The following is a 56211-nucleotide window of genomic DNA, read 5'->3' on the forward strand; positions in this document are numbered from 1 at the left end:
GAAGAGCGGGTGGACGTGGCCGAGCAGATGGACGGCGACGATCCAGGCCAGCGCGGCGCCCACGGCGCACTGCGCGATGGAGGGCATCAGCAGGCCCAACGTGCCCAGCCGTTCCCTAACTTGATCGCTGAGCCACGTTCGCACCCCTCTACGATGGCGGATCTTTATGACGCTGAGGTCACATTTGCCCTGAATTCGGGCGATCCGGAACCTTCAGTGAAGGCAGGGGAGCCGCCGCTCGCACCCCCGGGTCGGCCGGATTCGTTGGCGTCAGTTCCACGAGAAGCCGCAGGTAGCCTTGCGGGCGTGGCTTGTCTGTTGAGCCGGCGGGGGCTTCTGACCAGCCTTGCAACACCCTCCCATCGGCGGGTGGGGGCGGGCCGGCGCGCCGCCGTCGGGTCGGGCTCGCCGCCGAGGAAGCGCAATCGAAGGTGTCTCCGCAGCCGCACCTCCTGAACCGATGGAAGTAATGTGTTCAAGGCATTTGGCAGACGATCAGCGGTGCTCGCCGCCCTCCTGGCCACCGGGCTGGCACTGACCGCCACATCGGCCACGGCGGCCACCGCCCGCGATGCGGCCCCGGCGAGCGCGGGCCACCCGGCCGTCATCGGCGGGAGCGTGGCCACCGAGCCCTACCCGTTCATGGCGTCCTTCCGGCTTCGCGAAGAGCCCGACCACCACTGCGGAGGCGCCCTCATCGCCTCGGACTGGGTCGTCACCGCCGCCCACTGCAAGGGCCTCATGAAGCCCGGCAAGACCCAGGTACGGATCGGTTCTCCCGACCGTGACAAGGGTGGAGTTCTCACCAGCATCAAGCGCGTCATCACTCATCCCACCTGGGACAGGCAAGGCTGGGGCGACTTCGAGGGCGACCTCGCGCTGGTCGAACTGGACCGGCAGGTAGACCTGGAGCCCATCCGCATCGCCGAAGGGCCCGGCCGGGTGGGCGAGCCGAGCCGCATCATCGGCTGGGGCATGGAGTGCGAGGACCGGGAGAATCCGACCTGCGCGAACGGTTCCGAGCAGCTGCAGGAACTCGACACCGTCCGCGTACCCGACCGCCGCTGTCTCTCCCTCGACCGAGGCGCCGAACTGTGCGCCGGCGACCGCGACGGCCGGGCGGCCAGCGCCTGCAACGGTGACTCCGGAGGACCGCAGATCCGCAAGGTGAACGGCCGGTGGGAGCTGATCGGAGCCACCTCGCGCGACGGTGACGACATGGGGGAGCGCATGGACGGCAGCGCGGGCTGCTCCACCAACCCCGAAGGCGGGCCAGGAGTCGGCATCTGGACCGACGTGACCCACCACCGCTCCTGGATCGCCGCCACCACCGGAGAGGACCTTTCCGCGAAGCTGCCGTAACGGATGGTGCGAGGCTCGTTCTGTGGGTAGTTCGCAGGTATGTCGGTAACACTCGCGCTGGCGGGTGACACGATGCTCGGGCGCGGCGTCGCCGCCCTGCTGGAGTTCACGAACGAGCCCGCCGCCTATCTCACCGACGGCGTCCGCGAACACCTCGCCGAGGCCGATCTGGTCGTGCTCAACCTCGAATGCTGCGTCTCCGCGCGGGGGAGCAAGTGGGCGTCACCCGGCAAGCCCTTCCATTTCCGTGCACCGCCACAGGCGGCCGAGATGCTCGCCGGTCTCGGCGTCGGCTGCGTCACGCTGGCCAACAACCACGCCCTGGACTACGGCTACGACGCGTTGCTCGACACCCGCGACCACCTGGAGCGGGTCGGCATCCAGGTGGTGGGCGCAGGCCCGGACGAAGCCCAGGCGCGGCGACCGGTCATCCTGTCCGCGGGCGGCGTGCGCGTCGGGGTGATCGGCGTGACCGACCATCCGCCCGAGTACGCGGCGAGTCCCGACCAGCCCGGCGTGGCCTACGCCGACCTGCCGTACCAGGTGCCGGCCTGGCTGACCGAGGCCGTGGCCGGCATGCGGGCCGACATCGTGCTGGTCACCCCGCACTGGGGGCCCAACATGACGGCTCGGCCGCTGCCCTACGTCCGTTCCGCGGCCGCGGCGCTGGTGAAGTCCGGGGCGACGCTCGTGGCGGGGCATTCCGCCCATGTCGCGCACGGGGTGGCGCTGCCCGTGCTGTTCGACCTGGGGGACTTCCTCGACGACTACGCGGTGGACCCGGTGCTGCGCAACGATCTGTCGCTGCTGTTCCTGGTCACCTTCGAGGGGGCCCGGGTGGTGCGGCTGCGGGCCGTACCGATCAAGCTGGAGTACGGCAGGACCGAGCTCGCGCAGGGGAGGGAACACGCGTGGATCAGCGAGCGGTTCATCGGCGCCTGCGCGGAGATGGGCACCGAGGCCGACCTCGACCAGGGCGTTCTGACCATTCGCGGGCAGGGGATTTCTTGACCACGCCGTGAGTCTCCCCGGCCCCGGTCAGGACCTAGCCTTGAACTGGAAGGGACAGGCCCATGATCATCAACATCGTGCTCGGGCTGATCGCCCTCCTCGTGATCTGGGTGGCGCTCAGCGGCATCAGAATCGTCAACCAGACCGAGCGCGGCGTGATCTTCCGCTTCGGCCAGGCTCAGCGGAAGATTCGCCAGCCAGGGCTCAACTTCATCATTCCGGGCGTGGACCGGATGAAGAAAATGAACGTGCAGATTGTCACGATGCCGGTGCCGACCCAGGAGGGCATCACCCGTGACAACGTCTCCGTCCAGGTCGACGCCGTCGCCTACTTCCGGGTGCAGGACCCGCTGCGGGCGGCCATCGAGGTGCAGAACTACCTGTTCGCCGTGGAGCAGGTGGCGCAGACGTCGCTCCGCTCGATCATCGGCAAAAGCGAGCTGGACGACCTGCTGTCCAATCGCGAGGAGCTGAACAAGGGCCTGGCGCTGATGATCGACAGTCCGGCGCTCGGCTGGGGCATCCACATCGACCGCGTGGAGATCAAGGACGTCCAGCTACCCGATTCCATGAAGCGTTCGGTGGCCAGGCAGGCCGAGGCGGAACGGGAACGGCGGGCTCGCGTGATCACTGCGGAAGGCGAGTTCCAGGCCGCGCAGAAGCTCGCCGACGCCTCGGCCATCATGTCCGAGACCCCGGGCGCGCTCCAACTGCGGCTCCTGCAGACCGTGGTGGAGGTCGCGGCGGAGAAGTCCTCCACGCTGGTCATGCCGCTGCCGGTGGAACTGCTGCGCTTCTTCGACCGCGCCGCGCACACCGCGGAACACGGCGCCGAGCGGCCACAGGAGAAGTCCGGGGAACGGCAGGAACTGGCGGGCTCGGCCACGCCCGAGCTGGCACCGGCCGACGAGGTCGTCCCCGAGCCCTTCGCCCGTCGCGCGGACGAGGAGGCCGAGCGGCGGTAGCCCGTCGCGGCGGCTGGGTGGACGGCCAAGGAGTGCCGCCGTGCCGGGGAGTGGTCGGCCCGTGAAAAGGCTCAGCTCGCGGTCTTCTTGATGAGCGCGCCGATCCGTGCCTCGTCGGCGGCGGTCAACTCCGTCAGGGCGAAGGAGGTCGGCCACATGGTGCCTTCATCGAGGCTCGCCTGGTCGCTGAAGCCGAGCGTGGCGTACCTCGTCTTGAACTTCTGCGCGCTCTGGAAGAAGCAGACGATCTTGCCGTTCTTGGCATACGCCGGCATCCCGTACCAGAGCTTCGGTGAGAGGGCCGGCGCGTTGGCTTTGACGATGTCATGGAGCCGCTCGGCGAGGACGCGGTCCGCCTCCTCCATCTCGGCGATCTTCGCGAGCACTTCGCTCTCGGGGTCCGCCTTGGTCGCGCGCGGGCCGCGCCGCTTGGACGCCTTCAGCTCCTGGGCGCGCTCCTTCATCGCGCCCCGTTCCTCCTCCGTGAATCCGCCGAACTTCTCGTCGACCGCGCCGGTGTTCTCGGCGGACGTCTGCGTGCCCTTCATGGCAGGTTTCCTCTCGTACAAGGCTTGATCTGGACAATCTCAATGCTAGGGATCCGCCGCGGTGGCGGCTTCTCCGAAACTGATCGGTTGTTACCCGCACTGCTCGCTGGATGGGGCAGGTGTGTTTCCGGGCGACGGTCAGCCGAGCCAGCGGCCGTCGCGCATGAGGTCGCGGCCCGGCAACTCGTTCGCCTCCCGCCAGGCCTGGATGCGTCGTGGCCGGATCAGGAAGTACTGGTAGGGCTCGTCGAGTTCGCGCGGGTCGAAACCGGTCTTGGCCGCGAACGCGTCGCCCGTCTCCGGGGCGAGGTCGGCGAGGTCCACCGGCTCGGCGGTGGCGTCGACGACGACGACGTCGCGCGTCGGCCCGAGAGCGAGTCGCACCCGGCCGTCCGCCAGCAGGTTGCGGCCGGTGACCGAGGCGCGCGGCGTCGAGATGAGGAACGCGGTCCCGTCCCAGAGGTACGAGAGCGGGATGAGGTGGACGCCCGGGGAGCCCGGCGTCGCGACCCAGAGATCGACGTCGCTCTCCAGCTTCGCGCGAGTGTCCCGCAGCCTCTCCTCGAGCTCACGCGGCGGCATGCTTCCTCCAGTCACATCGTGGAAAGCCCTTCATCTTGGGAAGGGCTCCGTAGGTCATCGGTCGGTTCACCAAAGCCGCGGGCCGGCCTCCCACGCGACCTTCCAGATCGTCCCGTCCGGGGCCTGTACGGCGCCGCCGTAGCCCCAGAACGACTTCGCGGCAGGCTTCAGCGGCGTGGCGCCGGCGTCGAGGGCGGCACCGATGAAGGCGTTGACGTTGGCCGGCTGGGACACCGTGAGCGACAGCGCGAAGCCACGGAAGCCGGTCGTCGGCGCCTCCGAGGCCCGCAGGCGCACCAGTGTGCCCAGACCGAAGGCGGTGTAGAAACGGTCGGCGGCCGTGGTGTCGGCCACCTCGAGGGTGAGGGATTCAATGGAAGTCATAGCCGTCAAGCTAGTTGCGGCTCGGTGACCTGCGCTTCTCGATTCCTGACCGGTCTCGTCACCTGTTTCGCCACGCAGGACGGCATCCCCGCCGCACCGCCCGCCGCGCGGCGCTGGTAGGTGCTGGGCGGCATGCCGACCAGCTCGGTGAAGCGGGTGCTGAAGGTGCCCAGCGACGAGCAGCCGACCGCGAAGCAGACCTCGGTGACGCTGAGGTCGCCACGGCGCAGCAGCGCCATCGCGCGCTCGATGCGACGTGTCATCAGATAGGCGTACGGCGACTCGCCGTAGGCGAGCCGGAACTGCCGGCTGAGGTGCCCGGCCGACATGTGCGCGCTGTGGGCGAGCGCCTCGACGTTCAGCGGCTGCGCGTACTCCCGGTCGATCCGGTCGCGGACGCGGCGCAGTCGCGCGAGGTCGTTCAGGCGCTGTGCCGCGGTAAGTGCGCGCCCCCATGCGGGATGACACATGAGAGAACTCCTTTCATCGATGTCCGCGAGCACCTGGCCTACATGGCGAGGTGCCCGCCGGCCGCCGCATTCTCTGTGGCGGCCGTCATGGCCGAATCGACTGCCGAACGGCTCAGCGAAGCTCCTGGATGCGGACCAGGTTGCCCGCGGGGTCGCGGAAGGCGCAGTCGCGGACGCCGTACGGCTGCTCCGTCGGCTCCTGGACGACCTCGGCGTCGCCGGCCTGCAGCTGCTCGAAGGTGCCGTCGAGGTCCCGGGTGGCCAGCAGGATCCAGCCGTAGGTGCCCTTGGCCATCATCTCGATGATGGTGCGGCGCTCGTCCTCGGTGATGCCGGGGTCGGCGGCCGGCGGCGCCAGGAGGATGGACGTGCCGGGCTGGCCGACAGGGCCGACCGTGATCCAGCGCATCTTGCCGTGTCCGACGTCGCTGCGTACCTCGAAGCCGAGGGTGTCGCGGTAGAAGGTCAGAGCGGCGTCCGGGTCGTCATGCGGGAGGAAGCTCGTGTGAATGGTGATGTCCATGGCTGTCACGTTATCTGCGGCTCGGTGACCGATGCTTCTCGGATCCTGATCGGTCCGGCCACCTGTTCACCCAGCACCGCCTCCCAGGTGATCGCAGCCCGGGACAGCGCCTCCTCCTCAGCCAACGGTCGCGTCTGTCGCCGGCCGCCCGGCGGAAAGTATTAGGGGTGATTCCATAATCCCTTTTCCGCCGTCGATCATATGCCATATGTGAAAAACACATATGGCAAAGAGTGGTCACGGACCTTGTTAGGGCTGGTGTATAGGAAGAGAGTCGAGGGCGTCAGGCGCAATCGACGACCCGTGGAGGAGCAAATGCACGAATCGGTAACTGGGGATGGCCGGCGCGCCGGCGTGGTCCGGCGGTTTTTAATCGCCGCCCTCGGGGTGTTCACCGTGGCATTCCTCGTAGTGCCACCCGCCACTGCCGCGGCACCGCCGACTCCGAACGCGTTCGTGTCGAACCTCGACCTGGAATGCTTCAAGACCAACCCGTACCAGCCGCCGACCACCACCCTCACCCTGCGGCACCTCAACCCGGTGCTCAACGGCCTGCCGATCGAACAGGTCACCCTCGGTCAGCGCACACAGCTGTGCGTCCCCGTCAGCAAGAACAACGTGATCCCGCCGAGCGGCGTGCTCGACTTCGTCAGGTTCGTCGACCTGTCCTGCTACCAGGTCACCGGGTCCGTGATGAACAAGACCCTCGTGCTCAGCCAGCTCAACCCGGTCCTCAAGGATGTGCCGCGAGCACAGGTCCTCGTGGACAAGCTGCAGCAACTGTGCGTCCCGGTCGCCAAGAACGGCGTCGTCCCCTCCGCTGAGGTGCTCCGGGTCATCTCGCACATCGACCTGGCGTGCTACGGCCTCACCCCGACCACGCCGATGAACCGGCAGCTGACTCTCGGGCAGCTCAACCCGGTCCTGGTCAACCAGATCCCGCCCGCGTCCGTACGGGTCACCTACGCTCGTCAGCTCTGCGTTCCCGTGCAGAAGTCCGGCGACGTCATCCCCGATGACGTGCTGAACATCGTGCGATGGATCGACCTGGAGAAGTACGACATCATCGCCCCGACCAGCCAGACCGTGTCGCTGACCCTGAAGCACCTCAACCCGGTGCTCGGCCAGCTTCCGGCCGAGCAGGTGACGCTCACCGGCGCCCACCAGCTCGCCGTCCCGGTCGCGAAGAACGGCGCGAACCCGCCGGGCTGAGCCGATCGCCGCATCCGGAGCCTGCCCGGTGACGTGAGCAGAACAGGATGCGCTCCGACAGCCTGGCGGCCAGGCACACTTCAACGGACGGCCTGCGCCGAAGGGGGCCCAGGCCGTCAAAACCCCGGCACCGGCGTTTTCGCGCATTACCGAATGGCCGGAATTCAGCACGAGGATGCCGCGCTATTCGCGTCGACCATTCTTTTGCCCGCCTTCTTTGTCTGGCGAAACCGGCTTCGCGCGATGGCGTCACCCAACGATCCACCGGGTTCGCGCCCGCTGAAGCACGCCTCGTATCATGGGCGCGTGACGATCTCGTGATCGTCCCGGACTGAGAGGCGCGCGTGCACCCACCGATCGACGACTCGATGGTTCACATCCCCGGTGGCGCGGTGGATCTTCGAGACGACCGGCGCGGCACTCGCTGGCGGGCTGAGATCGCTCCCTTCCTGCTCGGCCGGTATCCCGTCACGGCGCGCCTGCACCGTGAGGTCACGGGGGCGGATCCCGATCCCTCCGCGAGCGGCACCTCGCCCGTGACGAACGTGAGCTGGCTCGACGCGATCGACGCGTGCAACCGCATCTCGGCCCGGTCCGGGCTGAACCCCGCCTACTCCCGCGACCCGCGGAGCGGGGAGGTGACCTGCGACTGGACGGCCAACGGCTACCGCCTGCCGACCGAGGCGGAGTGGCAGTACGCCTGCAAGGCCGGCACCAGCGGCTACCGGTACGGGGAGATCGACGACATCGCCTGGTACGCGGACAACTCCGGAGGCCGGGCCCACGACGTCGGCGGCAAGTCGCCCAACCCGTGGGGGCTGCACGACATGCTGGGCAACGTCTGGGAGTGGTGCTGGGATCTCTACGACGAGGAGGTCTACGGCTCCTATCGCCTCTTCCGCGGCGGGAGCTGGGCCGAGCCGACCCGGGGTTGCGGAGCCTCGGTGCGCCGCCGCAGCCACCCCACGTTCGCGATCGACGACCTCGGCTTTCGGCTCGCTCGAACCGTGTCATAAGGCCCGTTGAATGCGCACCGTGAACGTATGAATCCCGCCCACTGGGGCGATGTCAGGCCAGAGCGGGCAGATACGGCAAAACGAGTAGATTCTCGTCCTTTTTGGGGAGTTGCTGCGCTGCCGCCTCATGGAGAATCCGGCTGAATTGCAAACCGACCTGCCTGCGCGCGGGGATCAGCAGGTCTGTCAGCTAAGGAGGGCCATGGCCCCGAGCAGGTGGGCAACAGCACTGTTAGCCGCACTGGTCACACTGTCTGTTGTCGCGTATCCCGTTCAGGCACTGGGCACCACACGCTACGTCGACAAGAACGACCCCATGTGTTCCGACACGGGGCCCGGCACCGCCGTCCTGCCGTACTGCACGATCGTCAAGGGCGGTACGGCCGCGATCGCGGGGGACACCGTGCGAGTCGAGGCGGGCTCGTACACGGGGATGGTGACCGTCTCCAACTCCGGGACGTCCACCAATCCGATCACCTTCACCGCCGCCCCCGGGGCGACCGTGACCGTCACCGGCGGAGCCAACGGGTTCAAGCTCACCAACAAGAGCTACGTGACCATCGCCGGGTTCACCGTGACGGCCACCTCCGGCCACGGCTTCAACGTCTCGGGCGGCAGCTACGTCACGATCGACGGCAACACCGTCACCTACGCGGGGCAGCCGGTCAGCGGGCAGATCGCCAACGGCATCAAGCTGACGGGCACCGCCGATTCGACGGTCTCCGACAACATCGTCGAGCACAACAGCGACCACGGCATCTACCTGGCCGCGAGCACGGCCCGGGTGGTAGTGGAGCGTAACAAAACCAACTTCAACGCCCGGCAGTACGAGCGCAGCGCCGGCGGCATCCGCTCCATCGGCCCGGACAACTCCATCGTCGACAACGTCGTCCACGACAACGAGGACACGGGCATCCAGTTCGCCACCGGCAGCGACAACGGGCTGGCGGCCGGGAACGTCGTCTACAACAACGGCGACCACGGCATCGACAACCTGAACGTGACCGGCGGGCGGATGATCGGCAACACGGTCTACCGCAACTGCACCTCGGGGATCAACGTCGAGGGCACCTCCGGCAACTTCATCGTGGCCAACAACGTCGCCTTCGACAACGCCGTCTACCCCGCGTACAACGGCATCTCCTGTGCCCGGCGGGCGGGCAACATCGGTATCTGGGACTCCGCGCCGGCGACCACCACCGCCAACCACAACCTGGTCTGGCTGACCACGACCGGCACGCAGTACTCCTGGGCGGGCAGCGCCTACAACACGCTGGCCGGCCTGCAGACCGCGAGCGGCCAGGAGGCCAACGGCATCTACGGGGACCCGCAGGTCGCCTCGCCCGCCACCTGGGACCTCCGGCTCACCTCCTCCTCACCGGCCATCGACTCGGCCAACTCCAGCGCCACCGGCGCGCGTTCCACCGACATCCTGGGCAAGCCGCGCTCCGACGTCTCGACCGTCACCAACACCGGCGCGGGCACGCGACTGTACGACGATCGCGGCGCCTACGAGTACCAGGAAGGCCCGCCGCCGCCCGCTCCGCCGAACGCGGCGCTGAGCCTCTCACCCACCGCGGGAACCGTACCCGTGGCCGTGACCGCGAACGCGTCGGCCTCGACCGCGGGTGACAGCCCGATCGCGACCTACACCTTCGACTTCGGCGACGGCACGGTGGTCGGCCCGCAGGCCGGCTCCTCCGCCACGCACACCTACACCACCGCCAATATCTACACGGTCACCGTGACGGTCACCGACACCAACGGCCTGACCAGCCTGATCTCCAAGTCGGTCTCCGCCCGGGCCCCCATCGTCCCGCCGACCGCGGCGGTGTCCCTGAACCAGTCCACGGGTACGGCGCCGCTCGCGGTGACCGCCAACGCGTCGGCCACGACGGCCGGCAGCAGCCCGATCGCCACCTACACCTTCGATTTCGGTGACGGCACGGTCGTGGGCCCGCAGGCCGGTTCCTCGGCTTCGCACACCTACACCACCCCCGGTTCGTACACGATCACCGTGACCGTGGCCGACACCGGCATCAGCAGCGACGACGTCACCGCGGGCGTCACCGTCAACTCCGGCAGCGGCACCGAACTGGTCGGCAACACCGGCTTCGAGACCAACAGCACCGGCTGGAACTCGACGCCGGCCGGTACCACGCTGACCCGGGTGGCCGGTGGGCACAGCGGCAGCTTCGCCGCCGAGCTCGCCAACACCCTGGGGAGCTCGGTGAGCTGCACGCTCAACGACTCGCCGAACTGGGAGACCAGCACCGCGTCCGGCACGGTGACGGGCAGCGCCTGGGTACGCGCCACCACGCCGCGGACGATCAGGCTGAAGCTGACCGAGTACTCGGGCGGGTCCAACGTCGGCTCGACCAGCACCACCCTGACCCTGGGCACCGACTGGCAGCGGATCTCCGTCTCCTACGCGGTGTCCACGCCGGGGTCGTCGATCGACTTCAACCTCTACACCACCGGCAACCCGACCGGGCAGTGCTTCCAGGCCGATGACGTGTCCCTGCTGCACACGGCGGGCTCGCTGATGAAGGCCGTGAACGAGCAGCCCGGCAACTTGGAGGGCGGCGTCAGCTAGTCGGATCTCGCGGGCCGGCCCTCCGAGGTGACGGAGGGCCGGCCCTGCCGGGGAGGACCCCGTCCTCCCCGGCGATCTGCTGCTCTGGACGCACTGGCCCCGGTGCTCGGGCAGGGGAGAATTCCGGCACGTCAGCGAGGAAGCAGCCCGCTAAGATCATCCGTCTTTCCACCACGGAGATGGGTTTCGCGTGCGCCGCTACCGTTTCGGCCCTTTGGCCGCCCTCTTAGCCGGGCTTCACCTGCTCTTCATGGTCATCGCCGCGGTGTGCTCTCTCCTCGACGACGCCCCCAGCTTGATCTGGTGGGGACTGCTCGGGCTGCCCACGTGGGGCTCGACGCTGGTGCCGGTCAGTCAAGCGTGGCTGGTCTTCCTGGGGCTGGCGCTGGCCGCCGGGCTGCGAACCTGGATGCTGTGGGAGGTCCTCCGCGGTCCTGCGCTGCCCGCGACCCGGCCGTCCGAACGGCGGATCGTGTGGCTGCGGCGGTACCTCTATCTGAACGTCGCCTTCGACCTGATCCTGTGGTCGCTGATCTCCAACGTTCCCGACGCCGTGTACGCGGTCACGCTCCTGGTGATCTGGGCGCCGCTGATCGTCCTGTTCGTCCTGGTGCCGGTGGGCGTTTCGGCCCGGTTCCGTGCGGTCGCGATCGCGTTCGGCCTGATCAACCTGGTCGTCTCCGCCGCCTCCTTCTTCGGGAGTACCTGGCTGAGCGACGAGGGGGCTTTCGCGGCCGGTTTGGCGGCCTTGGTGTGGCAGGCGATGGTGCTCGTCGCTCAGCGGCGCGACGGCCGGTGGAGCCGTGCCACCGTGCGGATCGGGTGGTGGGCGTTCGGGCTCACGCTGGTGATCGAGGTCGTCGACCTGATCCCCGGCACCCACATGGCGCTGTCGCTGCTCGGGTCGCTGCACGTCTTCGGGGTGTGGTGGTACGCGCGGTCCGCGCACGAACTGGCCGAGCCGGGCGCCGCCGCCGTACCCGCCGGCGAGTGGCCCCGCCTGCTGCGTCCGGCCGGGGCTGCGGTGACCGTCGGGCTGCTGCTCGCGCTGGTCCACTCGGAGGACATGCCGAGCCTGTCCTTCAGCGGCGAGGACATGGGCTGCTACGACTGGACGATCGAGTACCGGCGCTTCGGGGACACCCGGCCGCAGGACCGCGAGCGAGCGTTCCTGTGCTGGGCCCGGAGCGTCGAGGACGGATCGCCGATGTTCGACGACGACGTGGCCGACCAGCGGATACTCGCCTGGGGCCGGGCCGTGTGCGCGGCCTCGGACGATCCACAGCGGAAGCGGGCCCTGGTCGAGGGCGTCGACACGAGCCGCCTGTCGGAGGCGTTGGTGTTCCTCTGCCCGGAGGTCGTCGGCCGTCAGGAGCCCGAACGGTTGCGTTCCCAGGCGCAAGTCCGCCAGGACTTCGTCGACTACCACTCCAAGATGACCTCGTACTGCTCCGACCCCTGGGCCAGGCTGCGGGCCAGACGGCAGGGCACGGTGGCCCGCTTCCTCTCGGAAAGTGGCGGCTACTACGTCTACGACGACAAGAGCACCGCCAAGTCTGACGACCACGCCGATCTGGAGTCGGCTTTCGACGACGGTCTCGTTCACGCGGCGGGCACCAGCGCCGTGGTGCTGACCGGTGAGGAGTACGCGATCTGTGTCACGGTCAAGGCTTTCGGCGCCGCTCCGCCGCTGCGGCTGAAGGGCTGGGACCAGGTGACCGAGGTCGGCATCAGGAGCCGCAGTGGCCGCCTGGTCTTGCCCCCCAACCAGGAAGACGGGGAGGAGCCGACCGCGCCCGCCCTGCCCAACATGGCAGCCGACGGCCCCGGGCACTACCGGCTGCGGGTTTACACCAGGGAGATGGACCCCCGGGACGACGATGGGCCGTACACGGAGCACCTGATCGTCGCATTTCCCGGTCGCTCCAAGAAAGTGGTGCACCATGTGCGCCCCTGACCCCTATTTCGAAGTTATGGAAAAACACTATGGAAGCGGCCTTCCTCGCGTGATCGTCGGAGGCATTAATATGCTTTCGGGCATTCTTGAACGGCCTGACAAGGCGGGATCTTGCAAGGCTGTTGGTTGACATGCGCGGGTTGAGTGAGTCATGGACATTGACAGCATTTATCCCGATAATTCGTGTCAGCTTGGCACGAATCGTCAGCCTCGCACCCCCCGTTGTGTCCGGTGACCTGTCGCGGCTGAAGCGACAGAAGGGTCGTCTCATGAAGCGAACATCGCGTCTTCTGGCGCTGGCCGCGTCGTTACTGCTGGCGATCGTCGGCGTGCTCGTCACGCAGACGTCCGCCCAAGCCGCCAATCTCCTGGTCAACCCGGACTTCGAGACCGGGACGCTCTCCCCCTGGACCTGCGGCGGCGGGCTGGGGTCCGTGGTCGGCACTCCGGTCCGTTCCGGCTCGAAGGCCCTCGCAGGAGCGGCGAGCGGCTCCGACAACGCCAAGTGCACCCAGTCGGTGACCGTACGGCCGAGCACCGCCTACACGCTGACCGCCTGGGTACGCGGAAGCTACGTCTACCTCGGCGTCACCGGCGGCGGCTCCCGCTGGACCTCCTCGCCGACGGCCTACACGCAGCTCTCCGTCCCCTTCACCACCGCCGCCGGCCAGACCACCGCCGAGGTCTACCTGCACGGCTGGTACGGCCAGGGCACCTACTACGCCGACGACGTCAGCTTCGACGGCCCAGGAGGCCCGACCCCGACCCCGACCCCGACCGTCACACCCACGGTCTCTCCCACCCCGACCGTCACGCCTACGGTCTCTCCCACACCCACACCCACACCCACACCCACCGACACCACCTGCCCGGTGAAGTCGAAGCCCGCGGGCAAGGTCCTGCAGGGCTACTGGGAGAACTGGGACGGCGCGATCAACGGCGTGCACCCGCCGTTCGGCTGGACCCCCATCACCGACCCCCGCATCAAGGCGCACGGCTACAACGTGATCAACGCCGCCTTCCCCGTCATCCGCTCCGACGGCACCGTCCTGTGGGAGGACGGCATGGACGCCACCGTCAAGGTCTCCACCCCGGCTGAGATGTGCCAGGCCAAGGCGGAGGGGGCGACGATCCTGATGTCCATCGGCGGCGCCGCCGCGGGCATCGACCTCGGCTCCAGCGCTGTCGCGGACCGCTTCGTCGCGACGGTCGTGCCGATTCTCAAGCGCTACAACTTCGACGGCATCGACATCGACATCGAGACCGGTCTCACCGGCAGCGGCAACATCAACCAGTTGTCGGCCTCGCAGTCCAACCTCATCCGCATCATCGACGGCGTGCTCGCCCAGATGCCGCCCAACTTCGGCCTGACCATGGCACCGGAGACCGCCTACGTGACCGGCGGCAGCGTCGTCTACGGCTCGATCTGGGGCGCGTACCTGCCGATCATCAAGAAGTACGCCGACAACGGCCGCCTCTGGTGGCTGAACATGCAGTACTACAACGGCAGCATGTACGGCTGCGCGGGCGACTCCTACTCGGCGGGCACGGTTCAGGGCTTCACCGCGCAGACCACCTGCCTGAACAACGGCCTGGTCATCCAGGGCGTCACGATCAAGGTCCCGTACGACAAGCAGGTTCCCGGCCTGCCCGCCCAGCCCGGCGCGGGCGGCGGCCACATGGGGCCGGGGCTGGTGGGCCAGAGCTGGAACGCCTTCGGCGGCAACCTCAAGGGCCTGATGACCTGGTCCATCAACTGGGACGGTTCCAAGAACTGGACGTTCGGCGACAACGTCAAGTCCCTGCAGGGCCGCTAGTCGTCAGGCACTGTCTCCACAGGGCTGTCCAGTCCCGGATGCTCTTCTCCCGGGACTGGACAGCCCTTGTCGTGGCGTGGCGGACGAAGGATCGCGGGAGCCGTACAGCGCTGGACGGGAAGACGATCCGGGGCTTCGGCGAAGGGTGGGTGAACGTTGACGACCGGGCTGCTGAGCGGCCCGACGTCGTGCTGATGGACATCCGCATGCCAAACATGGGCGGCCTGGAGGCCGCACGACACGTACTCGGGGAGATGCCGCACTGCCGGGTGATCAAGGACGTCACCGCTGAGCACCTGGCCGCCGCCGTACGCCTGGTCGACACCGGCGACGCCGGAAAGGCCGAGAGCCGAAGGGGCGAGGGCATGATCCTGGGCGGCGACCGCGCTGAGTCTGTCAGGAGTGGACGGCGCGGATCTCCGTCACGGTGAACTCGTCGACGATGTGCCGGTTCTGCAGCAGGAATCCGACCACGCCCGCCACCGCCTCCGCGCCCAGGGTGGCTCGCACCTGACCGCTCAGGAGGTAGACGAGGGGAGTCGACGGCTGGGTGAGCGCGAAGCCGCGGTCGTGGCGGTGGATGTCCTGCAGGGCCCTGATCGGGATCGGCCGTGCGGTGGTGAACCACGCCGCGACCTCCCACAGCGGCAGCGCCGGATCGGCTTCGGCTGAGGCGTGGTAGCAGGTCACACAGCCCTGCCCGGCGTGCTGACCATGTGGGCAGGTCCACTGGACGACGTCGGCCCGGCTCTGGTCGCGGGTGTTCAGGATCGCCGCCTCGGTCACGCGGCGGCGCATCGGTCGTTCCGGATCCTCCGACGAGGGAAAGGAGTCGCTGATGATGATCGGATCCCTTCACGCCTACGTTCCGACATATCCGAGCCTAGCCTCGTACAGCGCCCATCCCGGTGAACCCCCATCCGAGTCCGCTGAAGATCGGCCCGAGGGATCGTCACGCAGCGCGCCGTGGGGATCGCCCGGGCGCCGACGTTCAACACAGGCGGAGTTCCAGTTCGAGTTCGTGACGGATGGGGATGCCGTCCAGGCCCACGGCTGGAATCGACGCCCAGCGGCTCAGCCGCCTCCGCCTGTGGCCAGTCGCGTCGGGGCCACCCCGATCGCGCGCATGGCCGCCGCGTACCTGCGGTACGCGCGCCGCGCCTCCCCGTGCCGGCCCGCGTCGCGCAGCACCCGGACCAGGTCCAGGTGCGGCTGCTCGTCGTACGGGGACAGGTCGAGGATGCGCAGCAGCCACCGGATCGCCTCCTCGACGTCCCCGGCCTCGACGGCGAGCCCCGCGAGCGCCCGCACGACCCGCAGGTAGGTGGCCCGCGCCAGCTCACGGGTGGCCACCGCCCACTCCTCGTACGGCTCGTCCTCCAGGAAGTCCCCGGTGTAGTGGCGCTCGACCCCGGCCAGTACGGCCCGGCCGTGTCTGCCCAGCCGCAGGCCGTGCTCCGCCTCCTCCAGGAAGTCCTCCACGTCGATCGTGACCCGGGACGCGTCCAGCGCCACGGCGCCCGGACTGGCGCGGATGAAGTGATCGTTCGCCGCGCGACGGTCGGGGTCGAGGACCGAGCGCAGCACCGACAGCGCGACCGACAGCCGGTGGCCGATCTTGACCGACTCCTCGCCCGGCCACAGCAACTCGGCGATCTCCTCCCGCCCGATCATCCGGCCACGCCGGGACAGGAGGATGCGCAGCAGCTCGCGCGCCTTTCTGGACTGCCACGCCGACGGGGGCAGCGGGGCGCCGTTCACCACGACCTCGAAGCGGCCGAGCGTGGAGATCGACACCTGCGGAGGTTCGGTCGGCAGCGGGGAGATCAGCTGCACGCCCGCCTCGCGGAGCCTTTCGGCGGCGGCCCGCCCCTCGATGCGGTCGGCGACGCCGGAGTCGGGCAGCCGGCCGCGTACCACCCGTAGCCGGTCGACGTGCAGCGTGGCCCCGGTGACCTGCCAGGTGGTCGCGGCCTCGGCGAGCGTGTGCCCGGCCTGGGCGGGGTCGATCGCGGCGCGCAGTTCCAGCGCCTGGGCCACGGCCGGCTTGTCGCGGTGGCGGCGGGCGAGATCCGCCGCCTGCCGCGCCATGTCGGTGGCGCAGTCGAGATCGTTGCCGAGGAGGGCGACCCAGCCCCTGACGATCAGCGCCCGTGCCGCGCGCCCGCCCGTCGCCATCGTGGTGGCGCGGGTCGCGAGGCGGGCCGCCGTGTCCGGGTCCTCCTGGCACAGCGCCAGCGCGAGGCCGGACAGCGCGGGGACGAGAGCCTGTAGGTCGCCCGTCGGCTCGGTGATCCGTACCGCCTCCTCGTAGGCGGCGCGGGCGAGCTGGCGCTGTCCCCGCCAGTGGCGGATGTCGGCCAGCCCGAGCAGCGGGTAGGCCACCTTGGCCGAGCCGAGCCGCTGGTAGAGCGACACGGCGTAGCCGAAGTGATCGGTCGCCTCGTCGATGCGGCCGAGCAGGGTGAGCGCCTCGCCGGCGTTGCACAGCGCGACCGGGAGTACGGCCATCGCGTCGCAGGTCTCCGCGAGCGCCGCCGCGGCGAGCGCTTCGGCGAGCGCCTCCGGGTAGCTGCCCTCGTTGAGCAGCAGCCCGGCGCGGTTGGCGCGGACGCGGGCGGTCTGGACGACGTCGCCGGCCCGTTCAGCGAGCCCGAGCGCCCGCTCGTAGTGCTCCGCGTTGGCGACCGGGTCCCCGGACAGCGTCGCGTGCATCGCCAGAGCCGTGTGGGCCATCGCGCCTGCCGCGGGGTCGCCGTCGTGGCGGGCGGCGGCGAGCGCGCGCTCGGACAGCTCGCCGGACCGTACGACATCGCCGAGCATCCAGTGGGCCAGGGCGTGCGAGGCGTGCAGCATCGCCTCGTCGGCGTCCGCCACGGCCGGGAGCTCCGCCCGCTCGAAGGTCTCCACCGCGGCATGGGGCCGCGCGCGCAGGTAGTGCACCGTGCCGAGCCGCCAGGCCAGTCCCGCGTCGAGGTGGTGCTCTTCGGCGGCGAACGTGGCGAGCGCCTCGTCGTAGTGCCCGGTCACGGTCAGCGCCTGCCCGAGCAGGAGGCGGAGCTCCCGATCGTGCGAGGCGGGCGGAAGGGCGCGGACCGCGTCCGTGACAGCCGCGGCGGAGCCCTCCGCGATTCCCGCGTGACCGTGCTCGCGCAGCACGCGAAGGCAGCCGGCATGGTCCGCGGCGTGCCGGTAGGCGGTGACCGCCGCCCCGATCATCCGCTCCCGCTCGTACCAGCCGGCGGCGTCGCGAAGCAGCCGGTGGCGGCGCCCCTCCGACAGGGGCCAGCAGGTCCGGACCACCTCCGCGAGCAACGGCACCAACCGGTACGCCGAGCGCGGGTCGCCGGGCGGGCGGGCGGCCGACCGGGCGGGGACGAGCAGGCCCGTCCGGAGCAGCAGGTCGAGCGCCCGCTCCGGCCTGTCGACGCCGAGCGCGCGGCAGAGCTCGTCCGAGACCGGGCCCAGGTGCGCGATGGCACGCAGCAGCCGCCGGGGGCCGGGCGGCAGGGCCGCGAGCACCTCCGTCTCCACGAATCCGAAGGGGGCCGTTCCCGGACCGGCGATCCTGGCGGGCAGGAGTTCGACGGACGTGGGAGCCGCCGTGGCCAGGCGCGCGCCGGTCAGGTGGACGAGGGCGGGCCAGCCCGCCGTCAGGCCGTGGACCCTCCTGGCCAGATCCGCGTCGTGCACGCCGTACCGCTCCCGCAGGATCGCGGCCACCCGCGCCGGAGGCAGCGCGAGATCGGCCGGGCCGACCATCCGCAGGCCGGGCACGGCCGCCAGCCCCGGCAGGGGCAGGCGCGAGACGAACACGAGTCTCGTCCCCGGCGTCGCCCGCTCGACGAACGCCCTGAGCTCGGCGGCGGACACGGCCGGCGGATCGTCGAGCACCGCCACGTCCTCGTCACCGAGATCGGGGAGCACCGCGGAATGCCAGGTCGCGCGGTCGCCGCGTAACCATCGGCGCACCGCCTCGGTCTTGCCGTACCCGGCCGCCGCGATCACCAGCGTGCACCACGCGCTCGCCGGGGGGCTCATCCGCACGCTCCGGCCGGACGCGCTGGGACGAGGCTCCGCGGATGGTCCTGGCAGGCGCATTTCAGGTTCCAGATCGGTAGGTGAAGCTCGCCGCGACGGTGGATCAAGTTTTTCACGGATTACGCCCGCGTTCGTGCGTATATACGCCTACTCGCTTGACGTTCGCTTAAAGCTCTGACGGGCCCTCCCGGCCTTGAGGCGACTCGGATCGGGCTCTGACATGCCGTCGCTACGGTCCTCGTCGAGTACCCGCCGCGGGTTCTCATTCCCGGCTGCCTGGAAGGGGGAGCAATGGAGTTCTCGCTGAAGTCCTGCACCGTCGGAGCGGTTTTCGACCTCGCCGAGGTCCGTGAACTGGCGACGGCCTGCGTCGAACTGGCGGACAGCCGTGGGCTGCGCCTGTCGCTGAGCAACGACCTGGCCGGTTGGGCGTCCCATATGCGGGGCGCCGTGGGCGCCGACGGGGTCAATCCGACGTTCGATCCCGCCTACAGCCGGGTCCTGCCCGCCGAGAACCTCTGCGTGTGGGTCCGTGACGAGACCGGCGAAGCCGTCGCCTGCATCGCGGGCCGGGTGTTCGAGACCGCGGACTTCACCGCGCTGGTCCGGTCGATGGAGCTGTGGTTCGATCCGGTTCCCAGCGGCCTGGGGGACGGGCTTCGGCTGGCCCTCCCACCGACCTTTCCCGTGCTGGCCGGGAGGGTCGGGCATGTGGGCGGCCTGTGGATCCACCCGAAGTACCGGGGGAAGGGCCTGTCGGCGATGCTGGCGCGGCTCGCCCGCGGAGCCGTACTCGATCGGTTCGCCTGTGACTGGGACACCTGGGTCTCGTTCCGGAAGATCGCCGACAAGGCGGTCCTGACCTCCGCCTACGGTACGGCCGGCACCGCGCTGTGCGTCGACGGGTTCTTCCCGCCGACGAATCGGCATGAGCAGGTGTTCCTGAGCTTCGCCACCCGCGCCCAGGTCATGCACGCCGTCCGGGACGGTGTCGTGGTCCTCGCCAAGGCCATGCTCCCGGACGGACACAGACGGCTGACCAGCGTTTAACGACCACCACCGATCCTGCGAGGAACCCGTGAACGACAAGCTGTGGCAAGAGTTGACCAGACTTTCCGACGCGTCACCGGGGTCGCCCGACTGGCGTCCCACCCTCTACGACCTCGCCGTCGAGGAGGACAGGTTCGCGCTGCTCCGGCTGCTGGACTCTGGAGCCGTGCGGCGGGTCCACGACACCGTGGACAGGCACCTGGGCGAGTTGATGGCCGCCCGGGATCCGGCGGTGAGCGGATCGGCCGCGGAGCTGGAGCGGCGGATCCGCCTTCATCTGGCGGGGCGCGAGCTCACGCGGTACGGGACGTTCGTCTGGTACCCGTGGTCCGGCGCGCTCGTGCGGGCGCTGCCCGCCAAGGAGTTCGGGGAACTGCGCACCGACCGCAACAGATACAAGATCACTTACGCCGAGCAGCGGCGCCTCTCCGCCACGCGCGTCGGCGTCATCGGGCTGTCGGTCGGCAACGCCGCGGCGGTCACGATGGCCCTCGAAGGGGTGGGCGGCTCCTTCAAACTGGCCGACTTCGACACCCTGGACGTGACGAACCTCAACCGGATCAGGGCCGGCCTGCCCGACCTCGGCGTGGAGAAGACCGTCGTGTCCGCACGGCAGATGTACGAGATCAACCCGTACCTGGACATCGAGCGCCACCCGGAAGGGGTACGGCGGGACGACATCGACGACTTCCTCCTCGCGGGCGGCAAGCTGGACCTGCTCGTCGAGGAGTGCGACGACCTCTACATCAAGGTCGCCGTACGGGAGCGGGCACGCGCGCACGGCATCCCCGTGCTCATGGACACCAGCGACCGGGGTCTCCTGGACGTCGAGCGCTTCGACCTGGAGCCCGACCGGCCGATCCTGCACGGCCTGCTGGGCGACACGCGCGCCGAGGAACTGGACGGGCTGGCGATCAAGGAGAAGATCCCGTTCGTGCTGGCCGTCCTCGGCGAAGGGCTGCTGAGCCCCCGCATGGCCGCCTCACTCCCCGAGATCGGCAAGACGATCGGCGGCTGGCCCCAGCTCGCCTCCGGAGTCTCACTCGGCGGAGCCATCGTCACGGACGCCGCGCGCCGCCTCCTCCTCGGCGAGCCCGTCCCCTCCGGCCGGTACTACCTGGACCCGGGCACGCTCATCGCGGCCGACCATCGGATGTACGGGGATCCGGTCGCGCCCGCGCTCGAGATCTGAGCCAGGCGCACTCGCCCGCCGGCCCGAGCGCGTGTGCGGGGCGGCGGGCCTTCGTCGTTGCGTCACAACAATCGGGTGTTGTCATCCCTCTCCATGCGGATGATCGCCCGCTCGATGACCGGTACGTTCCCCTTCGACACCGTCGATGTCCGAGGAGCAACGTATGAAGCGTCTCGTCGTCCTCACGATCGCCGCCTGCGGAGTACTCGCCACCGCCTCGCCCGCGTCGGCCCTCCCCCCGGAACGCTCCACCGTCACCCAGCACCGCGTCGTGGCCGACCAGGGACAGAGCTGCGGCTTCCCCGTCCGATGGACGATCGACCTCACCGCCGACGTGACCCGCTTCTTCGACCAGAGCGGCCGTCTCGTCCGCGAGCAGGCGCACATCAAGGAGGACAACACCCTGGAGAACCTCACCACCGGCAAGCTCCTCCGCGAGGGACCCGACTCCTTCACCCAGACCACCCACTTCGACGAGAACGGCAACCGCACCCACTTCGTGGTGACCGGCCTGGCCGCCAACGCGGGAATCGTCAAGGACGTCGGCCGCGTGGTCCTCGTCCCCGCAGGCGGAGGGCAGGTGGACATCGCGTTCTCGGCCGGCCGTCACCCCGTCCGCGAGGCCACCACCGGCCCACTCACCGAAGCCCTCAAGGCCTTCTGCGAGATCCTGAGCTAGGCGGCGCGCGCATGGGAGTTTGAGGGCACGTGGAGTGAGGTCCAGATACCCGCCCGGCGTCACTTTCTGTGTTCAAATGGCTGCGAAGAGTGTCTTCTCTGTCGATGCATAGGAGCTCGATCATGCGTCTCATCGCACCCTTCGCCGTCCTGGCCGCCGCGGGCGCCCTCGCTCTCGCCTGTGTCACCCCGGCGTCCGCCGCGACCGGGCAGCTGAGATTGTTCTCGCCCTACGGTCAGCAGGAGTACAGCGACCCTGCTCCGGGCTGTTATGCGGGCCCCGGACCCGACACGCTCGTGGTGAACAACACCGACAGCGTTGTGCTGCTGTTCCCTGACGACAACTGCCAGGCCAGGGTCTACTGGCCCGTGGGCCCCTTCGAGGTCACGCTGGGACGTGACGCCGGAAGCGTTCAGGTCCTGAGGTGACCCGGGGCGTTCGAGATCGGCTCTTGACGCATTCCTGTCGGAAGCTATCTTCACTCTTAGGAAAGTTTCTTAAGAGAAAGTGAGGAAGACGCCGGTGAGATCCAGGAAGCGGGCAGCCGCCCTCTCGGCCTCCACGCTGCTCGCCACCGCCGTGTTGATGGGCGCCTCGCCCGCGGCCCAAGCGATCCCCGACAACTGCTCAACCAGCCAGCCCACCGCATCGACGGTCGCCAGCTTCTGTGCCGGCGGCACCGGGCAGCACCAGGTCGCCGTGACCGTCCTGCACGTGAACCCCGCGGTCGGGTACGTCTACAACGAGGGTCTCTGGCAGCCGCCGGGCACCGCGTCCACCGCCTCCCTGCCTCCCGGCACGATCATCTCCCTTCGCGTCAACCGCCGCTGATCCGTCCGCCCACGCCCCGCCGGCCGCGCCGTTGTCTCAGCGCGGCCGGTTGGGGCTGTGGACCTCAAGGCATGAGGATCGCGAAGCCCACCACGTGCGCCAGCACGATGATCACGGTGAGCGAGATGAAGATGAACTTGGCCGGGGCGTGCTCGAAATGCGCGCCCTCCTTGAGAGGGGGCAGCTTGGCCTGCCGGTCGGCGATGCGCTCCTCCAACGGCTTCTTGTAGAACACGTCGTTTTCTCCCTCAGGCCGCCCAGTCGATGGTTTGCACACAAATCTTTTGTGCACAAACTTAGTGTATCGTCTTGCAGGGGAGGTGCTAGAGATGACCGACGTGATTGAGCCCATAGATCTGCTGGCCTTGGACCGCCAGGTCTGCTTCGCGCTGAGCATCGCCTCGCGCAGCGTCATCGCGATGTACCGGCCCCTGCTGCAGCCGCTGTCGCTGACCCACCCGCAGTACCTGGCCATGCTCGCGCTCTGGGAGCACGAACGGCTTTCGGTCAAGGAGCTCGGCGAGCTGCTCCAGCTGGACCCGGGCACCATGTCGCCCCTGCTCAAGCGCCTGGAAGCGGTGGGCTACGTGACCCGTCGCCGCGACAGCCAGGACGAGCGGGTGCTCATGGTCACGCTCACCTCAGCGGGCCGGGCTCTGCGGGCCGAGGCGGAGAAGATCCCGCTCGCCATCGTCGAACGCCTCGGCATGGGGCTGGACGAACTGCAGCGCCTGCACGAGTCGCTGACCCGGGTGATCGAAGCCTCCCGCGCCGCCAACCGCGCCTGAACGCCTGCCTGGGCGGGCATTACGGATGACCCACAAGGTAGTGCTCAGAGCGGGATCTGCGCCTTCACCTCCTGGCGGATGGCCGTGTAGATGGGGGAGAAGCGCGCGTAGAACTCCTTGCCGCACTCGAGGTCGTCGAGCGCGTCCTTGACCTCCTTGGCGAAGTGCGGCTTGGCCTGCGCGGCGGTGAGATCCGGGGAGGAGCCACTGGAGCCGGGGCCCAGCTTGTCGATCTCCGCGTACGTGGCCGTCTCACCCCGCTTGGCCAGGTCAGTCGGCTTTAGTGAGGTGATCGGGTACCCCTTCGCCTTGAGGCAGTCGCCGAACGTCACGGCCAGCTTCACCAGCTCGGCGTCGCCGTCCAGCCGCCGGGCGGTGAGCCGCCCGGAGAGGTCGCGTTGCAGCTTGAGCACGTCCAAGGGGTCTTTCACGTCGGCGTTCAGCACCGCCTTGAACGCCTTCGTGCTACAGGCATTCTTCGCGCTTTTGAACGCATTGAACTGCGTCTCGTTCATGGCGACCTTCGAGTTGGGGTCCTCCCCGAACTCCTCGGTGACCAGCGCGCCGGAGGCGGAGTCATTGGGGTAGATGTACTGCGCGAAGACCTGGTAACCGTACTTGGTCCTGAATTCCTTGGTCGCGGCGTAGTCCCCGGCCGCCATCCGCTTCTGCGTCTCGGTCTCCGCGGGCCCGGCCATGACGAACGGGATGTACTTGAAGCCCTTCTTCTTCATGCAGTCGGCTTTCGCCCGCTCCAGTTTCCACTTCACCTCGTTGGCCTCCTGGGGATCCTTCCCCGCGCTGGTGGCGGTGGGCTCGGGCGCCTGGGCGGCACAACCGGTCAGTACGGCAAGCGTCAGGGCAGCCGAAAGTAGAGCTTTCATGGGTGTCTCCAAAGAAGTACGCGCGCCGGAGTCAGCGCAGGACGGGATCGCGGTGGTCGCGTGACACGAGGAGCGCGGTCGCGGCGGGAAGGGCGAGCACGGCCCAGTAGGCCAGATGCCGCAGGGTCAGGTGCAAGTCGTTGCCCGCGATCATGATGGTGGCCGAGAACAGATAGATCAGTGCGGCCAGGCCCCACCGCGGATCGCGCGCCATGCGGGCCGCGCAGACGGCCAGCAGCAGCAGACCCAGCTCCAGTGCCATGCGGGACACACTGATCGGGAAGAGCGAGTCGGCCATCAGGACGGGCCCCGGCCAGATGGCGGGCGCGACCGCGAGCCACCACCACCAGGAGCGAGACTTCAGCGGCCGGCCGCGGACGGCCAGCACAAGGGACCCGGCGAAGGCGAGCGCGTAGGAGGTGGCCACGGCGGACGGGCCGGCTGTGGCGAACAGGCCATCAGGCGACCCGGGGGCGGACGTGATCGGTATGAGGACCTGATCGAGCAGCGGCACTCCCGCGGCGATCGCCGTGGCCTTCACCCCGGTGAGCAGCAGCAGGGGTAGCGCCGGCCGTACCCTCCCCAGCAGGACGGCCAGCAGAGTGAGGGCGGACAGGGCCGTCCACAGCGGGATCGCGGCGACGAACGGCAGCAGCGCGGCCAGGTTGGCGACGGCCAGTACGGTGACGCCCAGGTGCAGGCCGTCGGGCCAGGCGAGCCCCGACGCCGCGTGCTCGACCCGGGTGCGCAGCCCGCCCATCAGCAGGCCCGCCGCCTCCCTCAGCTCGGGCGAGCGCCGCCCCGGCTCGGCGCTGTCGAGCAGGATCTCGACGAGCTCGTCGCCGTGCGCCCTGCGGTAGCCCGCCGGGTAGGCCAGTAACAGCCTGCGGTAGCGCCGCTCGAGTCGCGTCACGCCAGGGCCTCACGGTCGAGGACCAGGACCGCCGCCTCTTTCATGCGCGTGGCCTCGGCCCTCACGATGGTCACGCCCTTGTCGGTGATCCGGAAATAGCGGCGGACCCGGCCGTTGACCGTCTCCTCCCGGTCGACCACGAGCACGCCGCGAGCGGTGAGACGTTCGAGGATGGCGTAGAGAGTGCCGACCGTCGGGCGGACCCGGCCGGTCGTCACTTCGACGATCCGCTTGAGGATGGCGTGGCCGTGAAGGGGGCCGTCGAGCAGCACGGTGAGGACGAAGTACATCGGTTCGCTGACTTCTGATGATCGTCTCGGCACGAGGGTGAACATACTCTGTAGAACAGAGTGCCGCAAGCGGTTCCTCCCCCCGAAGGGCAGGTGCGCAACAACCGGGCGCCGGTTCGCAACCTTCGGTGGTCCCGGTGGGCGCGGGCCTTTCCGTAGCGTGGCACAGGCTAGGCAAACGACCGTGTTTTGCCAGCTCAACCCCCTAGTGGGGGAAGGAGTAGCCATGGGGTCGTCGTATCGCCGGACACGGCTGGTCGCCTTGACAGCCGGTGGCTGTCTTGCCCTGGGCGCCGGTGGCGTACAGGCCGCCGAACGTGTCGATGGGGCCGCGAAGCCGCGGCCGTCGATCGTGAAGCTGGACTCCGGCCGGATCCGGGGAGTGGCCAACGGCAAGGTCAGGACGTACACGGGGATCCGCTTCGCGCAGCCGCCCGTGGGTGAGCTGCGGTGGAAGGAGCCGGTGCGGGTCAAGCCGTGGAAGGGAGTGGCCGACGCCACCAAGCCTGCCGGCCAGTGCACGCAGTCGGAGGCGGGTAAGCAGGTCGGCGGGGAGGACTGCCTGTTCCTCAACGTCACCGTTCCGGCCAAGCGGACGGGCAGGGCGTTGCCGGTGATGGTCTGGCTGCACGGGGGCGGCTACCTCACAGGCTCGGGCGGGGCCTACGACGCCCAGCGGCTGGCCGACCAGGGGGACGTCGTGGTGGTGACGGCCAACTACCGGTTGGGCGCCTTCGGGTACCTCGGCCTGCCGGGGCTGGCGGGCTCGGGCACCTTCGGGCTGGCCGACCAGCTCGAAGCGCTGAGGTGGACCAAGCGCAACGCCGCCGCCTTCGGCGGTGACCCGCGCAACGTGACCTTGTTCGGGGAGTCCTCCGGTGGGGTGAGCACCTGTGCGCTGCTCACCTCCCCGGCCGCGCGCGGGCTGATCGACAAGGCCGTCATCCAGTCCGGCTCCTGCATGCTCGAATGGGTGAGCGGCACCTACCTCCCGCTCCCCGGCATGCCGGCGTTCACGCCGTACAGCTCGCTGAAGGCGAACCAGGCCACCGGCCTGGGCGCCGCCAAGGCCCTCGGGTGCGCGGCGGGCGATCAGCTGAGCTGCCTGCGCGCCAAGCCGGCCGCCGCGCTGATGGAGGTCAACGACCGGTTCGCCAGCAACCTCGCCTACGGCACGCCGCTGTTGCCGCTCAACCCGCCGCAGGCGCTGAGGAAGGGCGCATTCCTGCGGGTGCCGGTGATGTCCGGCGGCACCAAGGACGAGGGCAACTCCTTCATCGCGGGCGCCGCCCAGGCCGGTTACCCGGTGACCGCCGACAACTACCCGCAGCTCATGAAGGGCGCGTTCGGCGAGCACGCCGACGCGGTCATGAAGGAGTACCCGCTGTCCGGCTATAGCTCTCCCGGCCTTGCCTGGGCGACGGTGGCCGGCGACCGAGCCTGGGCCTGCCCGACCCTGTGGGGCGACCAGGCGATAGCCGCTCGCACCAGGGTGTACGCCTTCGAGTTCGCCGATGAGAAGGCGCCGAACCTCGGCCGCGTCCCCGCCGGCTTCCCGCCGGGCGCGCAGCACGGCAGCGAACTGCCCTACCTGTTCGACCTGGGAGGTCAGCCCTGGGATGAGTTCACCTCCGAGCAGTGGCGGCTGGCCGGGCAGATGATCGGCTACTGGAGCGCCTTCGCGCACACGGGCGTACCGGACCTCGCGGGCGCGCCCGACTGGCCTGCCTTCAGGGGATCCGGCGGGACCGTCCTCAGCCTCAAGCCCACGGGGCAGGGCGGCGTCGGGCCCACCGACTACAGCGGGAAACCCCGCTGCAGATTCTGGAGCAAGATCACCAACTGATCGCAGACACTCGACATGCTCAACCTGATCAAGGTGGCTGCCGACGGACATGTGGTGATGTCGCCGATCGCGGCCCGCAGGCTGGTGGCGCAGTCGGCCCGGGGTGACGAACAGCGCGACGCCGCGCGGGCGCGGGTGGCGGCGCTGGCCGTACGCGAGCGAGAGGTGCTGGCCTGCCTCGGCGAAGGACTCACCAACCCGGAGATCGCGCGGCGGCTCTTCCTTTCGGAGACGACCGTCAAGAGCTACGTCTCCCGGCTCCTGGTCAAGCTCGGCCTCGGCCATCGCACCCAGGCCGCCCTGCTGGCCCACCAGGCCGGCCTGACCGGCGAACCCGGCTGAGCGCGTCTCGCAACAACCGGCCGCCACACCGCAACCTTCGGCTCTCCCGGAGCTCACGACGCCTGCCTAGGGTGCTGCGTGTGCGTACACCACTCCGATTCCGCAGGCCGGCCCTCACCGCCAGAGATCGCCGCACGGTCGTCGCGGCGGCCACGGGCGCCGCGGCCCTGTGCGTGGTCGCGCAGATCGCCCTGTACGCCGGAAGCGCCCCCGCCACCGGCGGCGGCCCGGTCGTCGATCTGGTCCTGAACCTCCTCGTCGGTCTGTCCCTGCTGCTGGTGGCCGGGTTCCCGCGGACGGCGGGCACGCTGACGATCCTGGTGACGGCCGTGTTCGCCGCCGGGACGAGTCTGGCGCCCGGCCTGTTCGCCTCGGAGGGGCAGCTCAGCCCGGTCGCCACGCCGCTGGCGGCTCCGCTGGTGGTGTCGTTCCTGGTCTATCTGCTGCCCTGGCGGCAGGCGTTCGCGTTCGCCGCGGTGCTGGCGCTGCTGGCGATCCCGCTCTGGGCTCCGACCTGGACGGCGCTGTACTTCGCGCTGTCGGCCACCGCGCTGCCCGCGCTGGTCGCGCTCTACCTCAAGGCGCGCTTCGAGCTCGTGAGGTCGCTGCGCGAGCGGGCCGAGCTGGCCGACACCGAGCGCCGCCTGCTCGCCGAACGGGCCGAGACCGCCGAGCGGCAGCGGCTGGCCGCCGAGATGCACGACATCGTCACCCACCACGTCACCGAGATCGTCCTGCACGCCGACGCCCTGCGCGTCACCGCGCACGACGACGAGGTCCGCGTCGCCGCCGAGCAGATCAGGCGGGCCGGCGCGCGCACCCTCACCGAGCTGCGGGATCTCATGCGGGTGGTGACCAACGGGATCGAGGCCACCCCCGCCGCGCGCCCCGACCACGACAACGGCGGCGACCTGGCCGCGCTGGCGGCGGTCGACGGCGCCGCGCTCGAGATCGTGGGCGATCCCGGTACGGTTCCCGCGGTCGTCGCGCGCACCGTCTACCGGGTGGTGCAGGAGTCGCTGACCAACGCCCGCAAGCACGCCCCCGGCGTTCCGGTGGCCATCGCCCTCGCCTACCCCGGCAACCGGGCCGAGGTCGAAGTGCGCAACGCGCCGCCCCGGCACGAAGGCGACCCGGTGCTGGCGAGCGCCGGGTCCGGAATGGGACTGATCGCTCAGCCGTAGAGTCACCCTGCTCGGCGGCGTGTTCGCGGCGGGCGCGGACGAGCAGGGCGGCTTCGCGGTCACCGCGAGCATCCCGGCAGTCCAGCCCGCCGCCCGTCGACCACTGTGATTTTCGATCTCAGAGCATGGGAAACGCTTACGTGGTGGTCGGCGGCATGGAGATGACTCCGGATAGGTAGGCGGACTCCTCCAGGATCTGGGGGGTGAGCTTGATTCCGGTGAGGCGCTCGATCAGGACAAGCCCTGGCCCCCGGTAGAGCTCCCACCTGTGCTCCCCGCAGTCGCGATCGAGCTGCTCCATGGTCTCCACGAGTTCGTCGGGAACCTCGGAGAAGCCGTCCTGGGCCCAGAAAGCGAACCGGGTCTCCCCGTCCTCCATCCAGCGGAAGTCCTCCAGGCCCTTGATGTCGAGGCGGTAGAGGGAGACCAGGCTGGTGCCCGTCGACAGCGGCACGAGGAATTCATCGTGGGCACCGAGCCAACTGTTGTACTGCGCGACGAACGCCCAGTCGCCGACGGTCGTGACCCCGACGAATTCGGTCTTGTAGTCGTAGTGGGCGCCGGCACTGATCGACTCATCGAGCGTCATCCAGGAGAAGTCTTCCGCTCGGCCACCCATCCGGGCTACGAGCTGCTCGGGTGTGAGCCCGCGAACGAAGATGAAGCTGTAGGCCTCCGCGAGGCGGGAGTCGGTGAACCAGGCGTAGTCGCCGGGGGGCGTGATCATGCGGCGATCCTGGCAGAGCCCACCGACACAACCTGCCGAGGCGGCCGCCACCGCGAGGTGGTGCCGCCGGGGGCGATCGTCTGCACCGGGGCTCCGCTGGTCATCGAACGCTTCAAGAAGCCCTTCTGGATGCCCCAGGACACGTAGGGCTGGCCGGAGTTCGGCCGTCCGCGCCACAGCCGTGGGCGGCCCCCCGCCGACGTTCGCCCCGGCCGGCGGTCACCCGGCCATGGCGCGGCGGCAGCGGGCCAGTTCCGCGCGTAGGTCGCGTCGCAGTGCCCGGTCCAGGCTGGGCTGGGCGAGTGCGTGGGTGAAGTCGCGGGCGGCCTCGTCCCAGCGCTCCAGCCGCATCAGCGCCGTGCCCCGGTTGTAGTGGGGCTCCGGCGCCGGCGACAGCGCCACCGCCCGGTCCAGGTCGGCCACGGCGGCGGCCACGTCGCCGCGGTCGAAGCGGACGGCGGCCCGGTTCGTCCAGGCCTCGACCAGCTCCGGATCCCGGTCCAGGGCCCGGGTGAGCAGCTCGTCGGCTTCGGCGAGGCTGCCGCGCTCCGAAAGGATCAGCCCGAGGGTGCACAGCAGCGCGGGCTCCCGCGGTGCCAGGGCCAGCCCGGCCCGAGCGTCCGCCTCGGCCGCGTCGAACGCGCCGCGCTCCACCTGCAGGTTGACCAAGGCGATCCGGGCGTCGAGGTGCCCGGGGTCAATGGCGAGCGCGCGCTCCAGGTCGTCCCGCGCCCGATCGAGGCGGCCCCGCTCCTGCTGGAGCGCGGCCCGGTTGTAGTACGCCTCGGGCAGGTGCGGCCCCAGGCGGATCGCGGTGCCGTAGTCCTTGATCGCGGCCTGGGACCGGCCCGCCGCTCGGTGCAGGGCGGCCCGGTCCACGTAGTACTCGCAGTTGCCGGGGTCGTGTGCGATCACGGTGTCGAGGTCGGCCAGGGCCTGCGCCGGATCGCCGAGGGCCAGGTGCACCTGCGCCCGGTTGTGGCGTAGCCGGGCCAGGTCCTGCGGGCGCTCGCCGGGGGCGAGCACCGCCGTCAGCCGGGCCAGCCCGTCGTCGATCAGCCGCAGTGCGCGGGCGGGCTCACCCGCCCTGCTGTCCAGCAGCGCCAGGCCCTGCTCGTAGAAGACGGTGGACAGCACCCGCTGCCGCGGGTCGTCCAGCCCGGCGGCCAGGTGCAGCGCCTGTTCCAGCCAGTGCCGCGCCTGCGCCGGGTCCTGGTCGGCCGCCGACAGGTGCCTGGCGTACAGCATGGCGGTGGCGTACGCGGCCGACATGGTGATCTTCGGGTCGTCGGTGGCGGCGCGCGCCTCGTGGTAGAGGTCGAGCGCCTCGGTGGCGCGGTCCAGCGCCGCCAGGGCGGTGGCCAGGCCGGTGGTGAACGCCCACCAGTGCCGCAGGTCGCCGTCCGGGGTCACCGTGGCGCGCCCGCGCCCGGCGATCCGGGCCGCGTGGTGGTAGAAGCCGCGGGCCAGGCTGTCGCCCAGGGCCGTGCGCATCGCCTCTGGCGCTCGGTCGGCCGTCACCGGCTCGGGGGCGCCGCCGTCGCGCAGGTCCAGGCGCACCGGGGACGACCCGATCCGGCGGACCAGCGCGTCCAGCAGTTCGGAGGTGGTCTCGTCGGCATCGCCGACGTGGTCGAACCGTACCGTGACCGGGTGCTTGAGCGTGTCCGCCCAGGCCGCCACGAACTCCGCCGCGCCATAGGCCAGGCAGAGGGTGCGCCGGGCGGGATGGAACCGGATCGGCTCCTCCTCGGCGGCCGGTCGTGCCGCGTGGTCGAGCCAGGGCGCGATGGCGTACAGCTCAACCGTGTGGCGGGACGCCAGGCGGGGGCGCTCGGCGGCGATCCGGCCGAGGAAGGCCGCGACCCCGGCGTACGGCCCGTGCTCGCGGTGGCAGTCGTAGCCGCCCGGTTCGCCGGTCACGGCCGGGCCGATCGCCGCAGGGGCGGGCGCCCGGGAGCGCCCGCCGTGTCGGCAGCTACCAGCACCACTCGATCCAGAGCCGACGGGCACCGGACTGCAGGCGCAGTGCGCTCTTGCGGCGGATGGTCATCTTTCTCATGGGCACCTCCGTAGATCAACTTCAGGGGCTGTCCAGAGCATAATCGCGATCAAGGAAAATAAGTAGACCGCTCACGACTTCGTCGACGCTCGCTACATCCGGTAGCCATCCGGAAATCTTTGCCTACCGTGGGGCCCGCCGCGGCGTCCAGCCAAGGGGGTGTCCGCAGTGTCCAAGACCCCGCTCCGTTCGCGTTCCTGATAAGCGGGTACCTTCGCATCATTCCCCTCGCAGGTGACAGCGCGTGACCAGGGAGGCGAAACGATGGCGAATCGGCATTCGTTCGGAGGCGGCTCGGGAGTGTTCCGGCGTAAGCCGGTGGAGCAGATCGCCGCTGAACACGAAGGCGAACTGAAACGGGTGCTGGGCCTGTGGCAGCTCACCGCGATCGGCATCGGCGGCATCATCGGCGCGGGGATCTTCGCGCTGGCGGGCGCGGTGGCCAACCAGACGGCCGGGCCCGCCGTGCTCGTCTCCTTCCTCATCGCGGGTGTGGCCAGCGCGGCCGCGGCGTTGTCCTACGCGGAGTTCGCCGGGCTCATCCCGAAGGCCGGATCCGCCTACACCTACGGCTATGCCGTCCTGGGCGAGCTGACCGGCTGGTTCATCGGCTGGGACCTGTTGCTGGAGTACACCGCCATCGTCGCGGTCGTGGCGATCGGCATCTCCGGCTACTTCGGGTTCCTCGTCAGCAATCTGGGCATGCACCTGCCCGAATGGATGCTGGGCGCGCCGGGCAGCGGCCCTGGCCGGGTGGTGGACCTGTTCGCGATGCTGCTGTGCCTGTTCATCGCGTTCCTGCTCAACCTGGGCATCAAGGCCGCCGCGCGGTTCGAGACCTTCGTCGTCGGGCTGAAGGTGGCGGTGGTGCTGCTGGTGATCGTGGTCGGCTTCTTCTTCATCAACCCGGACAACTACACCCCGTTCTTCCCGTACGGCGTGAGCGGCGCGATCACCGGCGCGGCCACGGTGTTCTTCGCCGTCTTCGGCTACGACGCGATGAGCACGGCCGCCGAGGAGTCCAAGGACTCCAAGCGCCACATGCCCAAGGCGATCATCTACTCGCTGGCCATCTCGATGGTGCTGTACGTCCTGGCCACGCTGGTGCTCACCGGCATGCAGAACTACACGGAGATCGACCCCGAGAGCGGGTTCTCCTCGGCGTTCGCCTCGGTCGGGCTGTCCAAGCTGGCCGGCATCATCGCGGTCGGCGCGATCGTCGGCATCCTCACCGTCATGTTCACCTTCATGCTCGGCGTCACCCGCGTGTGGTACGCGATGAGCCGCGACGGGCTGCTGCCGCAGTGGTTCGCCAAGCTTCACCCGGTACGCCGTGTGCCGACCCGGATCACCTGGATCGTCGGCGCGGTCTCCGCCATCATCGCCGGATTCCTGCCGATCCGGGAGGCGGCCGAGCTCACCAACATCGGCATCCTGCTGGCCTTCGTCGTGGTGTGCATCGCCGTCATCGTCCTGCGCTACCGGCAGCCCGACCTGCCCCGCTCCTTCCGCATGCCGGGCATGCCGGTGGTCCCGGCCATCGGCGTCGTCTTCGCGCTGTGGCTGATCACCTTCCTGAGCCCGGTGACCTGGCTGCGCTTCGCCGCCTGGTTCCTCCTCGGCTTGATCATCTACTTCGCCTACAGCTACCGCCACTCCGAGCTGAGCCCCAGGCGAACGCCGTGACGCCCCGCCGCTCGCTCACAGGGGAACACCGCCCCAGGGTGTCGGCAGGGACGAGAGTCCGGCTGAGCGGGGCGGGGCGGCAGGGGAGTGCGAGCGGCTCGGGACCGGATCGTTGAAGACGGTGTGCTGCCGGCTGCGGTACTGGTTGAGGGCCAGCAGTCCCACGATGTCGGCGAACGCGAAGAGGAGCACCAGCAGGACGATCAAGGTGATGCGGCGTTTGCGTTCGCGGCGCCGCCACTCACCCTGGACTCGGCGGTAGGCGTCCGGGGCCGCCTGGACGCCGCTGGCGAGCTTGTCCAGGACTTCCCGGAGCTGGTCTTCGGTGCTGGCCGGGCCGGTCGTCATCGTCGCTCCTGCATGATCTTGGTGAGGGCGGCCATTCCGCGGCTGGTGTGCGCTTTGACCGCGCCGCAGGAGATGCTCATGGCCGCGGCTATCTCGCTCTCGCGCAGGCCGAGCCAGTAGCGCAGGACGAGCGCCTCGCGCTGCCGTGCCGAGAGTTGCCGCAGGGCGTCGATGAGCGCCTGCTGGTCGTCGTGCAGCAGGGCGACGCTCTCGGCCGAGCGTTCCAGGTCCGCGCTCCACACCGGGTGCCTGCGGATGACCTGGAGGTGGCGCAGCCTCATGCGGGCGAGGTTGCAGACCACCGAGCGCAGGTACGGCAGGGCGGCGTCGACCGTGTGCAGCCGGTTCCAGCGGCGGTGCAACTGGCAGAAGGCCTCGGCCACGATGTCCTCCCCGTCGTCGGCGCCGAGCAGCACGGCCAGCCGGAGCAGCCCGGTGTAGTGCCTCTCGAACAGCCGGGTCAGAGCGGCCTCACGATCGGCGCCCGGCGGAACGGGTGCGGGCGGCTCCTCGGCGGCCTGGGACGACGCCTCGACCGAGTCGACGAGAGTCTGTAACGGGGGGTTCGGCCGGATCCCGGTCATACGGTTGTCTCCGCTTCAGGGGGCAGGTGGACCGGTGCGCGCGGCTTGGGATCGAGCGATCTGCACACGCGGGTGAACACCGGGGTCAGTGTCACGGCGACGGCGAGGTTCAGCGCCAGCGCCACCACCGCGGCGTAGGCCCGCACCCCATCGCCGCCGACGGGCACCAGCGCGGAGAAGCCGCTGTGCACGACCATCAGGGTGCCCGCGGCCATGCCGGTCATCCACCCGGCCAGCAACGCCCGGCGGTGCAGGCGGCGGGTGAACACCCCGAGGGCGACGGCCGGGAAGGTCTGCAGGATCCAGACGCCGCCGAGCAACTGCAGGTTGATGGCGTCCTGGTCGCGCAGCCCGAACACGAAGACGACCGCCCCGATCTTGGCGCTGAGCGAGACCAGCTGGGCGATCCGGGTCTGGTGCTTGGGCGTGGCCGTCGGATGGACGTACTCGACGTAGATGTTGCGGACGAACAGGGTCGCCACCGCGATCGACATGACCGCCGCCGGGACGAGCGCGCCCACGGCGAGCGCGCCGAAGACCAGGCCGGTGAGAGCCGCGGGCATCAGCTCCTTGACGAGCAGGGGGACGGCGTCCTCGGAGCTCATGGACGGCGCCTGGACGCCCGCGGCCAGGGCCGCGACGCCGAGCATGGCGAACACCCCCAGCACCGCCGTCCAGGCGGGCAGCGCGACGGCCGCGCGGCGCAGCGTGTCCGCGCTGGCGGCGGCGAAGGCGGAGGTCAGCACGTGGGGGTAGACCAGCAGGGCGAGGGCCGAGCCGAGGGCCAGGGTGGCGTACACCGGGAACTGGCTGGGATCGAGCGTCAGCGAGGCCTGGGGCGCCTGCCCGCCGGACAGCGCGCGTTCCGCGCCGTCGAACATCGGCCCGGGGCCGCCGAACCGGTCGAGGACGAGGAAGGAGACGGCCAGCGCCGAGCAGAAGATGGCCGCGCCCTTCATCAGCGAGATGACCGCGGGCGCGCGCAGGCCGTGCCGGTAGGTGGCCACCGCGAGGACCGCGAACACGGCGACCAGCGCGAGATCGCCGAGCACCCCCTGCGGGTACAGCCCGCCGACGGACAGGACCGCCCGGATCCCCACCAACTGCAGCGCGATGTACGGCATGGTCGCCAGCACCCCGGTCGCCGCGACGACCAGCGCGAGAGCGGGGGAACCGTACTGCCCCCGGACGAAGTCGGCGGCGGTGATGTATCCGTGCCGCCGCGCCACCGACCAGAGCCGGGGCAGCAGCACGAACGCCAGCGGACACATGATCACCGTGTACGGCAGCGCGAAGAACCCGAGCGCGCCCGTGCCGTACACCAGCCCCGGCACGGCGGCGAAGGTGTAGGCCGTGTAGATCGTGCCGCCGAGCAGGAACCAGGTCGTCGGAGTGCCGAACCGGCGGTCGGCCAGCGCCCAGCTCTCCAGCGTGGGCAGTTCGGGAGACGGCCGGAACCAGCGGGCGGCGACCGCCAGCAGCGAGGTGCCGCCGAGCACGGCCAGGAACGCCGCCGTGCTCATCGGTTCAATCATCGGCCACCGTCCACAATCCCGGGCAGTACTCCTAGGTTGCGTGGCATGCGCGGTCGGTTGACACGAAATCTCCCCGAAATTCGCGTCAACCGGAAGCGGCCCGCCGACAACCCTTGCGATAAGAAAGCGGAACATTCCGGAGGGCATGATGGTGAAGCCGACTCGCCGGGCGCGCCGCGTCGCGGCCGGGATCTGCCTGGCTTTACCGGTGGTGGCGTTGCTGTGGGTGCCGTGGTATCCGCATGACGCACCCGATCTGGTCGGAATGAGATTCTTCTTCTGGTATCAGCTCATGTGGGTGCCAGGGAGTGTGGTGTTCATGGCCACCGCCTATGTCCTGGGGCGGGGCGAGGATCACCCGCCTCGCGACCGGCGTCGCCCGTAGAACGCCGCTCCTCTTCACTCCGCTCGCCTGACGAGCGGCTTTCACCGAATTCACCGCGCTGTTTCGTCCTGCCCTGAGTTCAGGAGGATCACCCATGTCCAGACTCGGCCCCGGTGGCTCGAGAATCACTGTCAGATCGGTAGTCGTATGGACGGCCGTCGCGTTAGCGGGCGCGGTGGGCTGGGGCGTGCTGGCGTTGTCGCGCGGCGAGAACGTGTCGGCGATCTGGCTGGTGGGCGCCGCCCTCGGCTCCTACGCGATCGCCTACCGGTTCTACTCGCGCTTCATCGCCCGCAAGGTGCTCGGCGTCGACGACCGGCGGGCGACGCCCGCCGAGCGGCTGGACAACGGCGTCGACTTCCAGCCGACCGACCGGCGGGTGCTGCTCGGCCATCACTTCGCCGCCATCGCCGGGGCCGGGCCGCTGGTCGGTCCGGTGCTGGCCGCCCAGATGGGGTACCTGCCGGGAACGGTGTGGATCATCGTGGGGGTGATCCTGGCGGGGGCCGTACAGGACATGGTGGTGCTGTTCTTCTCGATGCGCCGCGACGGCAAGAGCCTGGGGCAGATGGTGCGCGAGGAGATCGGCCCGATCGGCGGCGCCGCCGCGCTGGTCGCGGTGTTCGCCATCATGATCATCCTGCTCGCGGTGCTGGCCCTGGTGGTGGTCAACGCGCTGGCCGCCTCGCCGTGGGGCACCTTCTCCATCGCCATGACCATCCCGATCGCCCTGTTCATGGGCTTCTACCTGCGGGTGCTGCGGCCGGGCCGGGTCGTCGAGACCTCGGTCATCGGGGTGACGCTGCTGCTGCTGGCCATCGTGTCCGGCGGCTGGGTGCAGCAGTCGGCCTGGGCGGACGCCTTCACGCTGAGCCCGCAGACGCTCGTCATCTGCCTGGTCGTCTACGGCTTCTTCGCCTCCGTGCTGCCGGTGTGGATGCTGCTGGCGCCGCGTGACTACCTGTCCACCTTCATGAAGATCGGCACCATCGGGCTGCTCGCGGTCGGCGTGATCATCGTCGCGCCGGTGCTGCAGAACGAGGCGGTCACGAAGTTCGCCGTCAGCGGCACCGGGCCGGTGTTCGCCGGCTCGCTGTTCCCGTTCGTGTTCATCACCATCGCCTGCGGCGCCCTGTCGGGCTTCCACGCGCTCATCTCCTCCGGCACCACGCCCAAGATGATCCAGAAGGAGTCGCAGGTCCGGCTGATCGGCTACGGCGCGATGCTGATGGAGTCCTTCGTCGCCATCATGGCCCTGATCGCGGCCAGCGTGCTGGACCCCGGCCTCTACTACGCGATGAACTCCCCCGCCGGCCTGCTCGGCACCACGCCGGAGAGCGCCGCCGCCGCGGTCGCCCAACTCGGCTTCACCATCACCCCCGAGGACCTGCGCTCGGCCGCGGCGGCGGTCGAGGAGAGCACCGTCATCGCCCGCACCGGCGGCGCGCCCACCCTGGCCATCGGCATCTCCGAGATCCTCGCGGGCGTCTTCGGCGGCGCGGCGTTCAAGGCCTTCTGGTACCACTTCGCGATCATGTTCGAGGCCCTGTTCATCCTGACCACCGTCGACGCCGGCACCCGTGTCGGCCGCTTCATGCTGCAGGACACCCTCGGCAACCTCTGGAAGCCGATCGGGCGGGTGAGCTGGAAGCCCGGCCTCTGGGGCACCAGCGCGGTGGTCGTGCTGGCCTGGGGATACTTCCTCTACACCGGCGTCAACGACCCGCTGGGCGGCATCAACCAGCTCTTCCCGCTGTTCGGCATCGCCAACCAGCTCCTCGCCGCCATCGCGCTGACGCTGGCCACCACGCTGCTGATCAAGTCCGGCAAACTCAGGTGGGCCTGGGTCACCGGCCTGCCGCTGGCCTGGGACGTGGCGGTCACGCTCACCGCGAGCTGGCAGAAGGTCTTCCACAGCGACCCCAGGATCGGCTTCTTCGCCCAGCGCGAGCGGTACGCCGAGGCCATCGAGGCCGGGAAGGTGCTCGCCCCGGCCAAGAACCTCGACCAGATGCGGGCGGTGGTGGTCAATTCCACCGTGGACGGCGTCCTGGCTGCGCTGTTCGCGATCCTGGTGGTGATCGTCATCGCCAACGCGGCCGTGGTGTGCCGGCGGGCCGTCCGCGCCCGCGAACCGCTGCCGCTGGCCGAGGCCCCGTACGTCGAGTCCACCCTCGTCGCGCCCTCCGGGCTGTTCGCCACGGCGGACGAACGCCGCGAACCGGTGGGCACCAGCGCGGGGGGCGGCTCCTCATGAGGGTGCTCGGCTTCCTCAGGTGGTACGTGCGGGAGCTCACCGGCGGCGGCGCCTACGACCGCTACCTGGCCGCGCACCGCTCCCATCCGCACACGCCGCCGCTGTCGCGGCGGGAGTTCGAGCGGCGGCGATCCGACCTGCTGGACGCGAGCCCCGGCATCCGCTGCTGCTGAGCCGGACCTGACACCCTCCCGGCGGCGGGCTGAGACGCCGCCGGGAGGGCGGTCAACCGAATCCACAGCCTGAACGCGGGGGTTCAGGGCGCCCTTCGTGATGACGACACCTCAGGAGACAACGTGACCGCCCCGCAGTCACCCGCCGAACCCGACCGGCCCAGAACCCGCGGCCGGTGGGCCGGTCTGAGCCTCGCCGCCCTCTGGCTACCCTTTCCGGCGTTGCTCTGGGTGGAAAGCTACGCGCGTCCGGAACCGTGGCTGTTCGGCTTCCCGCTGTTCTACTGGTACCAGTTCGCGTGGGTGTTCGTGTCCTCCGCGCTCACCTGGTGCGCCTACCTGCACACGACGCCCGGCCGCGGCGCGGGACTCCGATGAACCGGGACGGCGTCGACGGGACCGCCCTCACGGTCCTGGTGTTCTTCTTCCTGGTCGTGACCGTCATGGGTTTCGTCTCCGTCCAGGGCAGGCGAGGCCGCCACATCGCGGGCGACGCGAGCGCGCTGGACCAGTGGGGGCTCGCCGACCGCGGGTTCGGCACCGCCTCGTCGTGGCTGCTGCTGGGCGGCAACATCTACACCGCCTACACCTTCATCGCGATCCCCGCCGCGATGTACGCCTCCGGGGCGGTGAGCGGATTCTTCGCCGTGCCGTACACGATCCTCGTCTATCCGCTGATCTTCATGGTCATGCCGCGGCTGTGGTCGGTGGCGCATCGGCGTGGGTATGTCACGCCCGCCGACTTCGTGCGCGGGCGCTACCAGAGCAGGGGGCTCGCCCTGGCGGTGGCACTGACCGGTCTGCTGGCCACCCTGCCGTACATCGCGCTGCAGCTGGTGGGCATCCAGGCGGTGTTCGAGGCGATCGGGCTGGGCAGCACCAACGTCCTGATCAACGATCTGCCCCTGGCCGCCGCGTTCACCGTGCTGGCCGCTTTCACCTATGTCAGCGGGCTGAGGGCGCCGGCGCTCATCGCGGTTCTGAAGGGGGTTCTGCTGCTGTTCGTGGTGACGGTCGCGTTCGTGATCCTGCCCGAGCGGCTGGGCGGGTTCGAGGCGGTCTTCGCCTCGGCCCGGGAGAAGCTGGCGACACCCGACCCTCACACGGGACGCTCGGCCGGGGTCTTCGTCCCGGGTACGGCCGGCTTCTGGCCGTACGCCACGCTGGCCCTCGGGTCGGCGATGGCGCTCATGGTGTACCCGCACACGGTCACCACCGTGCTCGCGACCAGGAGCCGCGACGTCATCCGCCGCAACGCGATCCTGCTGCCCGCCTTCACGCTGGTACTCGGGCTGTTCGCGCTGCTGGGCTTCTTCGCGATCGCGGCCGGTACACGGCCGGTCGGCATGGACGGCAAGCCCAACCCGCAGCTCGTGGTCCCTCAGCTCTTCGTGGACCTGTTCCCGAGCTGGTTCGCCGGCGTCGCGATGGCCACCATCGTGATCAGTGCCCTGGTGCCCGCCGCGATCATGTCCATCGCCGCCGCCAACCTGGTCAGCCGCAACATCTACCGCGAGTTCGTCAACCCGGACGCCACTCCCCGCCAGGAACTGCGCGTGTCCAAGACCGCCTCCTTCTTCGTCAAGTTCGGCGCGCTCGCCTTCGTACTGTTCCTGGACCGGAAGTTCGCGCTGGACTTCCAGCTTCTCGGCGGGATCTGGATCCTGCAGACCTTTCCGGCGATCGTGGCCGGCCTCTACACGCGCTGGTTCCACCCCGCCGCGCTGCTCATCGGCTGGACAGTTGGCATGGCCTACGGCACCCTCACCGCCTACAGCATCGTCAACCCCGGGACGGGCAAGCACTTCGGCGGCTCGCTCGCGGAGATCCCGTTCCTGGGCGACGGCCGCCTGGGCTATCTCGCACTGACCGCGTGCGTGCTGAACACGGCGGTCAGCGTGGCCGTCACCCTGGTGCTGCGCGGGCGGTCACGACCCGCCCGCGACGAGACCTCGCCCGACGACTACCACGCCGACATCCAGAACGGTCAGCCGCCTGCGCTCCTGGCCGATGATTCGCCCCACACCTCCGAGTCCTCGCAGGCCGGGAGCCCGGCCGGGCGGCGCGGACCGGACTCTACGGAGTGACCGTGATGTTGGTCAGGCCGCTGGTCGCGTTGGTGACCGTGTTGGACGAGTAGACGACATTGGGGTTGCCCGAGCACTTGGACGTGGACGTGATCTTGATGGCGTACTGGCCGACGCCACCGAGGTTGGAGGTGTTGTCGCGCCACACGTTCCCGCAGCCGTTCTGGAAGGACGGTGTGCTGGAGGGATTGTGTGTCTCGTGGCCGTTGGTGAAGGTGCCGGGGGAGGCGAAGGTTCCGGTGTTGCCCTCGATCAGGTAGTCGATGCCCTTGACGTCGATCCAGGAGTCGGCGGAGTTCTGGCCGCTGATCCCTCTGCCGTCGAAGGTGTTGCCCCGGATAACCCCGTCGGACGTGCCCTCCTTCACGTCGATGTGCTCGGCGGTGACGCCCGGGCCGATCTGGTTGTTGAGCACCTTCACCCGGTCGGATCGGTCGGCCCCGCCGGAGTTGCCGTGGCATGACCAGTTGGAGCCCGCCGAGCCGATGTAGACGCCTTCGCCGTACCCGGGCTGTACCAGGCCGACGTCCGTGATCCTGGAGTTCTGGATCAGGCCATCCGCCGACGACCTGCGGAAGTGCACGCCCTCGTCCTCCATGTGGTGGACGTTGACTCCGTCGATGGTCACGTGGTGGGAGTTGTCCAGCACGATGCCCTTCTTCGAGTCCTTCACGGTGAAGCCGGTCAGCTTCCAGTACGGCGCGTCGTACAGCCAGAGGCCGTAGCCGGAGTCCCAGCCGATGCCGGCGGTCGGACAGGTCGGGGCGGTGCCGGTGGGGCCGTCGTTGACCAGGACGGCGTTGGCCGGGCCGGTCAGGGTGATCGGGGAACCGGCTGTTCCCGCACGTTGCGTCACGAACGCGCCGCGGTACTCGCCGGCCGCCAGCTTGATCGTCTGCCCGGGCTGGGCGTTCGCCAGGGCGCTCACCAACTGCGCCGAGGTGGAGACGTCGACCACGGGTCCGCCGCTGCCGGGGCCGTAGACCTGCATCTCGTAGAGGGAGTAGCCGTAGGTGGTGGCGCGGGCGGTGCCGTACATGCGCACGTAACGGCCGGTGCCGGTGACGGAGAGGTCGTCGACTCCGCCGTTGCCGGTGCTGGTGGAGTAGACGTCGCTCCAGGTGGTGCCGTCGGGGGAGGTCTGGATCTTGTAGGTTTTGGCGTAGGCGGCTTCCCAGGTCAGCTTCACCCGGGAGATGGTCTTGGAGGAGCCCAGGTCCACCTGGATCCACTGTGGGTCGATGCCTTCGGCGCTGGCCCACCGTGTGGTGGTGGTGTCGCCGTCCACGGCCAGGCCCGCCTCGAAGCCCGTGCCCTCCATCGAGGACGCGGTCGCGGGACGCCCCTGCGACAGCAGCGTCTCGGCGCCGGTCGGCGGGGGAGTGGTCGGGGACACCGTGGGAGAAGGCGACGGGTTCGGTGGCACTCCGCTCTTGAGGAAGAGCGAACCCGAGGCGTCTGTCCTGGACGCGTTCACTCCCGCGTTCGGCGCCTGGCTGTAGTCCACCGTCTCCCGGCTCGCCCAGTCCGGAATGGTGGTGCCGCCGACCGCCAGATGCTGGAACTTCGACGGGTCGGTCGCGTCGCTGCCGAACTGGTACACGCGCTTCGGCTCGGAATAGTAGTCCTGGTACGGCCCGCCCTGCGTGGTCTGCTTGCGCATCACGTTGTTGTAGACGACGTTCTGCGGACCGCTGGATCCCGACCACTTGGCGGCCTTCGGCCCGGCCGCCCACCAGATCGGCCACCAGGTGGAGTCGTCGGGGCCGCCGCCGCCCTCCTCACCGCAGTTGGCCTGGCAGTTCTTCGAGGCGTGCTCGAACGGCACGACCACCTTGTTGTTCTCGAACAGGTTGCGTCGCTCCCAGCCGCCGTGCACGTTGACGTCGGAGTCGAAGTCGTTGCCGATCGCCACGTTGTCGGACGCCGACCACTGGAAGGTGAAGTGGCGCAGGTTCCTGCTGGTGTTGTAGGCGTAGAGCGAATCCCAGACCCGCGAGCCGCGGAAGTAGCCGTTGCCGCCCTTGCCCTTGTTCCAGGAGCCGTTGAACACTGACTCCTGGACCTGGATGTTCTTGGCGCTCTCGGTGACGACGGCGTGGGACCCGGTCATCTCGGTGCCCACCCGCCTGATCCAGGAGTTGGCCGCCCACTTCAGCACGATGCCGTGCTGGGAGTACTCGGGCGCCATGTTCCCGTAGTTGAACCTCGCGTCGGCGGGGTCGAGGGCGTAGGTGCCGCCGCCGAGCTTGGGCATCCCCGCCATGTCCTGGGTGAGGGTGAGATCCTCGATGCCCACCCCCTGGACGATCTTGAGCGGGGTGACCCGGCTCGGATACACCGTCCCGGCGATCGCGGCCGAGCCGTCGGAGGTGGAGTTGACCGGCAGATCGTATTCCAGCGGCTTGTCCAGGGTGAGGTTCCGGCCGGCCGCGTCCACCGACGCGATCTGGAAGATCTGCTGGCGCATGTGCAGGTTCATGTACTGGGCCGTGTTCGTCACGGTCTGCTGCTGGTAGAACTTGACGCTGTTGGCGGCGCCCACCCAGAGATACCCGCCGGCCTTGAAGAGCGCCATGTTCGCGTTGGCGGCGAGTTTGACGAGCGTGGTCCCGGCCGCCGAGCCCTCGCGCAGCGGTATCCCGCTGGCCCAGTGCTGGTTGATGCTCCCGGTGAAGAGGTCCTTGCGGTTGGCGGGAGCGGAGGCGTGGTCGGTCGCGTACTTGGGCGACACCGCCCGGGTCTGGACTCGGAGCAGGCCGCGACCGGGCCACATCCAGCCGCCCTTGCCCGCGCCGTGCGTCATGCCGTCTTCGTCCCAGTCGCTGCCGTCCTCGGTCAGCGTGTCGTAGCGGGTGTCGACGCCCGGGCGGAAGACCAGCACGGTCTTCCCCATGCCCGCGCCCTTGAGCAGGAGATAGTCGGCGTCCAGGGCGAGTTCCCCGGTGATGGTGATCCGGCCTTCGGGCAGGGTGATGGACGACAGCTTGGTGTAGCCGGCGGACGGTGTGCAGGTCGTTCTGATCGCGTCGACGGCCGCCTGGATGCCGCCGGTGGCGTCGCTGCCGTCGGCGCGCACGCCGTACTGGGAGGCCAGTTCGGTGGCGGTGATGTGGCAGGCGGCGTCGCCGGACAGCTCGCCGGGGCCGGGCAGGGCGGCTCCGCCCCGGTATCCGGCTTTGCTCCAGTCGGGCAGCCCGGCGATGGGGGCCCGCCGGTTGGCGGCGGTCAGGTCGGGAATGTCGGCGGCGGACGCCGGGGTGCTCGTCAGCCCGGTCACCAGGGGCGGGACGGCCAGGGCGAGAAGCGTGGCGACGGCGACCGCCGCGGGACGGGTCCGGCCGCGGCGTTCGGATATGGATGACATTCAGCATGCTCCTGGGGGGTGAGCGTCAGCTGCGGGGGGTTGGAGCCCCGCCCGATGGACGGGGCTCGGAGAGGGACTTCTACGGAACCCAGTGGTTGCCCGTCACGGTGATCATGACCTGGAGCTGGATGCTCGCCGAGAAGTAGCTGCCGGTTTCGATCGGGGTGGCCAGCATCTTGTTCCACAGCGCGTCCAGCCAGGCCTGGCTGCCGGAGTCGGTCATCGCCGCGACCGCGAACGGTGCGAAGTAGGCGGCCTCGCTGCCGCCGGAGATCTGCGTGCCGTTGAGCTTGTAGCCGATGGCGATCTTGTTCGGGTCGCCGCCGGTCTTGCCCTTGATCCAGCCGTTCAGCTTGCGAGCCGCCGCCAGCGACTGCGCGTCCCCACTGGTCACCGCGTCGGCACCGATCCGCCAGGGGGTACGGCAGGCGTTCCACCAGTAGGCGCCGTCGTTGGAGCTCTCCAGCACCTTGCCGGAGGCGGGCTTCGGCGTGCTGTTGGTGTTCACCACGAAGTCGGGCAGCAGGCCGGTGCCGGCGGCGTAGGTCGACTGCAGCGAGCCGATCACGCTCTGGTGCTTGGCGCGGATGGTGTCCCACGCGCTGTCACCGGTGGCCTTCCTGAAGGCCCGGAAGTGGTCGGCCATCCAGTCGGAGGTCCGCGAGATGTAGTAGTACTGGTCGCCTGAGCTGGTCCAGTCGCCCAGCTTCAGCAGGTTCGTGGACGGGTTGATCTCGTCCTTCTTGATCGCGTTGATGTGCCGGATCGCGAGCTGCCGGTAGTTGTGGGTGCCGGAGCTGCCCCACTGCCGGTCGGCCAGCAGCAGGCCGTAGGCGACGTCCATGTCACCGTCGGTGGCGCCGTCGCCGCCGTTCACGCTCTGGCAGTTGACGTCCTGTTCGGCGGCCAGCAGATCGGGGTTGATCACCGACGGGTGGTCGAGCTTCCATTTGACCAGGCCGTCAAAGATCTTCTTCGCGTCGGGGTCGGCACCCGCCATCGTCGCGACGATCACCATGCCGTAGCCCTGCGCCTCGGCGACGTACGGGTGGTCGGCGTCCGGGGAGATGACCTGGTACCAGCCGTTGCCGCAGTTCTGCCGGATGAAGGCGGACTTCCACTGCCGGTAGTAGTCGATCACCTTCTGGTCCAGCGTGCCCTGGTTGCCCGAGGGCCGCAGCATCCCGGCCGCGTAGGGGATCAGGTGGCTGCCGAACGGTACGGCGACGCCGCCGCTGCCGGGTTGGGTGGTGGCGGTGGCGGGGGTGGAGGCGGGTGAGAGGTTGCCTGCGGCGTCTTGGGCCTTGACGGTGTAGGCGTAGGCGGTGGAGGGGGTCAGTCCGGTGTCGGTGTAGGTCGTGCCGGTGGTGGTGCCGGTCTGGGTTCCGGCGCGGTAGACGACATAGCCGGTGACGGCCACGTTGTCGGTTGAGGGGGACCAGGACAGCGAGGCGGTCGTGGAGGTGGTGCCGGTGGCGGTCAGGTTGGTGGGTGTGCTTGGGGGTGTGGTGTCGTCTTCGCCGCCGCCGGGGCCGTAGACCTGCATCTCGTAGAGGGAGTAGCCGTAGGTGGTGCCGCGGGCGGTGCCGTGCATGCGGATGTAGCGGCCGGTTCCGGTGACGGTCAGGTCGTCGGTGGCCCCGTTGCCGGTGCTGGTGGAGTAGACGTCGCTCCAGGTGGTGCCGTTGGGGGAGGTCTGGATCTTGTAGGTTTTGGCGTAGGCGGCCTCCCAGGTCAGCTTCACCCGGGAGATGGCCTGGGAGGAGCCCAGGTCCACCTGGATCCACTGCGGGTCCACGCCTTCGGCACTGGCCCACCGTGTGGTGGTGGTGTCGCCGTCCACTGCCAGGCCCGCCTCGAAGCCCGTGCCCTCCAGCGAGGACGCGGTGGCCGGACGCTCCTGCGACAGCAAGGTCTCGGCGGTGGCGCTGGTCTGGGAGGTCGCGACCGCGAGCGCACCCGAGGTGGCGGTCAGGGGAAGGGCTAAGGCGGTCAGGATCGAGGCGATCCTCACTGCCGTTCGTCGTTTCATGAACAACTCCGATCCTGCTTGGGCCCGATCGTCGGCGGCTCGGTATTCGGCGGCCGACCGACAGGGAGGGTTCGAAGGCGAGGGCATCGCCGGGGCAGCACGACGGTGTGCACGGTGCGAGACAGGGCCGGTGGGGCGGCTCTCCACCCGGGCTCCTGACCGATCGTTAGTTAGGAAGTGTTCCTAACTAATCTTTCGCGAGCGTAGGCGCGCATTCGGGCTCGCGGCAAGACCTAACTTTCGGTGAGTGCGTCATTTCAGAAAGGGTTCGCAGAAGCGCACGAGCGTAGTTGGTAAGGATTGTTGACTATGACTTGGCTCACAAGATACGTTCCGCTGAACTAGCTCCATACTCGCGACATGAATCCAAGTATGTGAACGGGAGGCGGTATGTTGTTACGCCAACTGCTGGGGATGGCGGTCGCCGCGGCACTGGCCGTAACGGCGACAGCCTGCGGATCGGGATCGGGCTCCGACGACGCCCTGGAGATCTGGATGAGGCAGGTGCCCGACTCCGCCTCGCACAAGACCTCGCAGCGGTTGATCGCGGAGTTCGAGAAGGCCACGGGCGTGAAGGTGAAGTTCGTCGCGCTCTTCGACGACTTCGAGACCAAACTCCAGCAGCAGGCCGCGGCCAAGGACCTGCCGGACATCATCATCAACGACACCGCCCGGCTGGGGAACATGCGCCACCAGGGCTGGCTGCGGGAGGTCGACCGGGCCGAGCTGGCCGGTCAGGACAAGGTCGCCGACCTGGCCTGGAAGGCGGCCCAGGCGGGTGACGGCAAGTACTACGCGGTGCCGTTCTCCGCCCAGTCGTTCGCCCTGATCGTCCGCAAGGACTGGCGGGAGAAGGTCGGGCTGCAGGCGCCGCGGGACTGGACCGAGCTGGCCGCGCTGGCCAAGGCGTTCACCGACAAGGACCCCGACGGCAACGGCGCCGCCGACACCGCCGGGTTCGCCATCCCCGCGGGCACCAAGCGCGGCTACGCCTCCTGGTACGCCTCCTCGCTGATCTACGCCAACGGCGGCGACTTCCTCGCGACCGGCGGTGGCGGCACGTTCACCCCGGCGGTCAACGACCCCAGGACCGTCGAGGCCGTCAGGTGGCTGCAGGACCAGTTCTGCACCGCCAAGACCGTCAACCCGGGCGCGGTCAGCAACGACACCACGGTCACCCACACCGTGTTCGAGAAGGGTCAGGCCGGCATCTACCTGGTCGGCCCCTACGTGCTGGCCCGGTTCGCGAAGAACGTCGGTGCCGACAAGATCGAGGTCGTCCCGGTGCCCAAGGGGCCGTCCGGCGGCCCCGGCACGCTCGGCGAGGGGGAGAACGTCTACCTGATGGCCGGCTCCGCCAAGGAGGCCGAGCAGTGGAAGTTCGCCGAGTTCGCGATCTCGGCGGCGGCGCAGCGGCTCGGCATGAACGGCGACAACGAGGGCCCGGTCGTCCGCCTTCCGATCAACAAGGAGGTGGACCTCGGCGCCGAGCGCAAGGACCCGCGCTGGAAGGTGTTCGCCGACGCCTACGCCACGGCCGTGTACAGCCCGCCGGTGCCCGACTGGACGCCGTTCCGGCAGAAGGCCGCCGACGCGATCAACGCGGCGTGGGCCGACTGCGGCACCGACGTGAAGACCTCGCTGGACAGCCTGGCGACCGCGTTCACCCAGGAACTGACCGCCCAGAAAGCATCATGACCGTCACGCTCCGTCCCCCGCGTCCTCGGCCAGGCACGGCCCGTAGGCGCGGGACACCGGTCGCCTGGCTCTTCCTCGCTCCCGCGCTGCTGCTGTTCCTGCTCTTCAAGTTCATCCCGATCTTCGAGGGTCTGCGGATGAGCTTCTACGAGGTCCGGCCCTTCCTCGGCGACCGCTGGGTGGGCGCGGACAACTACCGGACGATCCTGACCGACAACGCCTTCACCTCGGCCATCTGGCACAGCGTGCTGCTGGCCGTCGGCACCACCGTCGGGTCGATGCTGCTGGGGCTGCTGCTCGCGCTGGTCGTCGAGGGCCCGGCCCGCTACCTGTGGTTCGTCAGGACCGCGGCCTTCCTCCCCGTGGTGACCACGATCGCCGGGGTCGCCGAGGTCTGGCGGATCATGTACCACCCGGGGCCCGACGGCCTGCTCAACACCATCGCCGGATGGCTCGGCGGCGGGCCGCTGCCCTTTCTGGCCAGCGAGGACTCCTCGCTCTGGTCGGTCATGGGGATGATGATCTGGCGCGGCGCGCCGTACGACATGATGATTCTCCTGGCCGGGCTGGTCGGGGTGGACCGCACGCTCTACGAGGCGGCGGCGGTGGACGGCGCGACCGTCCGGCAGCGGTTCTGGAACGTGACGCTGCCCGCGCTGCGGCCGGTGTTCTGGATCCTGACCACCCTGGCCGCGATCCGCGGCCTGCGCATCTTCGTCGAGGTGTACGTCATGACGAACGGCGGGCCGAACGGCTCCTCCGAGGTGCTGATGACCCTGATCTACAAGGAGGGCCTGCAGAACAACGAGCTGGGCGTGGCGGCGGCCGGGTCGGTCGTGCTGTTCCTGGCCACGCTGGCGCTGACGGTCCTGGTTCAGGTGCTGCGCAGGAGGCGGGTGTGATGAGGTTCGACAGCACCCTCGGCCTGGAGGCGCGCCGCGGGCCGGTCGCGGTCCTGCTCAAGACCGTCCTGTACGCCGGGATCGTGATCGTCTTCACCGGCCCGCTGGTGGGCCTGCTGGTCAGCGCGTTCGACACGATCCCCGATCCGACCAGCTTCTCCCTGCCCGACAGCCTCACCCTGGACAACTTCGCCAAGGCGGGCGAGCGCAAGGTCTACCTGTACCTGCTCAACTCCTTCGTCGTGGTCGGGTTCGGGCTGCTGCTCCAGATGATCGTGAGCGTGTTCGCCGCCTACGCGCTGGCCCGCAAGAAGTTCCGCGGGATGACCTTCGTGCTGCTGCTGATGCTGGTCACGATGATGATCCCGGAGGAGGTCATCGCGATCCCGCTGTCGGTGGTGCTGGGCGAGTTGCCGGTGCTGGGCGCCAACCTGCTGGGCACCTACGCGGGCATGATCCTGCCGGTCGGCGCCTGGGGCTTCTCGATCCTGGTGATGACCGAGTTCATGCGGGAGGTGCCGGTCGAACTGGAGGAGGCGGCCAGGATCGACGGCGCGGGTGAGCTGCGGACGTTCTTCACGATCATCCTGCCGCTGTGCCGTCCGGCGCTCGGCGTGATCGGCGTGTTCGGCTTCACCATGATCTGGGACCAGTACCTGCTCCCGCTGATCGTCGCCACCGAGCCGGGCCAGTGGACGCTGCCGATCGCGCTGCGCTCGCTCCGGTCGGACGACGAGGTGGGCATCGGCGTGCTGCTGGCGGCCACACTGCTGGCGCTGCTGCCGTCGATCATCGCGTTCCTCGCCTTCCAGCGGCAGTTCATGCGCGGGCTCACCAGCGGCGCCGTCAAGGGATGACGAATTCATGTATGTGGACGACTGCCAGTAAGCTGACATCCCATGGAACCCTCGCTGGTCAAGTCCGCCGAGCGCACCGTCCGCATCCTGGAGACGCTGGCCGCCTCGCCGGACCGGCTCACCCTGTCCGAGCTCCAGCAGGCCACCGGCTACCCCCGCAGCAGCCTGCACGCGCTGTTGCGGACACTGGCCGAGCTGAAGTGGATCGAGGCCGACGCGGCCCGCTCCGCGTTCGGCATCGGCCCGCACGCCCTGCTCACCGGCACCGCCTACCTGGACAAGGACCCGGCGCTGCAGTTCGCCCAGGAGACGCTGGAGGACCTGCGCGCCGAGGTCGGCTACACGGTGCACTTCGCCCGCCGCGACGGCGCCCACGTGCTGTATCTGGCCAGCCGGGAGTCGCGCGCCGGGCACCGGATCATCTCCCGGGTCGGCCGGCGGCTGCCCGCCCACGCCACCGCGCTCGGCCAGGCGCTGCTGGCGCAGCTCACCGACGACGAGGCCGCCGCGCTGCTGCCGGGCAGCCTGTCCGCGCTCACCCCGAACACGATCACCGATCGGGACGCCCTCCTGGCCGAGCTGGGCCGGGTCCGCGCCCGAGGCTGGGCCGCCGAGCGAGAGCAGGGCACGCCCGGAGTCGCCTGCGTGGCGGTGGCCGTGGACTACCGCATCCCGGCCACCGACGCGATCAGCTGCTCCATGCCCGCCGCGCTCTTCGCCGAGCAGGCGGACCGGATCACCGAGGCCGTGGTCGAGCACACCCGCGGCCTCGGCGCGACCCTGCGGCGCGAGGGAGTCCGCTAGCCCGGCTACCAGGCCTCGCCCAGCGGGCGCAGGCAGAACATGCCGCCGACCCGCCGGTGCACCGGGTCGGCGGGATCCGGCTCGCCGTACTCGGCGATCAGGGGGCCGGCGTGCGCCTCGGAGTCGTCCTGCGGCTCGTAGCCGATGGCGCGGCCCTCCTCCAGGGACCACCAGCGGCGGGTGTTGGCCGAGACGCCCCACACGACGTGGTGGCCGGTCGCGGTGAGCGCGGCCTCCAGCAGGCGGGCGCAGTCGTCCGGGGAGATCCAGGTGGCCAGGCCCCTGGTGTCGACGGAACCCGGGTTGCAGGTGCCGAGTCGCACCGTCACCACGTTCATGCCGAACCGGTCGTGGTAGAGGCTGCCGAGTGCCTCCATCGCGACCTTGCTCACGCCGTACAGGGTGTCCGGGCGGGGGAAGGCGGTGGCGGGCAGGTCGCCGGAGGCGGGCCGGGAGTGGAACCCGGCCGCGTGGTGGCTGCCGACCAGCACGACTTGGCGCACGCCCTCGGCCAGGGCGGCCTGGAGCAGCACCTGGGTGCCGTCGAGATTGGCCCGGACGATGTCGGCCCACGGGTGCTCACGGCTCTGGCCGCCGAGATGGATCACGGCGTCGACCCCCTTCATCGCGGTGGCCATCGCGGCGGGGTCGGCCAGGTCGGCGGAGACCGACTCCTCGCCGGGGCCGGGGGAGACCGGGGCGAGGTCCGACAGGCGGAGCAGCCGGCCGGGACGCGCCAGCCGGGGGCGGAGCAGTGTGCCGACCTGGCCCGCGGCACCGGTCATGAGAATGCGCATGGATGTCCTCCACTGCTGGCGGGATTGACATGGCCTGGGGTGATTTTTACAGTTGCGTATGAGGTTCACAATACTGATTGCTGTCCACATATGTGAATGAGGTTGAGCATGCGGTTGGAAGGTGTTCTGTTCTTTCCCGTCACCCCCTTCGATCCCGAAGGCGGGCTGGCGGACCGGGTGCTGGCCGATCATGTGACCCGCGGGGTCGCGGCCGGGGCGGGCGGGGTGTTCGCCGCGTGCGGCACCGGCGAGTTCCACGCGCTGAGTCTGGAGGAGCACGCCCGGGTCGTGCGGACCGCCGTCGAGGCCACCCAGGGGCAGGTGCCGGTGGCCGCCGGGGCCGGTGGCGCGCTGCCGTTCGCGATGGCCTGCGCCCGCAACGCGGCCGAGGCGGGCGCCGACGGGATCCTGCTGCTGCCGCCGTACCTCGTCAGCGCACCGCCGGAGGGGCTGGTCCGGTACGTGCGCGCGGTGGCGGCGGCCACCGACCTGCCGGTGATCGTCTACCAGCGGGGCAACGCCCGGTTCACCCCGCGGGCCGTGGTGGAGCTGGCCGAGATCGCGAACGTGGTCGGGTTCAAGGACGGGCTGGGCGACCTCGACCTGCTCCAGCGGATCGTGCTGGCGGTGGACGAGCCCGGATTCACCTTCTTCAACGGGCTGCCGACCGCGGAGATGACCGTGCCCGCCTATCGGGGGCTCGGGGTGGCGCTGTACTCGAGCGCGGTGTTCTGCTTCGCCCCGGAGATCGCGCTGGCCTTCCACAAGGCCGTCACCGGCGGGGACGAGCCACTCCTCCGGCGGTTGCTGGCGGAGTTCTACGGCCCGCTGGTGGAGCTGCGGGACCTGCGCGCGGGATACGCGGTCGCGCTGGTGAAGGCGGGGGTACGGCTACGCGGGCTGGACCCCGGCGGGGTACGGCCGCCGCTGGTGGACGCGGCACCGGAGCACGTGGCCGAACTGGAGCGGTTGATCACCCACGGCCTGAAACTGGTGTCATGAAAATTCGCGACATCACAGTAACCCCTGTGGCATTTCGTGACATGCCGCTGCTGAATGCGGCCGGGGTGCACGAGCCCTGGGCGCTGCGCACGATCGTGGAGGTCCACACCGACGAGGGGGTCAGCGGACTGGGCGAGACCTACGGCGACCTGAACCACCTGGAGAAGGTACGGCAGGCCGCCACGGAGCTGGCCGGCCTCGACGTGCACCAGACCAACGCCCTCTACGCCCGGGTCGCCGCGCTGGTCGGGGAGTCCGTCACCGACCTGCACGGGCTGACCGGGGCCTCCACCCGCGAGAAGAGCGTCGACCGGGTGTTCTCCCCCTTCGAGGTCGCCTGCCTGGACATCCGGGGGAAGGCTCTGGGGCGGCCGGTCGTGGACCTGCTCGGCGGCGCGGTGCGGGACGCCGTGCCGTACAGCGCCTACCTCTTCTACAAGTGGGCGGGACATCCGGGCCGGCCGGACGACCGGTTCGGGGCCGCGCTCGACCCGGCGGGGCTGGTCGCTCAGGCGCGGACGCTCGTCGAGGAGTACGGCTTCCGCTCGATCAAGCTCAAGGGCGGGGTCCTCCCGCCGGAGCAGGAGGTCGAGGCGGTCCACGCCCTGCGCGAGGCGTTCCCCGGGCATCCGCTGCGGCTCGACCCCAACGCGGCCTGGTCCGTGGAGACGGCCGTCGCCGTGGGCGGGGAGCTGGCCGGGGTGGTGGACTACCTGGAGGACCCGGTCGCCGGGATCGAGTCGATGGCGCGGGTCGCCGCGCGGGTGCCGATGCCGCTGGCGACCAACATGTGCGTGGTGACGTTCGACCACCTGCCGCCGGCCATCCGGGCGGGCGCCATCGGGGTCCTGCTGTCGGACCACCACTACTGGGGCGGGCTGGTCCGGTCGCTCCAACTGGCGCGGCTGTGCGAGACGTTCGGGCTGCAGCTGTCGATGCACTCCAACTCGCATCTGGGGATCAGCCTGGCGGCGATGACCCATCTGGCGGCGGCCATCCCCAACCTCGCCCACTCCTGCGACACCCACACCCCCTGGCAGGACGGCCAGGACGTGGTCGCCCCCGGCGCGCTGCGGTTCGTCGACGGCTCGGTGCCGGTGCCGGCCGGGGCCGGACTCGGGGTCGAACTGGATCGCGACGCCTTGGCCGTGATGCACGAGCAGTACCTGAAGTGCGGGATCACCGCCAGGGACGACACCGGCTACATGCGGCGCTTCCACCCCGAGTTCAGCCCCGCCCGGCCGAGGTGGTGACCCGGATGAACGTCGTCTACGCCTACCCGTGGGACATCGTCGGAGACCCGGCGGCTCCGGAGCGGTTCGCCGGTCTGGGGGTCGACGCGGTCGCCCTGGCCGCGTCCTACCACTCCGTCCGCGCCGCCACCCCGTTCCACCCCGGCCACCGCCTGGTCAACGCGCACGCCGCCTGCTATGTCCCGGTCCGTCCCACGGCTTGGGGGCGCCTGGCCCCCGCCACGCCCAGTTGGACCGCCGCCGACGCCTTCGTCCAGGCCAGGGACGCCCTGAAGGCCGTGGGCCTGGCCGTACACGCCTGGACCGTTTTCACCCACAATTCGCACCTCGGTTCGGCCCATCCCGACCTGGTCGTCCGCAACGCCTTCGGCGACCTCTACCCTTACGCGCTCTGCCCCGCCCAGCCGGACGTCGTCGAGTACTGCCGGACGCTGGCGCGGGAGATCGTCCTGCTGGGGGAGCCGGACGCGGTCATCCTCGAAGCCTGCGGCCCGCTGGGCTTCCGGCACGGCGGCCCGCACGAGAAGACCGACGGCGCCGACTGGTCGCCGGTCCAGGCCGACCTGCTCTCCCTGTGCTTCTGTACGGCCTGCGCGAAGACCTGCCCCGATGGGCTGGGGGAGCGGGTACGGGCCGGGATCGACGGGTCCCCGGCCTCTGTCGAAGCCGCTCTCGGTGACCTGGCGCCCGCCGTACGGGATCGCCGGACCGCGCTGACCGCCGACCTGCAGCGCGCGGTCGTCGCCGAGGTCCGGGGGCTTCCGGTCACCGTCCACGCCACCGCGCACCCGTGGGCGGCCGGTGCGTTCACCCCTCATGTCCACGGGGTCCGGGCGGAGGTGCTGGTCGCCAACTGCTGGGGCGACCCGGACGCGGACACCGCAGGTCTCCGCCGTCTGCGCGCCCTCGCCGGAGACGGCGTCCGCGTCGGCGCCTACGTGCTCGCGCTGCCGCCCCGCTCACCCGCCGCCCTCAAGGACCACCTGGCCCGCTACGCCGAGGCGGGCGCGGAGGAGTTCCACCTCTACCACGGCGGCCTGGCCTCCCGGTCTCGTCTCGACGCTCTCGCCGCGGCGGTGGGAGCTCGCCCGAAAGGCGATGCGGCTCCGCCAATTGGGCCCTGCTGAATACGAGCGCCGACCCGCATACGAGAACGCCTGAACCGGGGTGCGCATTTACGGGTCGAGACGCGCGGCCGAGGCGTCGTTCTCCATATGTTCTTTGGGGATCAATCCGTACTGGCTCGCCCTGACGCCGGCCTGGAAGCGGCTCGTCGCCCCGAGGATGTCCATGATCGCCGAGATGTGGCGCCGGCAGGTCCTCGTCGACATGCCCAGCCGCCTGGCGACGGCCTCGTCCTTAATACCCAGGCTCATCAGCCAGAGAGTCGTCGTCTGGAAGTCCTCCAGGACGTCCTCGTAGTTCGTGCGCTCCATGTCGAACGGCTGGGCCGAGGTCCACAGGCTGTCGAAGAGGCGGTACATGAACCCCACCACGGTAGGGTCCGTGACGACGGCGGCCCCCGAAGGCCTTCCCTGCTCCGACTCCTTTGGCACGAAAGCGGTTTTCCGATCGATGATTATAAGGCGGTCGAATATCTCCGCCACGGTCCGGAACTCGGCACCCGCCTGGCTTATCTCGCATACATACTTTCGGGTGGCTAGATTCGAGCGAGCCGTGTTCTGGTAGAGCACCTTCATACTCACGCCCCGTTTCAGGGCGTTGAGGTCACGGGTGAACACATGTTTGAGGATCTCTGACGGCCGGCCGCCGCCTGGCTGCATGGTGAGTATCTCGTTGCCACACCGGCGGACCGCCGCCTCCAGTTCCCGGTCCACGTCGCGGGCCGTGTCGATTTCCGTCACAGTCTGTCCCGGCGTCTGCGACCGAGTGTGATTGTGGTAAATCGGCGTCAGGGCACTGAGTTGCTCTCGGGCCCGGGAAATAATCATTTGGTTCCGGAGGATCTCACGCTCTATCGGCATGCTGATCTGGGCCTCTGCGACCTGCGGATCGATGGGGACGAGCGGCTGCCCCTCGCCGGTCGAGGTCAGGAGCCTTAACCGCACCAGCGTGTCGCGGATTCGAGATATCTGCGCAATATCCAACCCCAGCTCGCGGGCGATGTCCTCATCACAGAAGACGTCGTATGTCAAGGCACAGGCGTAGGCCAGTGAGCTAACTTCGTCCAGCTCGGGAAGTATCGGCTCCACCTCTTCCATGGATTCTCCTTCCCTGATGTCCACTTGTTGCCAGGCAAGTTTATGTCACCAGGCAATGTTGTGGTTGGTCGTGGGGGATGTCAATGTAGTCCTCGGCCCGCCGAACGATCGCAAGGTAATCCGCGGGAGAAAGGGTCGGCGTAAGTGCGTCTCATTGTTTGTGTACTGACGGGCTTGTGTGCCGTTGCGCTAATGGCGGCCGGTGCCGCCGCACCGGCTTCCCCGCAGTCCCTGGTCAACCACATCGAAGGAGACGCGGTACCGGTCGCCCCCGATGACACCGGCTGGGGCTGAGCGGCCCCAGTCGCGGCCAGGCTTCCCGAAGGTTGCCGCGGGCCCGCCGAGCGGAGGCGGATGACGCCGGATCCGCCACGCTGATCCGGCTCCAGAGCGGTGTACTCACCACCGACTCACCGTTCACGGCCACGCGAGCAGTTCTGCAATCGATCAACTGATTCCTTGTACGGCCATGCCCAGAGCCGTCTTCCGGCGTGGCCATCTTCAAGAAAGAGGTGCCGTCACATGCGTGAACTCGAGATCGCCGGCCGCCGAATAGCCGACGGTACCGGTGCTTATGTGATCGCGGAGATCGGTCACAACCACGAAGGAGTCCTGGAGAAGGCGGAGGAGCTGTTCCGCCAGGCCGCCGCGGCCGGAGCCCACGCCGCCAAGCTGCAGAAACGCGACAACAGGACCCTGTTCACCAAGGCCATGTACGACCAGCCCTACGAGGGGCGCAACAGTTTCGGGCCCACCTACGGCAAGCACCGGGAGGCGCTGGAGTTCGGACGTGACGAGTACCTCCATCTCGCGGGGGTGGCCAAGGAGGTGGGCATCGACTTCTTCTCCACCGCCTTCGACATCCCGAGCGTCGACTTCCTGATGGAGCTCGACATGCCGGCGATCAAGATCGCCTCCGCGGACCTGACCAACACGCCGCTGCTGAGCTA

53 protein-coding genes (2 of these 53 running past the window's edge) are annotated in these 56211 nt (G+C 69.5%); 32 read left to right on the forward strand and 21 right to left on the reverse strand.

All coding sequences use genetic code 11. From position 1 onward, the window contains the following. Positions 1-144, reverse strand: partial view of an FUSC family protein gene (locus ABZ911_RS17290; protein ID WP_358056206.1) — the 5' portion only. The gene continues 954 nt to the left of window position 1, outside the view; 144 of the gene's 1098 nt are visible here — the first part of the coding sequence; its start codon is at positions 142-144; its stop codon lies beyond the left edge, outside the window. A 327-nt stretch (positions 145-471) separates the two neighbouring features. Here ABZ911_RS17290 and ABZ911_RS17295 point away from each other — a divergent pair, with 327 nt between their 5' ends. The 3 genes from ABZ911_RS17295 (at position 472) to ABZ911_RS17305 (ending at position 3338) form a co-directional block, all read left to right on the forward strand. Further along, positions 472-1362, forward strand: coding sequence for a serine protease (locus ABZ911_RS17295; RefSeq protein ID WP_358056207.1), 891 nt, complete (start codon positions 472-474; stop codon positions 1360-1362). A gap of 39 nt (positions 1363-1401) precedes the next feature. Beyond that, complete coding sequence (locus ABZ911_RS17300; RefSeq protein ID WP_358056209.1) at positions 1402-2373, forward strand: CapA family protein; 972 nt, start codon at positions 1402-1404, stop codon at positions 2371-2373. A 62-nt stretch (positions 2374-2435) separates the two neighbouring features. After that, a complete protein-coding gene (locus ABZ911_RS17305; protein ID WP_358056211.1) occupies positions 2436-3338 on the forward strand; it encodes an SPFH domain-containing protein in 903 nt (300 codons plus the stop codon). Between the two features lie 71 nt (positions 3339-3409). On the opposite strand, the gene ABZ911_RS17310 is transcribed toward ABZ911_RS17305, so the two are convergent. From ABZ911_RS17310 to ABZ911_RS17330, 5 genes are all read right to left on the reverse strand, one after another. After that, positions 3410-3886 carry a DUF1801 domain-containing protein gene (locus tag ABZ911_RS17310; RefSeq protein ID WP_358056213.1) on the reverse strand — a complete coding sequence of 159 codons (477 nt, stop codon included), beginning with the start codon at positions 3884-3886 and terminating at the stop codon, positions 3410-3412. 138 nt (positions 3887-4024) lie between these two features. Then, positions 4025-4468 (reverse strand): pyridoxamine 5'-phosphate oxidase family protein, encoded by a 444-nt coding sequence (locus ABZ911_RS17315; protein WP_358056215.1) that lies wholly within the window; start codon positions 4466-4468, stop codon positions 4025-4027. A gap of 66 nt (positions 4469-4534) precedes the next feature. Further along, a complete protein-coding gene (locus ABZ911_RS17320) occupies positions 4535-4852 on the reverse strand; it encodes a hypothetical protein (RefSeq protein WP_358056217.1) in 318 nt (105 codons plus the stop codon). A 5-nt stretch (positions 4853-4857) separates the two neighbouring features. After that, positions 4858-5322, reverse strand: a complete 465-nt coding sequence (locus ABZ911_RS17325) for a helix-turn-helix transcriptional regulator (protein ID WP_358056218.1) — start codon at positions 5320-5322, stop codon at positions 4858-4860. A gap of 112 nt (positions 5323-5434) precedes the next feature. Beyond that, positions 5435-5845, reverse strand: a complete 411-nt coding sequence (locus ABZ911_RS17330; protein ID WP_358056219.1) for a VOC family protein — start codon at positions 5843-5845, stop codon at positions 5435-5437. A 396-nt stretch (positions 5846-6241) separates the two neighbouring features. Between ABZ911_RS17330 and ABZ911_RS17335 the strand changes: the two genes are divergently transcribed. From ABZ911_RS17335 to ABZ911_RS17360, 6 genes are all read left to right on the forward strand, one after another. Further along, positions 6242-7057, forward strand: a complete 816-nt coding sequence (locus ABZ911_RS17335; RefSeq protein WP_358056221.1) for a hypothetical protein — start codon at positions 6242-6244, stop codon at positions 7055-7057. Between the two features lie 344 nt (positions 7058-7401). Beyond that, complete coding sequence (locus ABZ911_RS17340) at positions 7402-8073, forward strand: SUMF1/EgtB/PvdO family nonheme iron enzyme (protein ID WP_358056223.1); 672 nt, start codon at positions 7402-7404, stop codon at positions 8071-8073. Between the two features lie 316 nt (positions 8074-8389). After that, the gene (locus ABZ911_RS17345) at positions 8390-10669 is read left to right on the forward strand and encodes a PKD domain-containing protein (RefSeq protein ID WP_358056225.1); all 2280 of its coding nucleotides are present in this window, start codon (positions 8390-8392) and stop codon (positions 10667-10669) included. A 214-nt stretch (positions 10670-10883) separates the two neighbouring features. Next, positions 10884-12626, forward strand: coding sequence for a hypothetical protein (locus ABZ911_RS17350; RefSeq protein ID WP_358056227.1), 1743 nt, complete (start codon positions 10884-10886; stop codon positions 12624-12626). A gap of 269 nt (positions 12627-12895) precedes the next feature. Further along, positions 12896-14443, forward strand: a complete 1548-nt coding sequence (locus ABZ911_RS17355) for a glycosyl hydrolase family 18 protein (protein ID WP_358056229.1) — start codon at positions 12896-12898, stop codon at positions 14441-14443. A gap of 149 nt (positions 14444-14592) precedes the next feature. After that, the gene (locus ABZ911_RS17360) at positions 14593-14874 is read left to right on the forward strand and encodes a response regulator (protein ID WP_358056231.1); all 282 of its coding nucleotides are present in this window, start codon (positions 14593-14595) and stop codon (positions 14872-14874) included. Here the strand turns inward: ABZ911_RS17360 and ABZ911_RS17365 are convergent. Together ABZ911_RS17365 and ABZ911_RS17370 are read right to left on the reverse strand one after the other, a co-directional pair. Then, complete coding sequence (locus tag ABZ911_RS17365; RefSeq protein ID WP_358056233.1) at positions 14840-15241, reverse strand: hypothetical protein; 402 nt, start codon at positions 15239-15241, stop codon at positions 14840-14842. The two genes, ABZ911_RS17360 and ABZ911_RS17365, sit on opposite strands and share 35 nt — an antisense overlap. A 276-nt stretch (positions 15242-15517) precedes the next feature. After that, entirely contained in the window at positions 15518-18484 is a 2967-nt protein-coding gene (locus ABZ911_RS17370) for a BTAD domain-containing putative transcriptional regulator (RefSeq protein ID WP_358056235.1), read from the reverse strand. 291 nt (positions 18485-18775) lie between these two features. On the opposite strand from ABZ911_RS17370, the gene ABZ911_RS17375 reads away from it, so the two are divergent. From ABZ911_RS17375 to ABZ911_RS17395, 5 genes are all read left to right on the forward strand, one after another. Next, positions 18776-19534 carry a GNAT family N-acetyltransferase gene (locus tag ABZ911_RS17375; protein ID WP_358056237.1) on the forward strand — a complete coding sequence of 253 codons (759 nt, stop codon included), beginning with the start codon at positions 18776-18778 and terminating at the stop codon, positions 19532-19534. Between the two features lie 28 nt (positions 19535-19562). Beyond that, entirely contained in the window at positions 19563-20726 is a 1164-nt protein-coding gene (locus tag ABZ911_RS17380) for a ThiF family adenylyltransferase (RefSeq protein WP_358056239.1), read from the forward strand. A 163-nt stretch (positions 20727-20889) separates the two neighbouring features. Then, the gene (locus ABZ911_RS17385; RefSeq protein ID WP_358056241.1) at positions 20890-21405 is read left to right on the forward strand and encodes a hypothetical protein; all 516 of its coding nucleotides are present in this window, start codon (positions 20890-20892) and stop codon (positions 21403-21405) included. A 122-nt stretch (positions 21406-21527) separates the two neighbouring features. After that, positions 21528-21833 (forward strand): hypothetical protein, encoded by a 306-nt coding sequence (locus ABZ911_RS17390; RefSeq protein ID WP_358056243.1) that lies wholly within the window; start codon positions 21528-21530, stop codon positions 21831-21833. Between the two features lie 94 nt (positions 21834-21927). Further along, positions 21928-22236 carry a hypothetical protein gene (locus tag ABZ911_RS17395; RefSeq protein WP_358056245.1) on the forward strand — a complete coding sequence of 103 codons (309 nt, stop codon included), beginning with the start codon at positions 21928-21930 and terminating at the stop codon, positions 22234-22236. Between the two features lie 64 nt (positions 22237-22300). Here the strand turns inward: ABZ911_RS17395 and ABZ911_RS17400 are convergent, their stop codons facing one another. Further along, entirely contained in the window at positions 22301-22471 is a 171-nt protein-coding gene (locus tag ABZ911_RS17400) for a hypothetical protein (RefSeq protein ID WP_358056247.1), read from the reverse strand. A 94-nt stretch (positions 22472-22565) separates the two neighbouring features. Here ABZ911_RS17400 and ABZ911_RS17405 point away from each other — a divergent pair, with 94 nt between their 5' ends. Continuing rightward, positions 22566-23024, forward strand: a complete 459-nt coding sequence (locus ABZ911_RS17405; protein WP_358056249.1) for a MarR family transcriptional regulator — start codon at positions 22566-22568, stop codon at positions 23022-23024. A 44-nt stretch (positions 23025-23068) separates the two neighbouring features. On the opposite strand, the gene ABZ911_RS17410 is transcribed toward ABZ911_RS17405, so the two are convergent. The 3 genes from ABZ911_RS17410 to ABZ911_RS17420 are packed head-to-tail and all read right to left on the reverse strand — an operon-like array spanning position 23069 to position 25144. Then, positions 23069-23908 carry a hypothetical protein gene (locus ABZ911_RS17410; protein WP_358056251.1) on the reverse strand — a complete coding sequence of 280 codons (840 nt, stop codon included), beginning with the start codon at positions 23906-23908 and terminating at the stop codon, positions 23069-23071. A gap of 31 nt (positions 23909-23939) precedes the next feature. After that, entirely contained in the window at positions 23940-24821 is an 882-nt protein-coding gene (locus tag ABZ911_RS17415; RefSeq protein WP_358056253.1) for a hypothetical protein, read from the reverse strand. After that, the gene (locus ABZ911_RS17420) at positions 24818-25144 is read right to left on the reverse strand and encodes a PadR family transcriptional regulator (RefSeq protein ID WP_358056255.1); all 327 of its coding nucleotides are present in this window, start codon (positions 25142-25144) and stop codon (positions 24818-24820) included. The genes ABZ911_RS17415 and ABZ911_RS17420 overlap by 4 nt, the downstream gene beginning before the upstream one ends. Positions 25145-25337: 193 nt before the next feature. Between ABZ911_RS17420 and ABZ911_RS17425 the strand changes: the two genes are divergently transcribed. From ABZ911_RS17425 to ABZ911_RS17435, 3 genes are all read left to right on the forward strand, one after another. Then, entirely contained in the window at positions 25338-26957 is a 1620-nt protein-coding gene (locus ABZ911_RS17425) for a carboxylesterase family protein (RefSeq protein ID WP_358056257.1), read from the forward strand. Between the two features lie 15 nt (positions 26958-26972). Then, positions 26973-27299 (forward strand): LuxR C-terminal-related transcriptional regulator, encoded by a 327-nt coding sequence (locus ABZ911_RS17430; protein WP_358056259.1) that lies wholly within the window; start codon positions 26973-26975, stop codon positions 27297-27299. An 80-nt stretch (positions 27300-27379) separates the two neighbouring features. After that, complete coding sequence (locus ABZ911_RS17435) at positions 27380-28483, forward strand: histidine kinase (protein ID WP_358056261.1); 1104 nt, start codon at positions 27380-27382, stop codon at positions 28481-28483. 136 nt (positions 28484-28619) lie between these two features. Here ABZ911_RS17435 and ABZ911_RS17440 read toward each other — a convergent pair whose 3' ends face one another. Together ABZ911_RS17440 and ABZ911_RS17445 are read right to left on the reverse strand one after the other, a co-directional pair. Next, positions 28620-29210 (reverse strand): DUF6461 domain-containing protein, encoded by a 591-nt coding sequence (locus ABZ911_RS17440; RefSeq protein WP_358056263.1) that lies wholly within the window; start codon positions 29208-29210, stop codon positions 28620-28622. A 219-nt stretch (positions 29211-29429) separates the two neighbouring features. Beyond that, a complete protein-coding gene (locus tag ABZ911_RS17445) occupies positions 29430-31133 on the reverse strand; it encodes a tetratricopeptide repeat protein (protein WP_358056265.1) in 1704 nt (567 codons plus the stop codon). Between the two features lie 403 nt (positions 31134-31536). Between ABZ911_RS17445 and ABZ911_RS17450 the strand changes: the two genes are divergently transcribed. Beyond that, the gene (locus ABZ911_RS17450) at positions 31537-32958 is read left to right on the forward strand and encodes an amino acid permease (protein ID WP_358056267.1); all 1422 of its coding nucleotides are present in this window, start codon (positions 31537-31539) and stop codon (positions 32956-32958) included. Positions 32959-32973: 15 nt separating this feature from the next. Here the strand turns inward: ABZ911_RS17450 and ABZ911_RS17455 are convergent, their stop codons facing one another. From ABZ911_RS17455 to ABZ911_RS17465, 3 genes are read right to left on the reverse strand one after another with little or no spacing between them, the layout of a single operon-like run. Next, on the reverse strand, positions 32974-33306 hold the full coding sequence (locus ABZ911_RS17455; protein WP_358056269.1) for a hypothetical protein: 333 nt from the start codon (positions 33304-33306) through the stop codon (positions 32974-32976). Continuing rightward, a complete protein-coding gene (locus ABZ911_RS17460; protein ID WP_358056271.1) occupies positions 33303-33890 on the reverse strand; it encodes a sigma-70 family RNA polymerase sigma factor in 588 nt (195 codons plus the stop codon). Before ABZ911_RS17460 ends, ABZ911_RS17455 begins: the two co-directional genes overlap by 4 nt. Next, positions 33887-35413: a sodium:solute symporter gene (locus ABZ911_RS17465; RefSeq protein WP_358056273.1), complete on the reverse strand. Its 1527-nt coding sequence runs from the start codon at positions 35411-35413 to the stop codon at positions 33887-33889. Before ABZ911_RS17465 ends, ABZ911_RS17460 begins: the two co-directional genes overlap by 4 nt. 157 nt (positions 35414-35570) lie before the next feature. On the opposite strand from ABZ911_RS17465, the gene ABZ911_RS17470 reads away from it, so the two are divergent. The 5 genes from ABZ911_RS17470 to mctP all read left to right on the forward strand — a co-directional run bounded on the left by ABZ911_RS17470 (position 35571) and on the right by mctP (position 40327). Further along, positions 35571-35810, forward strand: coding sequence for a DUF3311 domain-containing protein (locus tag ABZ911_RS17470; protein ID WP_358056275.1), 240 nt, complete (start codon positions 35571-35573; stop codon positions 35808-35810). Positions 35811-35904: 94 nt separating this feature from the next. Continuing rightward, positions 35905-38067, forward strand: coding sequence for a carbon starvation CstA family protein (locus ABZ911_RS17475; RefSeq protein ID WP_358056277.1), 2163 nt, complete (start codon positions 35905-35907; stop codon positions 38065-38067). Continuing rightward, positions 38064-38240: a YbdD/YjiX family protein gene (locus ABZ911_RS17480; protein ID WP_358056279.1), complete on the forward strand. Its 177-nt coding sequence runs from the start codon at positions 38064-38066 to the stop codon at positions 38238-38240. The genes ABZ911_RS17475 and ABZ911_RS17480 overlap by 4 nt, the downstream gene beginning before the upstream one ends. A gap of 123 nt (positions 38241-38363) precedes the next feature. Continuing rightward, positions 38364-38618 carry a DUF3311 domain-containing protein gene (locus ABZ911_RS17485; RefSeq protein WP_358056281.1) on the forward strand — a complete coding sequence of 85 codons (255 nt, stop codon included), beginning with the start codon at positions 38364-38366 and terminating at the stop codon, positions 38616-38618. Further along, on the forward strand, positions 38615-40327 hold the full coding sequence (gene mctP / locus ABZ911_RS17490) for a monocarboxylate uptake permease MctP (protein ID WP_358056283.1): 1713 nt from the start codon (positions 38615-38617) through the stop codon (positions 40325-40327). The genes ABZ911_RS17485 and mctP overlap by 4 nt, the downstream gene beginning before the upstream one ends. On the opposite strand, the gene ABZ911_RS17495 is transcribed toward mctP, so the two are convergent. Both ABZ911_RS17495 and ABZ911_RS17500 read right to left on the reverse strand, forming a co-directional pair. After that, the gene (locus ABZ911_RS17495; protein ID WP_358056285.1) at positions 40317-43694 is read right to left on the reverse strand and encodes a discoidin domain-containing protein; all 3378 of its coding nucleotides are present in this window, start codon (positions 43692-43694) and stop codon (positions 40317-40319) included. The genes mctP and ABZ911_RS17495 overlap by 11 nt on opposite strands. A gap of 79 nt (positions 43695-43773) precedes the next feature. Then, positions 43774-45726 carry a glycosyl hydrolase family 8 gene (locus ABZ911_RS17500; protein ID WP_358056287.1) on the reverse strand — a complete coding sequence of 651 codons (1953 nt, stop codon included), beginning with the start codon at positions 45724-45726 and terminating at the stop codon, positions 43774-43776. 390 nt (positions 45727-46116) lie between these two features. On the opposite strand from ABZ911_RS17500, the gene ABZ911_RS17505 reads away from it, so the two are divergent. From ABZ911_RS17505 to ABZ911_RS17520, 4 genes are read left to right on the forward strand one after another with little or no spacing between them, the layout of a single operon-like run. Further along, positions 46117-47424, forward strand: coding sequence for a sugar ABC transporter substrate-binding protein (locus ABZ911_RS17505; RefSeq protein ID WP_358056289.1), 1308 nt, complete (start codon positions 46117-46119; stop codon positions 47422-47424). Continuing rightward, entirely contained in the window at positions 47421-48326 is a 906-nt protein-coding gene (locus ABZ911_RS17510; RefSeq protein ID WP_358056291.1) for a sugar ABC transporter permease, read from the forward strand. Before ABZ911_RS17505 ends, ABZ911_RS17510 begins: the two co-directional genes overlap by 4 nt. After that, a complete protein-coding gene (locus tag ABZ911_RS17515; protein ID WP_358056293.1) occupies positions 48326-49183 on the forward strand; it encodes a carbohydrate ABC transporter permease in 858 nt (285 codons plus the stop codon). Before ABZ911_RS17510 ends, ABZ911_RS17515 begins: the two co-directional genes overlap by 1 nt. Positions 49184-49225: 42 nt before the next feature. Beyond that, positions 49226-49987 (forward strand): IclR family transcriptional regulator, encoded by a 762-nt coding sequence (locus ABZ911_RS17520; protein WP_358056295.1) that lies wholly within the window; start codon positions 49226-49228, stop codon positions 49985-49987. 5 nt (positions 49988-49992) lie between these two features. Here the strand turns inward: ABZ911_RS17520 and ABZ911_RS17525 are convergent, their stop codons facing one another. Next, positions 49993-50784, reverse strand: a complete 792-nt coding sequence (locus ABZ911_RS17525; RefSeq protein WP_358056297.1) for an NAD(P)-dependent oxidoreductase — start codon at positions 50782-50784, stop codon at positions 49993-49995. Positions 50785-50892: 108 nt separating this feature from the next. Here ABZ911_RS17525 and ABZ911_RS17530 point away from each other — a divergent pair, with 108 nt between their 5' ends. The 3 genes from ABZ911_RS17530 to ABZ911_RS17540 are packed head-to-tail and all read left to right on the forward strand — an operon-like array spanning position 50893 to position 54166. Beyond that, a complete protein-coding gene (locus ABZ911_RS17530; RefSeq protein ID WP_358056299.1) occupies positions 50893-51786 on the forward strand; it encodes a 5-dehydro-4-deoxyglucarate dehydratase in 894 nt (297 codons plus the stop codon). 26 nt (positions 51787-51812) lie between these two features. Further along, entirely contained in the window at positions 51813-53039 is a 1227-nt protein-coding gene (locus ABZ911_RS17535; RefSeq protein WP_358056301.1) for a glucarate dehydratase family protein, read from the forward strand. 5 nt (positions 53040-53044) lie between these two features. After that, a complete protein-coding gene (locus ABZ911_RS17540) occupies positions 53045-54166 on the forward strand; it encodes a hypothetical protein (protein ID WP_358056303.1) in 1122 nt (373 codons plus the stop codon). 48 nt (positions 54167-54214) lie between these two features. On the opposite strand, the gene ABZ911_RS17545 is transcribed toward ABZ911_RS17540, so the two are convergent. Continuing rightward, the gene (locus ABZ911_RS17545; protein WP_358056305.1) at positions 54215-55261 is read right to left on the reverse strand and encodes a hypothetical protein; all 1047 of its coding nucleotides are present in this window, start codon (positions 55259-55261) and stop codon (positions 54215-54217) included. A 522-nt stretch (positions 55262-55783) separates the two neighbouring features. On the opposite strand from ABZ911_RS17545, the gene ABZ911_RS17550 reads away from it, so the two are divergent. Next, a protein-coding gene (locus tag ABZ911_RS17550) for an N-acetylneuraminate synthase family protein (RefSeq protein ID WP_358056307.1) crosses the window boundary here: on the forward strand, positions 55784-56211 show its beginning. Its footprint extends 670 nt past the window's final position; 428 of the gene's 1098 nt are visible here — the first part of the coding sequence; the start codon lies at positions 55784-55786; its stop codon lies beyond the right edge, outside the window.

The organism is Nonomuraea sp. NPDC046570, from assembly GCF_040645915.1.
Classification (GTDB): Bacteria; Actinomycetota; Actinomycetes; order Streptosporangiales; family Streptosporangiaceae; genus Nonomuraea.

Bases quoted from the DNA above. Each gene is read 5' to 3' on its own strand.
- ABZ911_RS17525 (WP_358056297.1), bottom strand. From the start codon at position 50,784: ATGCGCATTCTCATGACCGGTGCCGCGGGCCAGGTCGGCACACTGCTC.
- ABZ911_RS17315 (WP_358056215.1), bottom strand. From the start codon at position 4,468: ATGCCGCCGCGTGAGCTCGAGGAGAGGCTGCGGGACACTCGCGCGAAG.
- ABZ911_RS17310 (WP_358056213.1), bottom strand. From the start codon at position 3,886: ATGAAGGGCACGCAGACGTCCGCCGAGAACACCGGCGCGGTCGACGAG.
- ABZ911_RS17505 (WP_358056289.1), top strand. From the start codon at position 46,117: ATGTTGTTACGCCAACTGCTGGGGATGGCGGTCGCCGCGGCACTGGCC.
- ABZ911_RS17495 (WP_358056285.1), bottom strand. From the start codon at position 43,694: ATGTCATCCATATCCGAACGCCGCGGCCGGACCCGTCCCGCGGCGGTC.
- ABZ911_RS17300 (WP_358056209.1), top strand. From the start codon at position 1,402: ATGTCGGTAACACTCGCGCTGGCGGGTGACACGATGCTCGGGCGCGGC.
- ABZ911_RS17390 (WP_358056243.1), top strand. From the start codon at position 21,528: ATGCGTCTCATCGCACCCTTCGCCGTCCTGGCCGCCGCGGGCGCCCTC.
- ABZ911_RS17430 (WP_358056259.1), top strand. From the start codon at position 26,973: ATGCTCAACCTGATCAAGGTGGCTGCCGACGGACATGTGGTGATGTCG.
- ABZ911_RS17370 (WP_358056235.1), bottom strand. From the start codon at position 18,484: ATGAGCCCCCCGGCGAGCGCGTGGTGCACGCTGGTGATCGCGGCGGCC.
- ABZ911_RS17475 (WP_358056277.1), top strand. From the start codon at position 35,905: ATGTCCAGACTCGGCCCCGGTGGCTCGAGAATCACTGTCAGATCGGTA.
- ABZ911_RS17375 (WP_358056237.1), top strand. From the start codon at position 18,776: ATGGAGTTCTCGCTGAAGTCCTGCACCGTCGGAGCGGTTTTCGACCTC.
- ABZ911_RS17450 (WP_358056267.1), top strand. From the start codon at position 31,537: ATGGCGAATCGGCATTCGTTCGGAGGCGGCTCGGGAGTGTTCCGGCGT.
- ABZ911_RS17425 (WP_358056257.1), top strand. From the start codon at position 25,338: ATGGGGTCGTCGTATCGCCGGACACGGCTGGTCGCCTTGACAGCCGGT.
- ABZ911_RS17410 (WP_358056251.1), bottom strand. From the start codon at position 23,908: ATGAAAGCTCTACTTTCGGCTGCCCTGACGCTTGCCGTACTGACCGGT.
- ABZ911_RS17530 (WP_358056299.1), top strand. From the start codon at position 50,893: ATGCGGTTGGAAGGTGTTCTGTTCTTTCCCGTCACCCCCTTCGATCCC.
- ABZ911_RS17515 (WP_358056293.1), top strand. From the start codon at position 48,326: ATGAGGTTCGACAGCACCCTCGGCCTGGAGGCGCGCCGCGGGCCGGTC.
- ABZ911_RS17330 (WP_358056219.1), bottom strand. From the start codon at position 5,845: ATGGACATCACCATTCACACGAGCTTCCTCCCGCATGACGACCCGGAC.
- ABZ911_RS17440 (WP_358056263.1), bottom strand. From the start codon at position 29,210: ATGATCACGCCCCCCGGCGACTACGCCTGGTTCACCGACTCCCGCCTC.
- ABZ911_RS17500 (WP_358056287.1), bottom strand. From the start codon at position 45,726: ATGAAACGACGAACGGCAGTGAGGATCGCCTCGATCCTGACCGCCTTA.
- ABZ911_RS17345 (WP_358056225.1), top strand. From the start codon at position 8,390: ATGTGTTCCGACACGGGGCCCGGCACCGCCGTCCTGCCGTACTGCACG.
- ABZ911_RS17545 (WP_358056305.1), bottom strand. From the start codon at position 55,261: ATGGAAGAGGTGGAGCCGATACTTCCCGAGCTGGACGAAGTTAGCTCA.
- ABZ911_RS17320 (WP_358056217.1), bottom strand. From the start codon at position 4,852: ATGACTTCCATTGAATCCCTCACCCTCGAGGTGGCCGACACCACGGCC.
- ABZ911_RS17465 (WP_358056273.1), bottom strand. From the start codon at position 35,413: ATGAGCACGGCGGCGTTCCTGGCCGTGCTCGGCGGCACCTCGCTGCTG.
- ABZ911_RS17470 (WP_358056275.1), top strand. From the start codon at position 35,571: ATGATGGTGAAGCCGACTCGCCGGGCGCGCCGCGTCGCGGCCGGGATC.
- ABZ911_RS17325 (WP_358056218.1), bottom strand. From the start codon at position 5,322: ATGTGTCATCCCGCATGGGGGCGCGCACTTACCGCGGCACAGCGCCTG.
- ABZ911_RS17520 (WP_358056295.1), top strand. From the start codon at position 49,226: ATGGAACCCTCGCTGGTCAAGTCCGCCGAGCGCACCGTCCGCATCCTG.
- ABZ911_RS17460 (WP_358056271.1), bottom strand. From the start codon at position 33,890: ATGACCGGGATCCGGCCGAACCCCCCGTTACAGACTCTCGTCGACTCG.
- mctP (WP_358056283.1), top strand. From the start codon at position 38,615: ATGAACCGGGACGGCGTCGACGGGACCGCCCTCACGGTCCTGGTGTTC.
- ABZ911_RS17355 (WP_358056229.1), top strand. From the start codon at position 12,896: ATGAAGCGAACATCGCGTCTTCTGGCGCTGGCCGCGTCGTTACTGCTG.
- ABZ911_RS17405 (WP_358056249.1), top strand. From the start codon at position 22,566: ATGACCGACGTGATTGAGCCCATAGATCTGCTGGCCTTGGACCGCCAG.
- ABZ911_RS17510 (WP_358056291.1), top strand. From the start codon at position 47,421: ATGACCGTCACGCTCCGTCCCCCGCGTCCTCGGCCAGGCACGGCCCGT.
- ABZ911_RS17540 (WP_358056303.1), top strand. From the start codon at position 53,045: ATGAACGTCGTCTACGCCTACCCGTGGGACATCGTCGGAGACCCGGCG.
- ABZ911_RS17365 (WP_358056233.1), bottom strand. From the start codon at position 15,241: ATGCGCCGCCGCGTGACCGAGGCGGCGATCCTGAACACCCGCGACCAG.
- ABZ911_RS17455 (WP_358056269.1), bottom strand. From the start codon at position 33,306: ATGACGACCGGCCCGGCCAGCACCGAAGACCAGCTCCGGGAAGTCCTG.
- ABZ911_RS17305 (WP_358056211.1), top strand. From the start codon at position 2,436: ATGATCATCAACATCGTGCTCGGGCTGATCGCCCTCCTCGTGATCTGG.
- ABZ911_RS17385 (WP_358056241.1), top strand. From the start codon at position 20,890: ATGAAGCGTCTCGTCGTCCTCACGATCGCCGCCTGCGGAGTACTCGCC.
- ABZ911_RS17480 (WP_358056279.1), top strand. From the start codon at position 38,064: ATGAGGGTGCTCGGCTTCCTCAGGTGGTACGTGCGGGAGCTCACCGGC.